Below are 57,671 nucleotides of genomic sequence, written 5' to 3' on the forward strand. Positions count from 1 at the left end.
CTGTGTGCGTTAATTGGTCCGTCGTAGAAAAAAAGAACCTGGCCAGCTGCCAGATTCTTCTTATCAACATTATTGCGCTGCGATCCAAGTCACATCTTTTTTGACCAAATACTCTTCCCATTCTTGAGGCGCAGGGACATCACTCACAATAATGTCAATCTCCTTCAAGTCAGCAATTTTATAAAATTGCACGAGGCCAAACTTCGATTGATCGGTTAGAACAATGCTTTGCTTAGCATGTTTAATGAATTGCGCCGTCAATTGACCTTTCTCTTCATCGAAGCCCGTTATCCCTTTGTCTATCATCATGCCGTCTACAGAAAGGAAAGCTTTATCTGCGTAAAAGCTTTCTACCATTTTCTCAGCCAGTGAACCCGTAACCCGAGAATGCATGGCATTCACCTTGCCACCTAGGAAATAAATGTCCCCAGAATAAAGTTCCTTGTTCTTATAATCAATCAGCAAGTACAAAGCTGGAATCGAAGTGGTCAACACCGTTAGATTCTTTTTGTTAAGCAAATAATCAATCACATGTAGGGTCGTTGTGCCGTCATCAATGAAGATGACATCATTGTCCTCTACAAATGTAGCAGCAGCTCTTCCGATCTTGCGCTTCTCATCTGCATGCAGGACTTCCCTTTTCAGATGGGATGGCTCTTCCCGAGATAAATTAATCTTGACTGCACCGCCATACACCCGCTTTAACTTGTTCTCCTCTTCCAGCTCCTCCAAATAGCGACGAATCGTCTCCGAAGAAACATTCAAATTATCTACCAAATCATTCGTTTTTACTTTGCCTTCCAGGTTCAACTGGTTAAGAATGTAATCCTTCCGCTCTTCACCGATTAACGACATGTCGTGTAAGCCCCCAGTTTATGTGCAGCATTTTAATGTAATTATATGGTCTTACTTAGGCATTTGCCAAGCAGCTGTTCTCTTTTTCACCTTATTCAAAATGAGCTCATACACGATACGAACGATAATATTCGTCGCTACAATAAGTGTAGACATCGCGGCAGCAGCAGCAACATCCCCTGCATCTTCCATATTCACCAAGGCGACAGCAGCCAAGTTCATATCCGCAGACCGGAGGAATACAACCGCAGAAACAGTAACCATCGAGTTGACGAAAAAGTACATGGCAATCTCTACGATTGCCGGCAAGGACATGGGAACCGTTACTTTCAGAAATGTTTTGTAAAAAGGGACGCGCATGGACTCCGAGACGAGCTCGAATTCTTTGTCTAGCTTTTTCATAGCCGTTGTTGCCGTAATGAATGGAACCGCATAGAAATGTGTGATATTCGCAAGCACAATGATCGCCATCGTCCCATATATCCAATTGAGCGGATTGCTTGGATCGTTAAAAAAGAAGATATATATGCCAAACCGATAACCATACCCGGAAGCGCTAGCGGAATAATAGAAAGGAAATATCCGACCTGCCGAAGTCCCTTCATCGTTCTCGACTTTTCAATTAAATAAGCGAAAACAAAGGTCATTATGGTCCCAATTATTGCTGTTATGAATGATACTTTAAGCGAATTCCAAAATGGTTCCAAACCCGACCCCGCTACACTCGAGAAATCGAAATGTTTCAAGCTAAAGCTCAAATTGTAAGGCCACACCTTGATCAGTGAAGCAAACAAAATCGTCAATAATGGGATCAAGATCGCGATGGAAATAACCCAACACAGCACTTGATAAAGCCTGTCCCTTGTGCGCCCATCCGGAACCCGATAAGGTGTTGATTTGGAAGAAAGCATCGAACGCTGCTTCCTGTCGACGAATCGGTCTACAGCGAATGCAATGACCGCAGGAATCGTCAATAAGATGCCAACCGTTGCACCCATGGATAAGTTTTGCTGGCCTATGACCTGTTTGTAAATATCCGTTGCAAGCACATTAAACTTTCCTCCGATAGCTTGAGGTGCCCCAAAATCCGTAAAGCTAGCTGTAAAACAAACGAAAATAGCACTTATTAAGCCATATTTGACTGACGGTAACGTAACCGTAAGAAAGGTTTTCACTTTATTAGCGCCAAGCGATTCCGCTGCCTCATAGAGCCGCTGGTCGGTAATCGACAATGCAGTGATAAAGATAAGAAAGGCTTGCGGAAATAAATAAATGACCTCCGATATGACGATACCGATCGGTCCATAAATAGGAATCCGCAGCCCTGGTAAGAGACCGAAGAATCCGTTCGTGATGATACCTTGATTCCCAAACAAATACGTTAGCGCAATCCCATGCATCATCGTCGGCTCAAAGAGCGGCAGCAGCGCAATATAATGAAAATAGCTTTTGCCACGAATGGCCGTCCGGCTTATTCCATAGGCATACGCGAAAGCCAGCGCGACTGCGATGGCCGTGGAAAGCACTGAAATCCAAATCGTATTCGATAACGATTGAATTAATGATGGTGTTGAGAAATATTGGATAAAGTTGGCGAATCCGATGAATTCCGCATTTTTACTCAGGAATGCCTTACTGAATAATAGGATTAGCGGGATTAGTGTGCTCGTCATCAAGGTCAGTACAAGCACAACGATCAACACATTTTGTAAAGAAAAGAAGGCTCCCCAGTTGCGACGATTGGGCAGATTCATGATGACTGTTCCCTTGTTCATTAGGCACCTACCATAGCTTCAGTTGAGAAGGTAATCATTTTCTCTTGCGGGAATTCAACCGTAACCTCAGCATGCTTCGTAAGCCCGAGTTGGTGCGAGATATGAGCAGAGACATCGACAGTTAGAAGCTCATCTCCATGTTCAATTCCGAATCTAGCAATTGGTTGAAGCAGCAGTCTGTAGAAAGCGCCTCTAAACTCGACATGCTTGACAATCGCCTGAATTCCGCTGCTCGAACCTGGAGCAGACAATCGAATATGTTCGGGTCGAACTGCCAAATTCCTTTGCGACGAGTACCCTCCTTGCAGATCACCCTTCAAGAAATTAATCGATCCTATAAAATCGGCGACAAAGGGTGAATTCGGTTCATCATACACTTGCTCTGGAGTACCAATTTGCACGACCTCCGCGTTTTTCATCACCACAATACGATCAGCCATCGTGAGGGCTTCTTCTTGATCATGCGTGACCATAACAGTCGTGATGCCGAGCTTTTCTTGCAAATCACAGATTTGCTCACGAAGCTTAATCCGAACTTTGGCATCCAAAGCGGAAAGCGGCTCATCCAGAAGTAGGAAATCTGGCGAAAGCACAATAGCACGTGCCAGCGCAATACGCTGCTGCTGTCCGCCGGAGAGCTGAGCCGGATAACGATCATGAAGATGCGTCAGATCAACTAATGAGAGGACTTCCCGAACTTTGTCGTCGATTTCTTTCTTCGAGAACTTCTTGCCTTGCAGGCCATAAGCCACATTCTGATAGGCCGTTAGATTTGGAAATAGCGCGTACGATTGGAACACCATACCGAAGTTTCTTTGGGCAGGAGGCAGTGAGGTAATGTCTCTGCCACCAACGGTAATACGGCCATGCGATGGCTTCTCTAGGCCAGCGATAATACGGAGTAATGTTGTTTTCCCGCAGCCGCTTGGACCGAGCAGACATATGAATTCGTTCTTCTGAATATCAATATTAATCTCTTTCAAAGCGCTGAAAGAGCCGAATGATTTATCTACACCTTGAATGGACAGGTAAGCTTGTGTCATGGCAAGCAGCCTCCTTAGTCTTGATAGTTTTAGTATAAGCTTGGATTGTTATCGTTTTATTAACCTATTGTCTTTTCTGTGTAATTTGTTTGTTTTGGTTGTGTTTCATTTTTTAATATCCTTTTGATGCAAAACGACTGGCTGCAAGGCTTAGTCCGCAGTCAGCCGTTTTATGGTTTTCCCTATTTTTTCGGTTCGCTTTTCGCGTTAAAACGCTTGTCCCATTCTGCCAAAACCGTATCGCGATTTTTCGCAGCATCATTCAAATCATTCTTAATCAGTTGTTTCATGGGATCTACAGAGTAACCATCAGGTACTTTAGCTGAATCTGTTTTAATGGCTAGAATCGCATAGTTCTTGTTGTATTCTTTCATAACCTCGTCGGTAATTGCCCAATCAAGGAAGTCTTTTGCAACTTGCTTAACCACTTTCTTTTTCATAAGTGCATTCGCTTCTACATCCCAGCCGGAACCTTCCTTAGGGAATACGACTTCAACCGGCGAACCACCTTTTTTCTCCTGAATACCACGGTAACCAAAGGAAATGCCGATTGGATATTCGCCTGTACCTGCTAATTTAGCTGGTTTGGAGCCGGAGTGTACGTACATCGCAATGTTCTCATGCAATTTGTTCATATAGTCCCAAGCTGCATCTTTCCCTTTCAATTGAACGAGACCGGATACAGTCAAGAAGCCAGTTCCTGAAGAAGATGGGTTCGGCATGGTGATAAGCCCTTTGTATTCCGGTTTCGCCAAATCTTCATAGGATTGTGGAATAGCCAGCTTGCGTTTCTCCATCTCCACTTTGTTGACGATGAACGCTGTTTCCCATGCATCAATACCTACCCAGTGGGTTACCGTATTTTTATCTTTAAACTCCGGAAGAATACGCTCTACACCTTTAGGAGCGTAGGGCTCCAACATGCTATTTTGATCAAGCACCAACAAGCTTGTTGCTGCTAATCCCCATACAACGTCAGCTTGGGTATTATCTTTCTCGGCAAGCAATTTTGCTGTGACAATCCCTGTGGAATCACGAACAATATTTACTTTCACATCGGGATATTTCGTTTTAAAAGTCGTCAGATACGTTTTGATAATATCATCTTCCAAAGCCGTATATACCGTTAAATCCTTGCTCTTGGTATCCACGGTTAATTCTGCGCTTGAACTTGCTGCCGGTGTTGCTGCTGGGCTTGTTTTCGCTCCGTCCGTATTTACTGCCTTACCACCACAAGCTGCTAACATACATACAACCGTCAACATAGCTGCTGCACTACCAATCGATCTTTTCATCTTTGCTTACCCCACTCCTTTGTATTGGTACCAGTTGGTTTACTTCTTCCTGATATATTCATTATAAAATTGCTTTGTAAAATTGGTATTAAATGCAAGTTAAGATATTGTTTTTATATTTATTTAATTGTTTTTAAGTTGTTTTCCAAAATAACTGCTTTTCCATACCTACCAGCAATCGTTCAATGTCAGGGAGATGAACATCACCAATATTGCCAATTCGGAACGTAGCAGCCGTTGTTATTTTGCCTGGATAGATGACGAAGCCTTCTTGTTTAATACGTGTGTAGAACTCATCAAAGGAAAACACAGGTGAATCCGGATATAAGAAAGACGTAATGATTGGAGATTGGAGCTCGGCCGACAATAAAGTCTGCAATCCCATACGCTGCATGCCTGCAACTAATGTCTGTTGATTACTCGTGAATCTTGCAAATCTACGTGCAACGCCTCCCTCTTCCTCTAAATCCTGAAGCGCTTGATCAAAAGCACGAACGGTATGTGTAGGCGATGTATATCGCCACTTGCCGTTACCTTGCTCCATTGTCTCCCATTGATCATAGAGATCTAAAGACAAGGAACGACCCAAGCCTTTACATGTGTACAAGGGTTCTTTACGAGCAATAATGAAACCAAAGCCCGGCACACCTTGAATGCATTTGTTGGCGCTGCTGATTAAATAATCAATGCCAAGCTCTGCAACATCAATGGGAATGCCACCAAAGGAGCTCATTGCATCCACAATGACTGTTTTACCGTACTGCTTAGCCACACGAGCCACATCGGCAATGGGATTCATCATCCCCGTGGTCGTTTCAACGTGAACAACAGCCACATGCGTGATGGACGTATCCACCTTCAGAACTTCCTCCATCTGTTTCACATTCACCGGCTTAGTTTCCCCTGAATCCAATACAATTGAATAAATACCGAGGACTTCCGCCATCTGAGCTATTCGTTTTCCATAAGCGCCATTAGTTAAAATGAGCAGCTTTCCGTTTCTAGGAATAACCGAACCAATCACGGATTCTACACAAAAAGTGCCGCTCCCTTGCATAAGCACGGTCGTGTAATCATCCGGTTTACTGGATGCCATCGTTACAAGGCGGCTGCGTATCGACTGAACCAGCTGATTATAGTCTTGATCCCATGTACACCAGTCGCGAAGCATGGCTGCCTTTACTTTTTTACTTGTCGACAAAGGTCCTGGGGTTAACAATAGGTACGGATTGTCTGGCAATTGATTGATATTTATCATGGTCGTTCTCCTCTTTGAAGTCGTTGATTGATAACTGGGATTAAAATATCCAACTCACCGATTGAATCTATGACATAGTGGGCGCCTTCTTGGCGAAATTTAGCTGCTACTACATCCATGCGCTCCTGCAGCTTATCGGGAGGAAAAGTCGCTACCTCATCTTCGCTCATGCCCAGCTCGCTGCTGCCCTTTACTACACCGATTGTCCAAACACCGGCATTAACGCCTTCTTGAACGTCACTCACCGTATCCCCTACTTTGATTACGTTATACATGGGGAAGACGTTCAGAGCAGCAGCGTTCTCGTACATCATCCAAGGAAAAGGACGTCCCGCAGGTACATCATTCGGTGTGACCAAATGGTCAGGTGCATAGCCTCGCTTCTTCGCCTCAACTTTTACAATTGCCATCATCTCGGCTGTATAGCCTGTTGTTGAGCCGATACGGATACCAATTTGACGCAAGCGTTCTACCAGATCTAGAGCCCCAGGGATCGGCTCGGCATATTGATGCACGATCGCTAACAGCATGGGCTCGAAATCAGCATAAAGCGCGTCAATGTCGGATTCCTGTGGAAGCTGGCCGTAACGCTCACACCAAAAGCTAGCTACCCGCTCCATCCGTAAGATCTCACGAATATGATCTCGCTTGAGCAGCCCCATCGGTGCTCTTGCCTCTTCAATTGTGATCGCAATCTCTCGTTTGCGGAAAACTTCCATAAATACATTTAACGGAGCAAAACAACCGTAATCCACCATCGTCCCCGCCCAATCAAAAACAACTGCTTGTATCATTGAAATACCTCCTGTTTGACCTCATGTGGAATTGGTTGCGTCTTATTTATATCTTACATAGTATTTGTAATCGCAAGGTTAAATCCATGTAAATTTTGTGTTTTTTATTTGTTTTGTTTTGTTTTAGTTGTATACCGGCTGTACTTTTTATTATTTTCTATAAAATTACGGTTGACTTCCTTTTATTTATGAAGCAAATTATGTATAGGACATAGGGGAGGATTGTGGACAATGAAACCTATCAAAGCGATTATTTTTGATTTAGACAATACGTTACTGTGGGATGAAAAAAGTATACATGAAGCATTTCAAGAAACATGCCGCGTGGCTTACGAGTCCGTCAACGTGAATGCATCAGCACTTGAAAGTGCGGTACGCGAGTCATCGGAGCACCTATTTCGTGCAATAGCCTGTTATGAATTTGCCAAAATGATTGAGGTTACTCACTTGGAAGCACTCTGGGGACGCTTCGATTCGAGAGAGCATCCTTCCTTTCTGGAGTTGGAACAATTCGCCCCAATCTACCAGAAGGAATCGTGGACACAAGGCTTGCTCCAACTAGGCATCGATGATCCCCTATTAGGTGAAGTGCTTGCCGAACGATTTGCTCGCGAACGAAGAGAGCGTCCCTTGGTTTATGAGACAACTTTCGAGGTATTGGATGCTTTGCATCACAAATATCAACTACTGCTGATGACGAACGGCGCTCCAGACCTGCAGCAGGAAAAAGTAGACAGCATTCCTGGTTTAGCGGCTTACTTTGATCATATTCTTATATCCGGCTCCTTCGGCAAAGGGAAACCTGATCCGACTATTTTTGAGCATGCTCTGAATCTGCTCGGTACCACCGTGGAAGAAACCATCATGGTTGGCGATAATTTAGATACAGATATTAAAGGGGCGTTAGCGGTTGGTATGCGAAACGTTTGGATCAATCATCATAACCGAACGGCGCCGATTCACAATCGCCCAAATTATGAGATTGCCACATTACCTGAATTGCTGGGTATTTTGAAACTGGAGTAGTGTTAACGAAGGAATTTAAACAAAAGTGGTTTAGGTTTAGGGGAGTTAGATGTCTAAATAGATTCTGTTGCACAAGATCCAATGGAATCTCTTAATTGAAGTGTTCATAAGCAATTCCATTGGATAAAATGCAATGTATTTTCCGAAACTGGCTCATGAGTAGGCTTGGGAGGAAATTCCATTGCATAATGTCCAATGGAATGATGGATTCACGAGTAGCATGTTGAATTTCATTGGATTTGCTCCAATGGTTTTAAGCCTATTAACCGCTCAAGCTCAAGCATTATTCTTTGGAACGCCTTTCTGTCCCTGCAATGTCCTACAGCAAAAAAGTGGTCAAATCCACTGGATTATAGGTCGGCTTGAAAGCGAAACTCTGTGGAGTGATTTCGAACATTTAGGCTGCAAATCTTAGGATCGCGGGGAACGAGGAGCCTTTATTTCGGTGATTATGTCGATGCGGGACCCGCACGCGGAACGTAGGGGCACTATTTTGGCGTTTTACCGGTTTTCTCAACTCGAAAGCGGGAAATAGAGGCTCCTCGTTCCGCGAAAACGTGAATTTCGCGGTTTTGAGAAAAATAAAGCTTCTACGTTCCTCTAAAATCTGGTGATGCCGGTGCGTGTTCAGTTTGGGAAACAGTTATAAGAGAATATGTACACAGGTGGATGAACAATTATTGTTTGGCTAATTGGTAGAAGGAGCGGATGGGAAAATCACTCTGACGGTCCTTTTAGGTTTTAGAGAATATCCGTAATTCTGTATTCACTTCCCCGTGGGATTGCCTCTCAACATGCATCCCTTCCATTTCCATTTTCGTTTTCATTTCACACCACTTATCCACAAATCGGCATCTTGCATAATTTCCTATACAACAAGAAAAAAGCCTCTCGATACATCGACAGGCTCCTTTTGCTATTTCCCTCACGAGCTAAACATAAGGCAAATTCAACTCCGCGCTGCTGCTTATCCCGTCATGTAACGCCTGCCCACGAAGGACCAAGTAAAGCTCCGCTTTGGTTGAGTAATAGTAAGGCAGTACGAATAAAACGCCAATTCCTATTGCTATCGTTCCTAGAATAAACCAACCAATAAAGGAAAGATCCAACACAAACATTTTCCACTTCTGCCCGCGTGTCATTTGATTGCTTAGATCAACAGCTCTCTTCATCCCAATCCCAGGATTATCAGCCAAAATATAAGGCGTCATGCTGTACGCGTACGACTTCACGATACCTGGAATAAAGAGCAGCAAAAACCATAAAAAATTAAGTAAGCCGCTCCAAAACATACCTTTGACAATAGCTAAGTAATTGCCTTTCGTAAACGAATAAACGAGATAGTTCATGTTTACATCATCTTGTGCAGCCTGTTTAAAATATTGCTGTACGCTCACTGTTAGCGGAGCCACTATGAAGATATTAAAAGCTAACGCCACTAGTCCAATCACGACTGCCAAGAAGACAAAGATAAGGATAATAGCGAGACCTGCTCCGTCGGAGACATCACCCGTTCCGCCACTTAACCCAGGAAGACTCATCGATGTACTTCCACCCGAATTAAATGAGCAGCTTGATACCCCGCCACTAACTACGGCCAATACCAAACTAACTAGAAAAGCTTTCCAATACGATGTCCGCAGAACGTTTTTGGCCTTGTCTTTTAACTCCCTACGCGTCCAATGCAAATTATTCCCCCCTAAACTTACTATATTTACCACCACCTATCGTACAGCATAAATCAGAAAAGTGATAAACCCTCAGGACACTCTGCTATTCATCTTTATTTCAACAGCTTTTGGGCGACTATATAACCCGATCCTCCATTGATCCCGTGCCCTGGCCAAGTTGCCGCACCCAACATATATACGTTTGGAATTTCTGTTTGATGACTCGGTTGCCCCGGTAGGGGACGAAACAGGTAGCTTTGCACCAAATCATGAGCACCGCCGTACGGGTCACCTGGACCGGAATTAGGATTGAATCTGGCAATCGTATCTGGTGTGACAACGGCATGGCCAATAATGGCACTCGGAATATTAGGGATATGTTTGCCAACTATCGTAAGTACTCGTTCAGTGAAACGCTCCGTAAGCTCCGGAGTCCAACTGCCATCACCGACATCGATAAGACCAGCTGCATCACCGCGAGGACGACATGGTACCTCAAGCACCTGAATACGCATGATAGCCCTTCCTTCTGGCGCACGAGACGGATCCAGATTCGTGGAACAATCCACAGTGAAGGTTGGCTTGGCTGGAAGTAAATCCGCCATTCCTTGTGCAATGGCCTGTGTGAATCCATCGAGTCCATCCGTTAAATGCGGCTGACCGACCTTGGCAAAGCGAGCATCCGGCCATTGCGGCGGTTCACTCAGAGCGAGATGGATCTGTACACAGCCCCTGCCATAGCGGAACCGTTTCGCTTGTTCGCGCAGCGGAGGACTAATCTCAGCATCAGCCAAAAGTGAGAGATAGAGACGATCTGGACTTGTTGACGCAACGACTGCTTGCTTCGCCCGATACTCCTCTCCCTTCGAAGTCCGCACACCAATTGCACGTCCGTTTTTCACTACAATTCGCTCTGCTTCCTGTTCCGTGAGGATGATACCACCTTGGTCCTGAATAAGCTGGGCAAGTGCTTGGGCAAGCTTTTCGCTTCCACCTTCGGGAATTGGCATTCCCCCTCCCATTAATGCCATTGCTGTAAGAGGTACCCAAATCCCGCTGCCGACTTCATCAGGCGTACGCCCAAGATGAGATACCCACGGCGCCAACATAGCTCGGAGTACAGGAGATTGAAAGGAACTTACGGTATTACGTGCGGTCGAGAAAATCGATGCCGCAAATTCGGAGTATCCTTTACTTCCCTTCGTATGTAAAAGTTTCTCGATGATAGTTGAGGCTTTGGAGCGTGATAGATCCAAATTAAATAAAGCAAAAACATCCGCTGCATAAGGATTAAATGCCTCGAACATAGCCGCTAAAGCAGCTCCATCGCCAGGAGCAAGTCGTTCGGCTTCTGCAATTAACGCCTCGAACGATCGTGAGAATACAGCCGTTTGCCCGTCCTCCATGGAGACTCCAGTTGGCAGGTCCGTGTTTATGTAGCGTAATCCGCGAGCTTCAAGCGCTTCGCCAAGGTCGGCATAAGCCGGACCTGTCAATAGAAGAGGATGTGCGGCTGCATAGACATCATGCTTGAACCCCGGTAAAGTAAGCTCCTCCGTACGCAGGAAACCGCCTGGACGATCATTTTTCTCTAGAACGAGTACGCTCCTCCCAGCGCGTGTTAAATAGGCAGCGGTAATTAAAGCATTGTGGCCACTCCCAATTAGGATGACATCAAACGTTTTCAACTCCCATTCCTCCTCACAGTGACTTCCATCATGGATTAATACTAACCTAATGGCTGTGAAAGGTTTGCCTCTTCTTGTCGACAGTTCCAATCCTATTTAAATTCGTCATTTTAATAGGTTATAATAGATTTATCTTAAAATAAGAGGGACAGATATGACGGAATCACAACGTATCAACTGCATGAAATGCCAACATTTCTACATTACATGGGATGCCAATTTCCCTAGAGGCTGCAAAGCATACGGCTTCAAAACACAGACAATGCCCAGTCTTCGTGTACTTTCATCTTCCGGCAAGCCCTGTATGAACTTTGAACCAAAAGCAGATTCCAAACAGAAGCAATGATAAAAAAGAGGCAACCCTAGGGCGCCTCCTACTTCCTTCTATTAGATGATTTTAAAATCAGGTTTGACCTTCGTGAAATTCGGATTCTTCCCGCTTACCATCAGACCCATACCCCAATCAAAATGCGTATTTTCGGTCGGAAAATCACTGGCTTCGCGGTATTGGAACAATACATTCCTTCTTGTTCTAGAGCTCTTATTCGACTCTGAACCGTGAATCGTCAAGTAATTAAAGAACAGAACATCACCCGCTTCAGCCACGCAAGGCGTCCCCTCTTTAATCGGGTATTCCTTATGATTCAAATAATGAGAACCAACATGTGGCAAGGAGCCGGTGCGATGCGAACCTGGAATGACACGCAGGCAGCCGTTCTCCTCATCGGCATGGTCCAGATGCACACTTGCAGCTAGCATGGTGTGCTTTTCGTGCGGAAAATAAGGATAATCTTGGTGCATCGGGAAAGCCGCGCCATTCTCTGGCGGTTTAACAAGCATTTTGGAATGATGCAGCTGTACGTTAGGACCAATAATCTGCGTCAGCACAGCAGCCATATTCGGATGAATCACCGCTCGCATAAACGCGGCATCGTGATAATGCACATCATGAAAACCTTTTAAGACTAGCTTTTTTAGCTCCTCTGCCGGAAGAAAGTCGCCCTGCCATGCTGAATTATGATCATTCTTTGATTGTGCAGCACGGCTTATGATCCCCTCAACGCCTTGTCTCATTTCTTCAACTTCCTGTTGATTGAAAACTCCCTTAACGAGTAAATACCCATTTTCTTTATAAAAATCCACATCTTTTTGTTCGATCATAGGCCATTCCTCCATTTATCCGGTTGATATTTATTCGCTTTCTTATCTATAATTATAGGAAAATGAATGGCATTTTGTCTTTTTCACCAAAGGACACCTTTTTGCAGAATAAGGACATTTTATAAGTAAGGGATGAAACCAATGTATCTATGTAAAGAAACCGATTCTATGCTTAATGAAGTGCTGAACGTCATTCATGGACCCGCCGCTTGCTTCAAAATTCAATATTGGGGAGTTAACCCCTGCCTGTTTGACAATCAGCCCCATAAGCATTCTTTCTTTGAGGTTTGTTATATCTTGGATGGTGAGGGAGAGTATACGGAAAAAGGTGTTGTCTATCCGCTCAGGGCAGGTACACACTTTTGTTCGAGACCGGGGATTAATCATCAAATTCGTACGAAAGAGGGCTTATTTATTGTTTATGTTGCATTCGAATTAGATGAAACACAAAGCGATGATTCTATGCGTGAAGCCTTCAGCGATCTAGCTGAGCATGCCGAGGTCTGCATTCATGAAGCTGACAATCACCCAACTTCCCACTTGTGGAAGTCACTCTTGATTCAAGAAGGGAAGGGGAGCTTGCCACCTGCTGCGATTCCCTCACTTGCCTATGCTCTTCTAGTATCCTTTCTTTCATTATTCGGAAAAGACATAACTAAACCTTACTTTCACCGTAAAAATACACATATCCTACTGCAGCGCGCAAAGCTTTATATCCGCGATAACTTATCCCAGCCGCTTCAACTTGGACATGTTGCTGGTTATCTCAACGTCTCCGAACGTCATCTATCACGCTTATTCTCAGAGGGCATACATGAGACTTTTACCGACTTCATTCGAAGTGAACGCATACGCCAAGCAGCCCACTTGCTTCTGACAAGCGAGCTTTCAATTAAAGAAATTGCCGAAATCACAGGCTTTTCTTCTGTTCATTATTTTTCTCGTACCTTCATGGAAGAGAAGAAGCTGCCACCAGGTAAATTCCGACAGCAGGAGAAGAATCGTTTGTGAGCATTTTATCTTCACAAAGGGGCTATCCCAAAATAACATGCAAAAACGCCTCCAAAACCACTACGCAAGTGGGAATGGAGACGTTTTTTTCCTTTCTTCTATTGCTATCGGCAATACTTATCTCTTAAAGCCAGCGTATACGCAACGGATTGTTCCACGCCTTTTTCTTGGTCATCGAGCATTTTTTCCAAAAGCTCCTCCGGTGGATAATAATAATCAAGCGGTTTGATGACCGTCAATGCATAAGGAGGCTGCTTAACTTCGAACGCTCCTTCACCGACTTCAAACACGCCGCCGGCTCCAGGCTCTCTCTTGAAGGATGCTGCGTAAGGGAAACACATTTCCACATTAATCCGTGTTAGAATCGATTGTTCGACCAGTATTTTAAAAATTTGTTCCGTGTCGATATTACCTGTACCGACAGGAACTCCGCATACCCGGTAATCCTCGCCGTCATGAACGATGATGTGGTCTTTAAAATGGGTAGTATTCGCGTACGGAGCAAGTTTTCTGGCAGCTTCAACCGGATCTTCCCATGCCATCATGCCATTGCCGATATCGCAGTGCGCTCCTACCCAAGGACTGTTGACTTCCTCGATAATTTGGATGACCTCGCTCGTCAGCTCTGTCTCATGGTTTTCCACGGCTAATTTAATTCTGTATTTCTGAAGCAAAGGCACAATTTGCCCAATGTTCCCAGGAGCTTTTTTCAGACTCTCCAGGTCATATTCTCCGATACAAGTGTATGTTCGAATGACATCTGCGCCGATTTGATGAGCAACCTCGATCACTTGCGACAAGTGTTCCGGATCCGTTCCGTTCGTATCAATTTCCGCAAAAAATCCGTACTTCTGAATTTCAGCCTTCACTCGCTTTAAATAATCCGGTTCGAACGAGGCGAGAGTCCCCCAACCCGGTAAACCTGGCCACTTCACAATATTGATCATAACCCCGTCCAAACCTAATTCAGCCGTTTTTCTAATAAATTGAAAAATATCCATGCGTCCGGTAATAAATTGCAGATGATAGCTCTCTGTTTCTAAACCGATTTTCACATTCTCTCCTCCAGTGTTCCGATAATTCAGACAATATAATTGTTATGACGCCACTAGTTTCAAGCCAATGGCCGCGATAACGACCATACTAATAAATAATAACCGCCGCCAATCTTTAGACTCACCATATAAAAACATACCGACTATCGTGCTTCCAACCGTTCCTATTCCGGTCCAAACCGCGTAGGCCGTCCCCATAGAAATGGTTTTCATCGTTTGTGATAACAGTAAAAAACTCAAGGAGAAACAGCCGATCAACAAGATGATGGACTTCCAACTCTTGTCTTTGTTTAGTCTATTTAAACTTAAAGCTCCCATAATTTCAAAAGCACCTGCGAAAATTAAGCAAATCCAAGCCACTACGCTTGAGCTCCTTCCTCTTCTAATTCTTTCGTAATCACTTTTAGTCCAATAACACCGGCCAGTAATAAAAGAATGAAGAATAATTTCGCCCAACTAAATGGTTCTCCAAAAACGATGATCTCCACCACGACAGTCCCAAAGGTACCAAGTCCAGTAAAGACGGCATATACGGTTCCAATCGGCAACTTGTTTGAAGAACGAATTAACATATCGAAAGTAACAAAAATAGCAATTATAGTTCCAAGCCATGACCACCAGTGATCCGCATGCTTCAATCCAGTTACCCAACAGACCTCAAATATGCTTGCAATCCATACAAATGTCCAATCTCGCATTATTTGAGTTCATTCTGCCAAATCAAACGGCCGTCCTCCGCAATAATGTCTCCCACAGAGCTTAAAATAATATCAGCCAGTTCCTTAAGCTCGTTTGTTCCGCTTACACCAGAAAGAACACCGATCGCCAAGCCCGCTGATCCATTCTTAGCAAATTGAAGATCGACAACGGTATCACCAGCAACGGCGACTTCTTCTGCGCTTATATGAACAATCTCGCAAAATGTTTGAATCATTTTGGGACTCGGTTTTTTCTCGTAGTAATCCGAAGTACCAATAAAATCAAAATAACTTCGAATACCCATCTTGTCTAAAAAGAAATTCGTGGAATCTCGATCGTCCGCCGTTGCAACGCCAATTTTCATCCCATGTTGGCGAAGTATTTCGAGTAAATGAGGTAAATCAGCAGTCGGTTTTAAATTCTCCCTATTTTCTCTTGTTAATCTATATAACTCAGTGGTCATCCAATCAGCCAAATGCTCCAGCTTATCCTGATTCACATTTATTTCCCTTAGCTCATGAACAAACGCTTCAAAGATATCCTGTGTGGTACCGCTTGCCAGGAAACCTAGGGGGTCTACATGATTTCCATGCAAACCGATAGAGTTAAGTAATCTTTCTTTTATCAGAGGATGATCGGTTATACCGATTTTTTCTAATAAACAATCTACCATTTGCGTCGCCAGTAGGACCCAACTAGAATAAAAGTCTAATAAAGTACCATCTTTATCAAACAAAATGCCCCTTATTTGTTTCACCTTCAAAATCCCCCTGCCTGCTCTGTTCGTATTTGCTAATGTTCGTCAATTTCCTCGTCCGCTGTGATCCAATCGATATTTTCCAGAAATGGTTCCCACGATTGCGGCGCATCAAGGTCACAAATGATTGCATTAATTTGATCAAGTTTTGAAAATTTGCACAAAGCTTCCGCACCGATTTTGGAGTGATCGGCTAGGATAATCGCTTCTTTAGCCACTTGAATCATCTTTGCCGATATGGATGCTTCCTCCAATGTGTATTCCATTACACCTGAAAGCGAGATGCCTCCAGGAGAAATGAAGGTTTTGTTCACACAAAACAAATCCAGCATTTTTTCACATACAGAACCGTTAGCTGAATACTGTTCCGCATTTAATTCTCCCCCTAGTAGAATCACCTTTCCGTGAAATAAACTTTGGTTTAAGGAGTCTAGAAGCGTATTGGCTGTCGGAACCGAATTGGTCAAAATCGTTACCTTATTTACACCGCGAATCGCACTCGCCATCTCAAGTATCGTGGTTCCTGCTCCCATTACGATGGTGTCTCCGTCTCTTACCAGCTGCGCGGCTTTCCGGGCCATTATCTTCTTGTTTTCCAGACTTACATTTTTTCGCTGAATGAACGGAGGTTCGCCCAATTGGAAATTGACTTTAACAGCTCCGCCATGCACACGCTTGAGCAACCCTTCCTTCTCCAGCATATCAAGGTCGCGTCGTACCGTTTCCATCGATACATCGATCAGCTTGGCTAATTCCGCCGCGTTCACTTTGCCGTAAGCCTGCAATCGATCAAGAATTAAGGTTTTTCTTTCTAACGACAATACTGACATCCCTATCACCTTCTATTCTAATAAGTTGCATTCATCCACCGGTACCCACACCTTAATAAACAATCCTTCGTCCACAGCGCTTTTATGAGGAACGTTCAGTTCATCCACCCATAAGGTTACATCCTGCGCCAGAATCGAGTACCGGCGCACATTGCCGCGAACGGTCATACTGCTGATGATCCCTGATATCCACATGCCAGACTTCTGTTGTTCAGATAACGAGTCAAGCGGATGCAGTTCCATAACCTCCGGGCGAATGGCGTAGTTCCCTGGCTTTACTGAATGTCCCGTTAAAAGATACAGGTCCCGATTCGTCAATACATTGTAGCTGCCGATAAAGCGGGCCACAAATTCGTTTTTAGGTGAAGCGTATATCTCTTCCGGTTTGCCCTGATGAACAATTTCTCCGCCGTTCATAATAAAAATGCGATCGGAAATCGTCATCGCTTCTTCCTGGTCATGCGTAACAAAAATCATCGTCATCTTCAGTTCTCGCTGAATGTTTCGCAGCTCGATTTGCAGGTTCTTCCGGATTTTTGCATCCAATGCGCTTAAGGGTTCATCCAGAAGCAGAATATCCGGTTCCGTGACAAGCGCTCTGGCAAGAGCGACACGCTGTTGCTGCCCGCCGGACAATTGATGCGGATAAGAGGATGCTTTATCGGACATATGGATTAACTCGATCACTTGTTTTACCTTTTCGGTCATTTCTTTTCGAGGCCATTTTCGCATTTTTAGGCCAAAAGCAATATTATCGAAGACCGTCATGTTAGGAAACAAGGCATAGGATTGAAAAACCATGCCCACATTTCTGCGCTGTGGCGGCAGGTGGGAGATATCGTGATCGTTTACACAAATCGTCCCGCCGTCCAGCTTTTCAAGTCCGGCGATGGCACGCAGCAGTGTGCTTTTCCCGCAACCACTAGGTCCTAGTAAGGTAACCAACTCTCCTTTTTCTATCTGGAGTGAAACCTGCTGCAGGACAGTATTTTCCACATATTGCTTAAACGCTTGTTCGATTTGGACGTAGCTCATGTTACCTTCTCCTTGATTTGTTCTATCTTCTGGAAACGTCTTCCTAATCTTAGCATCAGCCAGGAAATCGCTGCCACTGTCAGGAAGTACGTAATCACAATACTGCTAGCCAAGTGACCATTTTCATTCAATCGTCTCATTAAGTAAATTTGGATCGTTTCGTAGTAACCGCCGATTAGAAAATTGGCTAGAACGAACTCGCCGATCAAGATCGAGAACGATAATAGGGCGGACACCAGAATGCCAGTCACCATGTTAGGCATTACGACGAACACGAAACCCTTGATTTTGGTCGCACCCAATATTTCAGCGGCTTCCATCAGTCTTTTAGCGTCAATCGTACGCAAATTGTTTCTGATACCTTGATACATATAGGGAAGAACCAGTACGTAATACGCTCCAATCAAGATCCAGATCGTCCCCGATAATACGATAGGACCGCTTGAGTACACTTTGATTAGCCCTACGGCCGCGACCACGCCAGGAATGGCAAATGGGATCATAACAAGAGCCTGCAGGACACGCTCCATTTTGGGCAAATACATGAACACAACAAATATCGCGATCGATATCGTAACAACACTTAGAACAAGGGTTATCCCAGAAACGAGAAGGGTTCGTCCGACTGCTTGCAAAAATCGGGAATCCGTATACAGGTTCTCATACGCGTTCAAGGTATAAGAAGCCGGCAGAATCGTGTGATGCCATTCTTTGGTGATCGAATACAGAAACGTCGCCGCGAGCGGCAAGAAGAGATATAGAAACGTCGCTGAAATGATAAGGATATGCACCCATTTTGTCTTCATAGCAAATCTCTCCTAAACCGTCGCATCATACGTTCATTGCACCACATGGCTATAACCATCATCAATCCTAGAATTACAGCTAAAGCGCTGCCCAATTGCGGCCTTGTGGCGACATCTCCGGCTACAAGCGCACCGATGCGGATAGGCAGCAAATTATAGCTGCCCCCCACTAAAGCATAAGCTGTTGCATATGCGCCCATTGCATTTGCGAGCAGAATGCTGAAAGTGCCGACGACGCTTGGAATAATAACAGGAAATCCGATTCGCAGCCAAAATTGGAATGACGACGCTCCAAGCAGCGCGGCGGATTCACGCCAATGTTTATGAATACCGGAATAGGCAGGGTATAGAAGCAGAATCGCTAAAGGCACCTGGAAATACACGTATACTGCCACTAAACCGCTCCAACTGTACAGATTGAACGAGCTTGCCAGACTCCATCCCCATTCTTTAAAAAGCAGCGTAAACACTCCGCTGTTTCCGAGCATAATAATGAAAGCAAATGCCAGCGGCACGCCGGAAAAATTAGACGTTAAATTCGAGAAGGTCACCATGATGGTTTGGATCTTCTTCGGCATTCGCGACATCGAATACGACGCGACAATGGCAATCGCGATTCCGATTAAGCTGGCATAAACAGAAATGAGCAGGCTGTTTAGCATTCCTTTGGTGAAATAAGGATTAGTAAAAGCTGTTCTATACTGCTTGAACGTATATGTGATCCCGTCATCAGCAAGAAAGCTGTCTCGAATCATTGCCGCAAGCGGCAGCAGCTCGAACCCGACAATCAGCAGGGCAAACGGAAGAAGGGCAATGACGGCAAACAGTGTGACTTTGTGATTCATTCGGGCAAACCTCGCTTATCCATTTAATCCGTTACTTGATATGAACTAATACTTGTTCTTGCCACATTTGAGGAATTTTTTTGGATGTTGCATCCCATAGTTTAAAATCCGTGATCGGCTTCGCATTTTTGTACTGCGCGCCAGGGATCAGCTTCTTGGCAACTTCTTCCGGCAATTTAACGTTATCACGAATTGGACGGGCATAGCCTTTGGCCAGGTTGATCTGCCCTTCGTCGCTCAAAATAAATTCGCGGGCAAGCTTTGCGGCATTCGGATGAGGCGCATACTTGTTGATGATGGTTGTATAACCTCCGATGATGCTGCCTTCCTGAGGGATGTAAACTTCAAAACGATTAGGATCGATTTGGTCTTTAAAGCCCAAAGACACAAAATCCCAAAGAATAGCAACTTGCACTTCTCCTTTTTCCACTTCAGCTTTCGTAACATCCTTGGAAACCAATCGATTCTGCTTGGCCAATTTCGCAAAAAAGTTCAAGCCTGGATCAATGTTGCCCTCATTTCCTCCATGCGCGATCGCTGATGCCAATACGCCCATCTGCGCTTGCGACGACTTGGTTACATCCGAGATTCGAACTTTATAATCTCCTTTTTCAATGTCTTCCCACGATTTCGGCGGATTTTTCACCTGTGTTTTATCGACAAGTATGGAGATCGTACCCTGATAACCAACCATCCAGTGGCCTTCCTTATCCTTGGCCCAATCCGGAATATCTTTCCAATATGAGGTTTTATACGGCATAGTCACACCTTTTTCCATCGCGATCGGTGCGAACGCCATGCCAACGTCCCCGATATCTGCCGTAGGATTATTCTTTTCTGCATCAAATTTGGCGATTTCTTCCGAACTTGTTAAATCCGTATCCGAATGAGTTAAGCCGTATTGGGAGGTCATATCGCCCCAGGTTTCTATCCAGTTAGCCCAGTCATCAGGCATCCCGACACTGACAACCTTGCCTTCCTGTTTGGCCTGAGTTTGAATCTCTGCGACTGTCAGTTCTTTCGCCGGAGTCGGAGTGCTAGTCGCAGGAGCGGATTGTTGGGTGGTGCCACACGCTGAAATTCCCAAAGCCATTACGCTGATGATAAGTGCTGATTTCAATGAGAGATTTGTTTTCAAGATTGTTTCCTCCATTTTTTTTGGGAATTTATGTGTTTTTGTTGTTTTTAACTACATGTTTATCATATAATCGCAATGTTAACCACATGTCATCCTAGTATTAATGTTTTGTAAATAAAAAGAGAACGCATTCCCTCATTTCAACATAAGGGAAAAGACACCCACCTTATCAACTATTTCCACAACCGCTTCCGATATACAATGGTGGAAGATGGCCTAGATAGCCTCTCGGAATTAGACCGCTCTTTTCATAAAAAAGCTCGCTCCCCTTCTCAAAATATGAGGGGGAGCGAGCTTTTTTTAATTTGCTGAGCGGCTGTAAACCAATGGATTTAAAGTTGTTGCCGCCAAATCGCCTGGTTGAAGACCGGGAAACCACGATTTCAAATCACTCTCACGCGCTTTACTATCCGGCTCGGCTACTCTTATTCCGTCGGCATAATAAATCACCGTCATCACCTTACGCATAGTGTCCGTAGGGTTTCCAGGTGCGCTGTGCAGTGTCCACCCGGAATGGAACGTTGCATCGCCTGCCTCCATAGCGCCGTGAGACATCGTTTCGAACCCTTTGCCTTCAATGTAACCTGCAAGCGTTCGGTGGGACTCATCGGAAATGACCATTTTATTAATGTAGCCCATAAGATGGGACTCCGATGCAAAGGTCATAGATCCCACCTCTTGGGAAATGGGAACTAACGGCATCCACATGGTAATCGTCTTGTCTGTATCGAGCGGCCAATAGATTTGATCTTGATGCCACGGCGTATGACCTCCGTGAGGTTCTTTAAACAGGGCTTGATCATGATAAATTCGCACCCCATCCACCCCCATTAAATCAGCCGCGATTTTGGCAAACCGTTTAGCTAATACGAATCGCCGGATCGCTTCACTTTTCTCCCACAGATTTGAGATTTGTATAAAGGCTTTCCCATACGTATCTCGCTGCTCGAGCGGCTTGTCATGATTATTCAATTCTTTCACCAAATGACTAATAACGGGCTCGTAGGAAGCGATTTCTGACTTGTTTGCTACCTGTCTAAGAGCAATATGTCCTTTTTTCTGATAACTTTCTTTCTGCTGCGCAGACAATTCATAGTTCTCTTCCATAGAGGGTAACTCATTACTATTGTTTGTTTCCGGAATGCTCATCCTCTGCTCACCTCTTTGTATAATTATAGCTTTATTATAGGAGGCGTATGGTACAAAATCTTTGTCAAACAAGGTTTTATTATTGTCAAAAACAACTGGATTATATGTACAAGGAAGGACTACAATAAGACTTAAGAAAGATTATTGGTACTAGAAAGGATTCAGCATGCTCAACGAATTATTGAAACAACATCCGATTGTTCCGTTTGTTAGGCAAAGTGAGTTTGCTGTTCGTAAGCCGTGGTCATATCCGGAGCGTAGGTTGCTTGATTACCTATTCGTTTATATTCAAGAAGGCACTTGCTGTTTTTGGGTAGATCATAAGAAGTATATGTTTCAAGCGGGTCAATTCTGTCTCGTACAGCCGGGAAGCTTACTAATACTCGAAGGGCTGACTAACACCGTTACGCCTTATATTCATTTTGATTTATGTTATAATTCCGAACGTGAACAGAGCTTCCCCACCCGACCCGGTCAGATTGATTTATCAGCATATATGAACCTGATGCAGCCAACAATCAACGATCTATATGGAATTCAAATGCCGGTGCATGTTCATCCCTCTAACCCATCTAAATTGAAAGAAACGCTTTTTCAGGTTGTTGAGTATTCCCAGCAACAGGACCCACTCATACAGCTGAAAACCCAACATCTCGTTACGGAAATTATCATTTCACTACTAGAGACTTATTATCAGGCGGCACAGACACCTGTACATTCGTTCAACTGGATTACTTCTTACTTTTCCAATCATCTAAGCGAACCCATTTCATTAGAAGATATGGCGAATCGTGCTAGCCTATCCATTTCCAGATTCAGTTTCATGTTCAAGCAGCGATATGGTATCTCGCCTCACCAGTATTTAATCAACATGCGGGTTAATCATGCCAAGGAACTGCTTGCAAACACAGAACTTAGTCTCGAATCTATAGCACTCTATTGCGGTTTTGCTGATTTACATCATTTCTCTAAAATGTTCAAGAAAAGAACGGGCTCTACACCTGGTGAGCATCGGAAAACTAACAAGAGCACTATATGAGAAAACCTCTATCGAAGCCATTCAAAGATGAGCGACCGCGTTTAGATGTAGTTTTTATCGCCAATAGGAAAGCCGTTTTCTGGAACAGAAAACTAAAACTTTCCTATGTGGAAGCACAAAAAATCCCCTTCCTCCGATAACCATATCGAAGAAGGGGATTTCTCATTTCCCAGGAAATAGTCGAAACTAGTCGAAGTAAACAGCTTTCCCTGTTTTTGCTGATTCATAAATAGCTTCTAAGATTTCGGATACGACACATGCTTGCTCAGGGGTTACAACCGGATCTGTATCATTCTCGATCGCTTGAATCCATAGGCGCATTTCTAAATCCGGTGCACTTTCTGTTTCACCATCGTAGAAGGCTACTCCGCCAGCATTCAATTCAACTTCGGTCGTGTATAAACGGCTGTGCTTCTCACCATTAATGCGAAGACCGCCTTTCATATCAGCGCCGCCTTCTGTTCCGCTAAGTGTACATTTCGCTTCATCCACTTCAAGTGTATTCAGCGCCCAGCTCGATTCAAGAATAATCGTAGCACCATTTTTCATTGTAATCATACCAAATGCGGAATCCTCAACGGTGAACTTGGAAGGATCCCAAGGTCCCCAAGCATTAGCTGCATTTTCTCGTTGGGATAATTTATGATAAGAAGTACCCAGTACAACCTTCGGCTCATAGTTGTTCATCATCCACATCGTTAAATCAAGGGCATGCGTACCGATATCGATCAGCGGGCCTCCGCCTTGCTTCTCTTCATCAAGGAAAACGCCCCAAGTAGGTACCGCGCGGCGGCGAATCGCATGAGCCTTAGCGAAATAAATCTCACCTAGCTCGCCTTCCGAGCACAACTGGTGCAAATGTTGGCTATCGCCACGGAAGCGATTGTTGTAACCAACTGTCAGCTTCTTACCTGTACGCTTAGCTGCTTCCACCATACGGCGTGCATCTGCAGCTGTTTTGGCCATCGGCTTCTCTGACATGACGTGCTTGCCTGCTTCTAATGCAGCAATCGTGATTTCCGCATGTGAATCATTTGGCGTACAGACATGAACGATGTCAATGGAACTGTCTTTCAGGACCTCGCGGTAATCTTCATATACACGAGCGTCTTCTTTGCCATACTTAGCAGCAGCTTCCTGCGCTTTTTCAGAAATAATGTCACAGAAAGCAACCATTTCTACATTCTTTAATTTGTTCAAACTTGGCATGTGCTTGCCATTGGCAATACCACCACAACCAATAATTGCTATACGATACGTTTTTGACATGATAATCCTCCTTAGAGTTTTACTTTAGTAAAACTTCTTTCGTCATATAAGCCTTAGATATGTATAACCGTTAGGCTTCTCACAATTGCTCATAGCTAGTACTATATAAGAGTATAACAAAAACCTACAAAAATAAAATTTCTGATCTGGCGAAAATTGTATGCAATTGTGCCATGATGGAGGACCATACATGCTTATTAACGAAATTTCCCGCAAACTTGGCATCACAGCTAGAGCCATTCGCTTCTATGAGCAGAAAGGACTGTTAAAGCCTGCGAAGCAGAAAGAGAATGGCTATCGAACCTACACGGAACAAGATGCGTGGAGATTACAAACCATTATTTCTTTACGGGAAGTCGGAATGACACTTGAAGATATTCGTCAAACCTTAGCCCAAACCGATTTAAATCAACAAGAGGAAGTGCTTAGCGCCCTGCAGATGCAGCGTTCAATGCTGTTTCAACAGTGGACAGAAATGAAACAAATCATTGGTACAATGGATCAGATGATCCAAGCCGCTCAAGGAAGCAGCATACTGCCGACTGAACTGCTTTATGAGTTAGCCCTGCAAAGCAAGGAGCTGCGTGACCTAAGGGAAAGCTGGCGCGACCATTGGGATTTCGATCGAAAGGCCCAACAATTTGATGAGCTGCTGCAGCCTGCTTCTTCATTTGAAGATATCACAGAGGGCCCGCTGAACGACATCGATATAAGCAGCCCTCCCGTATATACAAGCTACGAAGCAGCTTTAGACAAAATCGCCCAGCTTATCTCTCCTGCTCATGGCCTTAAGGGGCTTGATGTAGGTACAGGCACCGGCAACTTAGCCGGCAAGCTGCAGCAAATCGGCCTAACCATGTCCGCGATCGACCAGTCCAAGCAAATGCTCAAGCTTTGCGCAGCTAAATTTGCTGACATCGAACTCAAACTCGGCAATGTACTGGCGATACCTTTCATGGATGGAACGTTTGATTATGTTGTCAGTTCGTTTGCCCTTCATCATCTGACAGAAGCGCAAAGGGAGCTCGCCTGGGGTGAAATGCTGCGGGTATTGAAGCCGGGCGGAGTCGTATGCTTAGCCGATTATATGATGCAAGACCGAAGTGAGGCAGATGCATTTCTAGCCAACCTCATCTCGTCAAAGGCAACCAAGCTGCCTATGATGCATGAGCAGGTCGAACTCTACATGACGCACACCCATATAACAGAGTGGTTACTCTCTCATACAAGCCAAGTTAAATCGGAGCCACTCAGGAACAGCATTTACGTTGTTTACGCACAAAAATGAGCCTGGGCCGCTGTTAACCAGCACCCAAGGCTCATTATTTTTTGACCATACTTGCTACTAACTTGTAGCCAACGCCACGGATTGAATCGATTTGAACAGACTGTTGATTCATTTCCAGCTTCTTACGAAGCGAGCTCACATGAACATCTACGGTTCTTTGGCCGCCAATATAGTCGAATCCCCAAACGATATTCATAAGATCGTCCCTTGTTACGACGACGCCCGGGCGCTGCACAAGATAAAGCAGGACCTCAAACTCCTTCGGTCTTAACGGAATGGAATCCCCATTCAGAACGACTTCATATTTCTCTGGATAAATGAACAATTCACCCGCCTGAATCACTTTCTCATTGCTCTTAAGTTTGTCCGCTGCCGCGTCCTCCGATTGTGTTCTTCGCAGAACGGCTGAGACGCGGGCAAGCAATTCCGCCACTCCAAAGGGCTTCGTTATATAATCATCAGCACCGTGCTTAAGACCTTGCACCACTTCATCCTCGGCATTGCGTGCCGTTAAAATAATAACAGGTGTGCTGTTACCTTTCTGCCTTAGCTTCGCTAATACCTCGAATCCATTCAGTCCAGGCAGCATAATATCCAGAATAATTAAGTCGTAAGTCTGCTGCAACGCCTCTTGAAGCCCATCGCCACCATGATCGACAACCTTCGTATCATACCCGTCCTGAGATAGGTTGTACGATAGCAATCGAGCTAGAGTTGGCTCGTCTTCAATAACTAGTATTTTTTGTGCCATGGGATCCCCCGCGTTTACAGTATATTTACATTGCACAACCTCATTTTACCACATGATTGTAAAAACAATGTAAATGTTTCATCATCGCTGTGTAAATTAGTGTATGACAGGCAATTCAATCGTGAACCTCGTACCAACGCCAACCTCACTATCGACCCGAATCGTTCCTTTATGCAGCTCAACTAAATGCTTCACAATTGATAATCCTAATCCTGTTCCACCTGAGCTTCTAGAGCGCGCTTTATCAACACGGTAGAATCTCTCGAAAATTCGAGGTAAGTCCTTCTTAGGAATGCCCATACCCGTATCCGAAACAATTAACCGCAGCCGTTCATAATCCCCATCTGCATTCATATCAAGTGGTTCTACACGTACTTTTACCTTGCCTCCATCATGTGTATAAGCAATACCATTGGAAAGGAGGTTGATGATAATTTGCCGTAACCGATCTTCATCCGCCTCGATATAAATATCGTCATCGACGAGCATACTCAGTTCAATATGCTTCTTCTCCGCTTCTTTTCGTAACACACTTAGCGATCTCTCAAGAAATTCAGGCAAGTAGATCGGCGAAAAATTCATCGGAATCCGCTTCGATTCGATTTTGGACAACTCCAGAATATCCCCAATCAATCGATTCAACCGCTCACTCTCATCAAAAATGATTTGTAAGAACGACACTGCCGTTTCCTTATCATTAAGCGCACCTGCCAGCAGCGTTTCGGCAAAGCCTTTAACTGCGGCAATTGGAGTCTTTAATTCATGCGATACATTCGCGACGAATTCACTGCGCATCCGCTCAAGTCTGCGAACAGCTGTAATATCGTGAATAACGATAAGAACACCCGACCATTCCTCATCTTCATGGGCAATTGGACTCAAATGAATATCGAGAATTCGCTCAGCTGGATAATAGAAAACCATCTCATCGCGAATTGGATCTTGTGTCTCAATACATTCTTGTATCAACTTTGTAAACTCATATTGCTGTTTGGCTTCATTATATTTCTTCCCCAGAAGCTCCTGTGAGGAGAAACCAAGAATGTATTCCGCAGCAGGATTTAAAAGCATAATCCGCTCTTCACGGTCAATCATCATAATTCCGCTCATCATATTTTCCATAACGCCTTGAAGCCTGCGTTCATTTTCCTGAATCCGAGCCATTTGCTGCTGCAAACTTTCGGACATGCGATTAATCGCTTGACCCAGCTGTCCAACCTCATCATTACTGTAAGCCGGAACGCGAGATTGGTAGTTCATATTCGTAATTTGCTGGGCTACTTTCGTCATCTTCTCAATGGGGTAAGTAATCCCTTTCGCAATCCGATAACTAACGATTCCTGCGATCAGAAACAAAATGATCAATCCAGAAATCAGGAAGTACCATAAGCTGCGGATCGACTTCCCTACCTGTTCCAAGCTCATAGAAATACGTAAAAACCCTGTTGTCTCCTTCGCTTCATTCTTCACTGGAATAGCAGCATACAGCATATTTTCCTTCAATGTATCGCTGTAACGCGTAACGTAGCCGACTCCATTCGCTGCTGCGGAAGCAATCTCCGGTCGATTCAAGTGATTGTCCATTTGTTCGGGTCTTTGATCAGAGTCACCTAGTACTTTGCCATCCGCTCGAACATACGTCACTCTCTCATGCGTTGCTTCTTTAAGGTGTTTGGCTTGTTCCGTATAGTAAGAAATCAACTCTGCATCGGTACCCTTTCGGTTCCAATCAACAGTAGCCGTAATGACCTGCAGCTCGCGTTCCATATTGTCTTGTAAAGACTTTATGTGAGAATTCTCAAGTACCTTAGCCATGAAAATGCCCGCAATCAGCATCGAACAACCAATCAATAAAATCAAAATAAAAGTTAGTTTGGCACGGAATTTGGTCATCTGATATTAAGCCTCCGATGGTCAGTCTCTCCATTTTCATGAATAAAAACAAGAAAAGGGCTACTCTACATAGTAACCCTTTCTTCCGTGCCTAATCCAGTATTTTTTTTGTAAAGGTGAAGGTTAAGTGCTTGCTTAAAAAATTATTTGAAAACAGGTTCTTTCAGAGCTGCCAGCTTCTCAAGTGAATTCTTCTCTACGTCAGCATGCAGGCTATTACCGTGTGAATCCATCGTTACGATAGCAGCGAATCCTTCTGTTTCTAAGTGCCACATCGCTTCTGGAATTCCGAATTCCATGTAGTCAACGCCTTCAACCTTTTTAAAGCACTGTGCGTAGTATTGCGCAGCACCACCGATAGCGTTCAAATAGACGCCGCCGTGTTCTTTCAAAGCTGCTAACGTTTTCGGTCCCATTCCGCCTTTACCGATGACTGCGCGAATACCGAATTTCTTGATAATATCACCTTGGTAAGGCTCCTCGCGAATGCTTGTCGTCGGTCCAGCCGCTTTAACGTGCCATTCGCCAGCTTCATCCTTACTCATCACTGGTCCGCAATGATAAATCGCGGCCCCATTCAGATCTACCGGTGCATCATGATCCATCAAATATTTATGCAGCGCATCGCGTCCTGTGTGCATCGTACCATTGATGACTACGACATCACCGACTTTGAGGCTGCGGATCTGCTCTTCCGATATTGGCGTTGTCAATACAACCTCACGGCGCTCTTCTTTTGGCGTATTCTTAGCTTCTTCTGCACTCGCCTCGAAAGCCTCTTGGAAAGAAACCTCTGTCCCTCTTGGATAAGACCAGCCATTGATTTCGCCAGTTTCCGCATTCAAGACAACGCCTTGACGACGGAACGCCCAACAGTTGTACGCTACAGAAACGAAGAAGCTTGCTGGCAAACGGTTCATTACGCCAACTTTACAGCCAAGTAATGTCACTTGACCACCGAAGCCCATTGTTCCAATACCAAGCGTATTGGCATGCTCCATGACGTACTCTTCAACCTTGCGCAGCTCCGGATGTGGATTCACATCGTCAACATGACGAAATAATTGGTGCTTAGCCAACTCGTACCCGCTTGTACGGTCGCCTCCAATACCTACGCCGATGAAACCCGCGCTGCATCCTTGACCTTGCGCTTGGTAAACCGCATGCATCACACATTTGCGAATGCCGTCAAGATCTCGTCCTGCTTTGCCTACACCTTCAAGATCAGCAGGCAAGCTGTATTGAATATTTTTGTTCTCACAGCCGCCGCCTTTTAGAATCAACTTCACTTCAATATCGTCACGTTCCCATTGCTCGAAATGAACAACCGGCGTACCAGGCCCAAGATTATCTCCGCTGTTTGCACCTGTAAGGGAGTCTACGGAGTTCGTGCGCAGCTTACTAGCTTTGGTTGCATTAGCAACCGCTTCTAAGATTTGCTTCTTCATGATAATTTGGTTTGCCCCAACAGGACAGTGTATAATAAACGTTGGCATACCCGTATCCTGACAAATTGGGGATACATTGCATTCCGCCATATGGATGTTATCCGCAATGCGAGATAGAGATAACGCAGAACGCGTGCCTTTGTCCTCATTTTCCTGAGCGGCTTGTACCGCACGGCGTACATCACCGGGAAGGTTTGTGGAAGTTTCGACAATCAAATCGTAGACGCTTTGATAAAAATACTGCATGACTAGGTCTGGCTCCTCTCTCAAATACACACATAATAATAATTACAAACTATTATAACATACCTCCCATGAAGAGTTCGACGGTTCTTGTGAGGAAAACAAGGAGATTCACTGACATGTACAAAAGAATCGCTATTTCGATTCTAGTTAGCCTGATTGGGCTCACCCTTCTGCTTACGCCGCTGCAGGCCAAGCGCTCCGGGGATATTTACTACCAGGACCAAGTTGCCGTTCTTATGTACCATCATGTGCATGAAAAGGACACCAGCTCAAGCACAATTACAAGCTCTCTTTTTCAAAATCAGCTTCAATCGCTACTTAGCAAAGGCTATCATTTTATTTCCTTAGAAGAGTTCAAACAGTACATGGAGGGCGCTACCGTTCCATCCAATGCTGTGCTGGTAACATTCGATGATGGCTATCAAAGCTTCTATACAGCGGCCTATCCGATTTTGAAAAGCTTGCGAATTCCCGCTGTGAACTTCGTTATTACCAATGACTTAACGAATCCGCTGGGGTCCTACATCCCTTCCATGTCGAAGGAACAAATCAGTGAGATGACGCATGCCACGAACTTCATCGATATTGGCTGCCATACCAACAATCTTCATCACAAGCTTCCAAATGGTGAAGCAGCGCTGGTAGGAAGATTGGATGCAGAGAACGATGATGATTATAAGCAGCGTGTTTACAAAGATACGCAAGCTTGCATCGGCAAGCTCGCAGGCTTAACGGATAAGCCGCTCGACGCGTTGGCGTACCCATTCGGCATCACGTCGCCGGCGGCGACAGAGCAGGTTGCGAAGGCGGGTATCCGCTATGCCTTCACGATTTCACCAGAGATGGCGACGCGAAGCGCCGATCACCTGTTGATCCCGCGGATCAACGCGGGCAGCCCCGGCATCACGCCGGAGCTGCTGCATCGCTCGATCCAGCGCCGGGTCTTGGCGCAGCCGGGCAGTGCACCGCTGCGCGTGGACGCGGCCGCTGCCGCAGCGCAGCTCGGCGGCAGCGCAAATGCGGAAGGCGGAGAGCTTCGCCTCCGCCTCGGGCAAGAGGCATTCACCCTGCAGGTGAATGCGAAGGCAGCGACGCGCGGGAACGCGCGCGTCACGCTGCGGCAGCCCGTGCTGCGCGAGCACGGGCTGGTCACGATCGCGCTTGATGATCTTGGCGCGCTGATCGGGCAACCGCTCGTCTACACCCCGGCCACCGGGAAGGTGGCAGTGAGGGTGCCGCCGAGCGTCAAATAAGCCGTTTTATTCACTTTAAAAGATTGGAACAAAGAGGAGTTAACCCGATGAATCATCACTTTTTCGCTTACTTATATCGACTTAAATATATTGATCGCTGGAGTCTCATGTGGAACATGCGCAGAGAAAACGTAGCTGAACATTCTTTCTATGTCTCGACGATTGCGCATATGTTATGCACCATTGCCAACGAAGTATATGGACGCAACGTACCAACGGATCGCGTGGTATCAATCGCATTGTTCCACGATGCTTCGGAAGTACTAACAGGGGATATCCCCCAGCCTGTGAAGCATAACAATGAGCAAATATTGCGGAACTTCCGTGAGATCGAAGATGTCGCTGTTGAACGACTTATTCAAACTATTCCACCTGAAATCAGCGGCATCTACCGCAAATTAATTCAAGATCCTGATCCTGAGCTCTACCGCTGGGTGAAAGCCGCCGACTTGCTCGAAGCTTATATCAAATGCTTAACTGAGCTCTCTACTGGCAACCGCGAATTCGTAGTCGCGAAGCAGCAAGTCCTGGAAAGCTTGCAGAAAATGAACATGCCTGAAGTTGATTATTTCCTCGAGCATATGAGTGCATCGTTTGAGAAAACATTAGATGAAATCACATTGGATTAATGGACGCACCTGTTCGAATATGAACCAAGTTCCGAAAATGCAGAAAGAGCATGTCATCAGAAGATGAACATGCTCTTTCTTTTCTGTTTCCTTAAACTTACGACAGCAGCTGTGGATTCGTCATAATCAGTACTGCCACGATTACAGCGATTGCTGCGATCCAGCTGAATGTTTTAATTTTGGCGGCATCAGAAGCTGTGCTTTTACCTGCTTTGCTATTCGCTATCAGCTTTTTGATTCTACCACCGATCATCCCAGTGATTGCTCCTACAATCAGAAGAAGAACTATGGAAGAGATCATCCATAGGACGGACGGCTTCGGATCCACTTGACTGATCATTGCGCCACCTGTAAGGAAGGTTACAATTAGTGAAAATTGACCGATGCGATTGATCTTAGCTATCACGCCGACAAAACCCTCTTGGGCAGCTCCAGACAAAGTTGCAGCTCGTCCCACTAGGAATGGGAACATGACATACGCACCAAGCAATAAAGCACTAACGACATGTAAAAAAATCATAACTGGATACATTTGGACAACCTCCGCAAATTTATGTAATAGTTTTCCTTAGTATAACCGAATTGGAACAGTCCCGACAAGAAAGCGATCCCATGAATACAGTTAATTCACTATATCTACACATAACTGTGACTAAATTTACGCAAAACAACCCCACGAACTCATCAAGATCATGAGCCCGCAGGGTTATTTTCGCTTCCTATTGAATCAAGCCGGTGGTCTTTCAACTTAACGTTTTAAGGGAGTGGCTCAGCTGGAACGTTAGCGATCGTAACGGCCTCTGTAAATTTGGCTGTCGTGTTCTGTCTCAATCGCATATTAGCAGAACCGGAGATGCTCGGATTAATTTGAATACTCACAATCTTCTCCGCATGACCACTTGCGTCAGCAGTTAATGAGAAGCTCGTGCTGTAACCGTAGGTAGAAGGCCATGTGCCATTACTATTTTGAACCTTCGCGACCTGGGTACCTGAACCATTATAAATACCAAGATTATAGCCGGTTGTTGTTGAATTTGCTGTTAGGCCATTTAGAATAATCTTCACTTGAAAAACGGCCTGATTTGGCAATTGCGTTTGATGGACAAAAGCAAACGGATCTGTCGTATTCGTGGCGGTACTATATCCGTAAGATCCTACTTTAAATGTTGAAGGATCCCACCACTTATAACCAGCTGCAGGTGCTGCCCAAGGCTCGGCCTGCGGCTCTGTTGTATTAGCCGGCTGCTCCCATGAGTAGAGAGTAGTTGCTGAATCCAATGTAAGGCCTGGCACTTGCGTTAAACTTGTATAACTTTCTTTGGTTGCCAACCAGTTCACCATATTTACTAAAAGAGAAGCGTCATTCTGCTCTTGGAATCCCGCATACGTAGTTTTCGTACCGCCTGTCTCTTCCCTCTTATACTTTGGCGTCGCATCTTCAACTGGTGAGGAATCGCCAATGAATCCGGCTTTGCCTGCACTCACTTTGGAAACAGCAACATAAGGACCTTCTGCTACACCTCCACCGTTGTATACCCCTTGATCCACAGCACTAGCCCATTTGGTCGTCATCGCTGGTAGGTAAACAATACCTTTGGCTTTGTTCGGATCTGTAACCGCTAATGTCGAGCCTGCATGCATAGCGACCGTGGAGACACCACTCGTAATGTTAAAAGCCTGCGATGGGCTCACGATATTATTCGCTGTAATATCACCTAATGCGTTATAACGGAACTTCACACCGAAATTGGCCGACAACCAATCAGAGCTTGCAACACCCTGCATCGCTGCCGAAGCTGCCTCTGCTGTACTCATTCCCGCAGCTGGATTGGTCCATGCGCCGCGGCGAAAGCCATTGAATACTTCCGAAGCATCCCAACGATTTTTATTACGATCTGCATTGTAATGATCGCCAATGAAGAAGATGCTGCCACCGCCTTGCACATACTGCAGCATGGCGCTTTGCTCAGATGTCTTGTATGGAATATTAGCCTCACCAATTACGAACACATCATACGCTGATAAATCGGAGAGTGTAATCGCAGTACTCTTACGCAGTTCTTTTACAAAATAGCCTGCATTTCCTAATGCGTTAGCAAAATCAGAGAAACCGCCGTCAATAACCCAATCAGCTGCACCTGCAGTTTGACCGTGCGTATTATCAAACAGCACCTTTTTGCCATTCGCCGTTGTCGGCGTTATCGATGGCGCGGGGTCATTCGGACCTTCCGCATAAGCTTGTGGAACAATGCCTAACAATGATACGGATAATGCTGCGGTTAAACAGAGTCTCCTCCAGTTTCTTGTTCCTAGCAAGCTTTTCTTCAACATCAAATCCCACCATCCTATGGATTTTTTAGCCAATTATGCTGGCCTAAGCCTATCGTAGCATAGACCATTAACTGGGAATAGTAGTTGGAAATCAATTTACAAAATTAACAAAAGATTGTGCATCGCCACAATAAAATGAACAAAAAAAAGAACCAACCACCTATTCGCATAGGTAGTTGATCCTTCATCTAAAAACGTATTAACCTGTTACAACTTTGATTACGTTGCGCACAGAGTTTGCTGTTTTGTCCAAAGCTGTTTTCTCTTCGTCAGTAAGCTCGATGTCAAGAATTTTCTCGATACCGTTAGCACCAAGTACAGTTAGAACGCCCATGAACAGGTTGTCGTAGCCATATTCGCCTTCAAGAAGAGCGATCGTTGGGATGATACGTTTTTTATCTTTAAGGATTGCTTCTGTCATTTGCACAAGGGAAGCTGCTGGTGCGTAGTATGCACTACCGTTACCAAGTAGGTTAACAATTTCGCCGCCGCCAGTACGTGTACGTTGAACGATAGCTTCAATACGGTCAGCTGGGATCAGCTTCTCGATTGGCACGCCGCCAGCGTATGTGTAACGAACGAGTGGAACCATGTCATCGCCGTGTCCACCGATAACAACACCTTTAACATCCTCAACGGATACATTCAACTCTTGGGAGATGAACGTCAGGTAACGAGCTGTATCGAGTACGCCGGATTGACCGATTACGCGGTTTTTCGGGAAGCCAAGTGCTTGGAATGCTACGTAAGTCATCGCATCAACAGGGTTACTCAAGATGATAACGATGGAATCAGGAGCTACTTCTCTCACGTTCTCACAAACGGATTTCACGATTCCTGCATTCGTGTTTACCAAATCATCGCGGCTCATACCCGGTTTACGAGCGATACCGGCTGTGATGATAACGATATCGGAACCAGCAGCATCCGCATAGTTGGAAGTACCTGTGATTTGGCTATCGTATCCTTGAACTGGACCTGCTTCGAGCATGTCGAGCGCTTTCCCTTTTGTAGGGTTTTCCAATTGTGGGATGTCGAGAAGAACAACGTCACCAAGTTCTTTTTGAGCTAACATAAGAGCAGTTGTTGCACCCGTGAAGCCAGCACCGACGACAGTAATTTTATTACGACGAATTGCCATTTGAGATGTACCTCCTAATAGTTTTTAGTAGATCAACTTTTCTCAAAAGAATTAAGCCATGTTTTTGATGATTTCGTTCGCGAACTCGGAACATTTGATTTCTTTCGCGCCTTCCATCAAACGAGCAAAGTCATAAGTGACGGTTTTGTTATTGATGGATGTTTCCAAACCTTTGTAGATCAAGTCAGCCGCTTCCAACCAGCCAAGGTGCTCAAGCAACATTACGCCAGATAGGATTACGGAACCTGGGTTAACTACGTCAAGACCAGCGTATTTAGGAGCTGTACCATGTGTAGCTTCGAAGATTGCGTGACCAGTCAAGTAGTTGATGTTTGCTCCAGGAGCGATACCGATACCGCCAACTTGTGCAGCAAGTGCATCAGATAGGTAGTCACCGTTCAAATTTAATGTTGCGATAACGTCGAAGTCAGTAGGACGAGTCAATACTTGTTGCAAAGCGATGTCAGCAATAGCATCTTTTACGATGATTTTGCCAGCTGCTTCAGCGTCTTTTTGAGCTTTATTAGCTGCTTCAGCGCCTTCTGCTTCTTTGATACGATCGTATTGTGCCCATGTAAATGTTTTGTCCGCATATTCACGCTCAGCAAGCTCATAACCCCAGTTTTTGAACGCGCCTTCTGTGAACTTCATGATGTTACCTTTGTGTACCAAAGTTAGCGTTTTACGGCCGTGTTTGATCGCGTACTCGATTGCAGCGCGGACCAAACGCTCAGTACCTTCGGAGGATACTGGCTTAACGCCGATTCCTGAAGTTTCTGGGAAGCGAATTTTGTTAACGCCCATTTCGTCTTGAAGGAATTTAATAACTTTCTTAACTGCGTCGGAACCAGCTTCCCACTCAATACCAGCGTAGATATCTTCTGTATTTTCACGGAAAATAACCATGTCAACTAGCTCAGGACGTTTAACTGGGGATGGAACACCATTGAAGTAACGAACTGGACGGGAACATACGTAAAGATCTAATTCTTGACGAAGTGCAACGTTCAGGGAACGAATACCGCCGCCGATTGGCGTTGTAAGAGGTCCTTTGATGGACACGATGTATTCGCGCATAGCTGTTAATGTATCGTTAGGCAGCCAGTTGTTGTATTTGTTAAAAGCTTTCTCGCCGGCAAAAACTTCGTACCAAGCGATTTTTTTCTCGCCTTTGTATGCTTTCTCAACTGCAGCATCCAGAACGCGTACGGAAGCAGCCCAGATATCAGGACCTGTACCGTCACCTTCGATGTAAGGGATGATTGGGTTGTTAGGTACTTGCAGAACACCATTCTCGATGGTGATTTTTTGACCTTCTTTTGGTAGTTCGTAGGATTCGAATTGTGGCATGATTAGTTCCTCCTAAAATTTATGTAGATTAGTTTATCGAAAAAGTTACTGTTGCGCGTTACGTTGCGTGCTTTTGCCAATGCCTTCCGACCGCTGTTATCATCCTGTCCAATTGAATTGATTTTATGGTATGGACAGGATTCTAAAGGCGGCCACTACGTTTCTCCAGGCACTGCCAAGCACTCCACTTAGCTATATAACTGCTGCGAGAAACTTCCTAAGAAATTTAACTCGTCACCGTAGTAGTGAGGGTAAACACACAAAAGTGACGGGAGTTGCGGTACTCCCCCGGGTTAACCGAGGACGGGTACCGAACTTCCCGCACATGGAGTTAAAATGACAATTAGCGAGCGCTAATTGGAATGTATTTTTGGTTAACCGGACCCGTGTACTCAGCGCGAGGGCGGATCAAACGGTTGTTTTCGTACTGCTCCAAGATGTGGGCAGCCCAACCCGATGTACGGCTGATCGCGAAGATCGGCGTGAACAGGTCGCGTGGGATTTCCAACGTTGTGTAAACGGAAGCAGAGTAGAAATCAACGTTTGGTTTCAAGCCTTTGAGGCTAGTGACCAACTCGTCTGCTTTAATGGACATTTCGTACCATTTAAGGTTGCCAGTTAGTTTACCAAGCTCATAGGACATTTTTTGCAAGTGCTTCGCACGCGGATCTCCGTTTTTGTAAACACGGTGTCCAAAGCCCATGATTTTGTCTTTGCGCTCTAATTTATCGTTGATGTAAGGAACTACGTTCTCTACAGTACCAATTTCTTCCAGCATCGCCATAACAGCTTCGTTCGCACCGCCGTGAAGAGGTCCTTTGAGCGTGCCGATTGCTGAAGTAATACCCGAGTAGATGTCTGTTAAAGTTGCAACAGTAACGCGCGCTGCGAATGTGGATGCATTCAGCTCATGGTCAGCGTGTAAAACTAATGCTTTGTCCAAAGCTTCGATAGCGATTTTATCCGGTTCGTTACCTGTGAGTTGGTACAAGAAGTTAGCAGCAACAGAAGCATATCCTGGGGACGCTAACGGTTCTTTACCTTCACGGATACGAGCGAAAGCTGCGATAATGCCAGGAATTTGTGCTTGCAGCTTGATCGCTTTACGCACATTGGATTCAGGGCTCAAATCGTTCGCTTCTTCATCATAAAGTGCAAGAGCCGATACTGCTGTACGAAGAGCAGCCATGGAATTAACATCTTTAGGGAATGCTTTGATCTGGTCGATAACCGCATCAGGCACCTTGCTGTAAGCGTTCAGGTCGCTTTGCAGTTTCTCAAGCTCAGTTTGGTTAGGCAATTTGCCGAACCAAAGCAAATAAATAACTTCTTCAAATGTCGCATTTTCTGCGAGGTCATCAATATCAATCCCGCGATACGTTAGCACACCATCTACAATGGAGCTGATCGACGAGGTCGTGGCTACAATTCCTTCTAAACCTTTGGTTGCAGACATGGGAATCTCTCCTTAGCTACTCTATTAGCAAAAAATTGCTTTTTTCCTAACTTAATAATAAAGTATTTTGTTTAATAAGTGAACAAAAGCAGACATAAAACTTCATTATCACTATCATAAAGAATCTTTTTGGCGGAAATCGTCACTGTTTTTTTGAACAATCTCTTCAAAACACACGATACAAGTTTTTGTTAATTTCCCCGATTTATGCAACCCAAGAGGAAAAGTTTGTCGAGTCGTGTTGAGATTGATACAATGTAGGCAAAGTAATAGTGATTTTTCTCTGAAAAAGGAGCAAATACATGAGCAGCAGCGCAAGTATCGGCATCATTGATATCGGATCTAACTCGATTCGACTTGTTATCTACGAAATTAATGCCAATGGGGCATACCGTGTAGTCAGTGAGCATAAGGATTCCGCTAGACTCAGTGAACGAATCGCTTCCGATGGCTTTTTACATAGCAAAGACATTATTTCCATAGTTCCAATTCTATCCCACTATGCCCTTTTATGCAAAGTTCATGAGGTTCAGACAATCAAGGCCGTAGCAACAGCGGCTATACGTAACGCGGCCAATTCAGCTGAAATTGTGCGAATTCTCCAGGAACAGACCGGACTTCATATTGAAGTACTGAGTGGGACAGAAGAAGCTCGATATGGCTATTTAGGCGTAATCAATACCATCGATATTCGTGACGGCTTGATCATTGATATTGGCGGAGGGAGCACGGAAGTCACATTGCTTCGTAACCGGAAATTGCTGCACAGCGTTTCCTTTCCATTCGGTGCGGTGAACACCACACGCCAATTTATGAAAAATGGGAATCTGACCGAGCAGGAAATGGGTGATATTCGTCGGATGGTTGAAGATGCGATTTTGGCTCATCCTTGGATTGCCGGATCTCCTAATCTGCCTATGATTGGTCTAGGCGGAACGATTAGAACCCTAGGGAAAATAAGCCAAAAACGCAGTAAATACTCGCTTCAGCTTGCCCACAATTACACGCTGAAACCTGGGGAGCTTCGTGATTTCCTTCTATTGTTATCCTCCATGCCACTGGAAAAACGAAAAAAAATAGATGGTCTCTCCAAAGATCGCGCAGATATTATCATTCCGGGACTGATCATTATGGACACCATATTCGAAGTAGCGGGTTCATCAGCTTGCATTATCAGCGGATCAGGACTGCGTGATGGCCTATTCTATGAAACGTTAGATCCTAAGCATCCAATCAAGGAGGATGTTCTTGAAGCAAGCATCAATAATTTACTTTTGCTCCATCCGAACGCCGCTGTGAAACATGTCTCTCATGTAGATAAATTCGCCATGCAGCTTTATCTTACGCTCACTGTTCCACCCGAATCGGAAGATCGAAGCCAAAGATACCTGCATACCGCTGCCCTCTTGCATCGAATTGGAGCCAGCGTCCATTATTACCATTACCTCAAACATACACAATATATGATGACAGGGGCGCATATCGACGGGCTCAGTCATCGAGAAATTGTTATTTGCTCTTTCATTGCTACTTACAAAACAAAAAACCGGACCCAGCAACAAGTCCTAGCTTACAAGGACCTATTGATCGAATCCGACGCGGCATTAATTGTAAAGTTAGGTACCCTGCTTAAATTAGCAATGGCTTTGGATCATAGTGAGACGCAGCCTGTGCAAGAGCTGCTAACAACGAAAACCGAATCGACCTTAACTCTCAAGCTGTTATGTATCCACAACCCAATTATGGAGCTTAAGGAACTCGCGGCTATCAGCAAAGATTTCGAAAAAATCTGGGGGCTGAAGCTTAAGACCCAAGCCGGAGTTTTTTCCAAGAAGTAATTTTCATTGCCTCGAACTGGCTCCGATAAGGGGTCAGTTCATTTTTTATGCGACTATACATCCCGTTGGGCATCAGTTCTCTTGCTTTGACATTATCATGCAGGGTAACATTCAGAATTTGAATCATCACTTTCTTCATTTCAGGGTCAAGAACCGGACACATCAGCTCAATACGACGTGTCAAATTACGTGTCATCCAGTCAGCCGAAGATAAATAGACATCAACTAGTCCGCCATTTTCGAAATAATAAATGCGGGAATGCTCCAAGAAACGATCCACAATACTCCGAACCGTAATATTCTCGCTAATCCCAGGCACCCCTGGACGCAAGCAGCATACGCCGCGAATAATTAATTCAATCTTCACACCTGCTTGCGAAGCCGCATACAAGGCATCTACCATCTCTTGATTGGATAATGAGTTCATTTTTGCAATAATTCGGGCTGGTCTGCCCGCTCTAGCGTGCTCAGCTTCACGTTCGATAAGCTCGAATAGCTTATCCTTCAAATCCGTAGGAGCCACAGCGAAAGACTGCCAATCATGAGGCGCAGAGTAGCCAGTAATTTCATTGAAAAGCGCGGAAGCATCCTCTCCAATCACACTATTTGCAGTGAATAGCCCTACATCTGTATAAAGACGAGCTGTGCTGTCGTTATAATTACCTGTTCCCACATGAACATATCTGCGGAGAGTCTGCTCTTCTTGTCTCACGACGAGTGTGATCTTGGCATGCGTTTTGAGCCCTACAAGTCCATAAACCACATGACAGCCTGACTTTTCAAGCATTCTTGCCCATGCAATATTTCGCTCTTCGTCGAATCTGGCTTTCAGTTCTACGACTACCGTGACCTGCTTCCCGGACTCCGCGGCTCTCGCTAACGCTTGAATAATCGGCGAGTTTCCACTCGCTCTATACAGTGTCATTTTGATCGCGAGCACTTTCGGATCATAGGCAGCATGGATGATGAAGTCTGTTACTGCGTCGAATGTTTCATAGGGATGATGCACCAGTACATCTTTTTGCTTTAGAACCTCGAAAAAGTCAGTCGTATCCTCAAATTCTATGGGATATTTGGCAGCAATACGCGGATAGCGAAGATTTTCATAGCCATTGAGCGTACCGGCCAGCTTCATGAAATAAGTGATGTCCAGCGGACCGTCAATTTCAAAAATTTGTTCTTCAATCTCAAACTCTTCCTGAAGCTGGGCAAGCGCATAAGGGTGAATGCCCTCTTGTACTTCAAGTCGAACAGGAGAGCCCCAGCGTCTGCGTCTAAGCTCCTTCTCGATCTCCTCAAGGAGATCTTCCGCCCCTTCTTCATTGAGCGTTAAATCGGCGTTTCTAGTCACTCTGAACCCGTGAACGGAAATCGGAATGTATCCACTGAAAAGCGATTCTATATGATGTTCGATCAATTCTTCAATAAGAATAAATTCTGTTTTTTTACTATTTGGCCGTGTTGGCACGGGAATATAACGGGATAAATTGCTCGGTACTTGAACGATGGCAAAATAAGGCTCATCATCCGGATCATCCCCTTCTCGCACAAGTAAGACGGCTAAATAGACGGATTGATTATGTACAAGTGGAAATGGACGACTTTGATCCACGGCCATCGGCGTTAATACAGGAAAAATAATATCATGATAATAAGCATCCATGGCTTTTTTTTGTGTCGTATTCAAATCTTCAAATTCCGTAAACACAATGCCTTCTTTGGTTAACAGTCTCGTTACTTCTCGATACGTTTTGTACTGTTCTGTTACCATTTTGGCAGTACGCTTCATAATTCGTTTAATAAGGCCGGCAGGCGTGTAGCCTGTGAAGTCTTTCTTTGTATATCCAGCCTTGATTTGATCCTTCAGTCCTGCGACACGAACACTCATGAACTCATCGAGATTGCTGGATACGATTGACAGGAATTTTACACGCTCAAGCAGCGGTGTGCTCGCATCTTGAGCTTCCTCCAGAACACGCCAATTGAACTCGATCCAGCTTAAATCCCGGTTTAAGTACTTGGTCGAAATCTCTTTGACTTCCTTGACTTCTTTGACTTCTTTGAGCTCTTTAACTTCTTTCAAATCAGGTTCGCGCGCAATACTCATAAAGCCTCCACTTATATTTTCTTATGTTTTCTATCTGTGCCATTTATCTTCATTGTACTATGCGTGCTCTACACCGACAATGCAGAATCCCCTGTTTTAATATATGAAGATTTTGTAAAGGTGATGTTATTTCCGTATTTATCCAAGATCATGTTACAATGAAAAGACTTGAAATAAGGAGAGAAAAAGACCATGGGTATCCTGAATCCACGTTTAGTTCACCAGATTTTCAGGGGCATTTGGGTGGCACTAATTATTGTTCTAGTCGGGCTCGCTTTCTACTATGTTATCCCACTGATTTACCCATTTATTTTCGGCTGGATTCTAGCTCTTATGCTTAATCCCCTTGTGAACTTCTTCCAATTCAAGGTAAAGTTGCCGCGCTGGCTTGCTGTGACCTTATCCATGTTGTTATTCATAAGTGCCATGGTTACGGCCATAACCTTACTAGTTGCGAATATAGTCGTAGAATTAGGTTCACTTGCGGATACCTTGCAGATTCAGATTAACCTCTGGGTGGAGCAATTCAATGTTTTCATTAATTCTACAGCTTTCCAGAATTGGATTGAACGTATCAATCAGTTTTTTGAAAATAACCCAAAATATCAAGAAACCGTCAACAACAATTTATCCTCGACAGCAGGCTCCATTGCAGACGTGAGTAAGTTCATTATTGGCTATGTATTTGACACGCTGAAAAGATTTCTAACTTCTTTGCCAAATATCGCAACCATCACCATTATTGTTATGCTGGCCACCTTTTTCATTAGTAAAGATTGGTATCAGCTTATCAAACGATATAAAGGGATCTTCTCCGATATGATTGTGAAAACCACTCAATTGATTCGGACCGATTTGCAAAAAGCTCTGTTCGGCTACATGCGCGCCCAACTGATTCTTGTTTCGCTAACCGCTCTTGTGGTTATCATTGGCCTGCTGGTCTTGCGCGTTGACTATGCCATAACCATCGGTTTGTTAACAGGCTTAGCGGACCTCATGCCTTATTTGGGGACAGGTGCGGTCATGGTGCCTTGGATTTTGTATGTTTTCTTTGCGCAAGGTGACTATTTCCTCGGAATCGGTCTTAGTGTTCTGTATGGTGTCATCGTGATTGCCAGACAGATTATGGAACCTAAGGTGCTCGCCTCCTCGGTCGGATTAGACCCTCTTGCTACGTTAATCGCTATGTTCGTTGGATTAAAACTATTCGGACTCCTCGGACTTCTTGTTGGTCCTGTGACTCTTATTCTGATTGCAGCGTTCTATCGCGCAAGAATTTTTCATGATATGGCGGCTTATATACAAAAAGGCTCGGCACCTCCCAAATAAACGGGGTGGCCGAGCCTTTGTTTTTATCTACGTTTTATGATATTGATACGGCCTCTGCCGATTTGTTTTTGAATCAGTGCAAGCAGCATAACCTTGAAGATCGGTCTCGTGTAAGGAAAAACAAGTAGAAATCCGAAAATATCCGTGATGAACCCCGGTGTAATTAATAGAATGCCTCCGATGAAAATACAGATTCCATCTAACAAATGCTGTGCAGGCAGTTGGCCCTGAGACCACTCAAACTTGGCATACTCCAGCACTTTGCGCCCTTCCCGCTTGGCGAAATAGGCACCTAAGAAGCCGCTTATTATAATAAGCGCGAATGTTGTCCAGCCGCCTATAAAATGCCCAAGTGTAATAAGAAGCGTAATTTCTATGGCAGGCACTAGAATTAAAATGGCAAGAATGATACGAAACATAAGCTCAGCCCCTTTTATGAATACTTAGCTAACAGCTGCCATAATTCTGGCGCTTCCTTCTCTATACGTATTGGCTTCCAAGAAGGATTCACCCAAACGTGACGAGTTGCTCCAGTAACAAGTAATTCTCCATTAGGTTGTGCAGCAGAATCTTCGTTTAGAGCCAACATTTCTTCCGAAACTTTACGGATTTCATAGGCAAAATGGAGCCGAACACTGCTCATGTCAATCACTCGTGTGTTCACGCATACCAAGTCATCATAACGAGCAGGCTTCTTGAACTTAATCTCCGCTTCAACAAGCGGCAGCAAAAGTCCCTTCTCCTCAATTCGCCGATATGGGTATCCAAGCTCCCTGATAAGTTCGGTCCGCCCAATCTCGAACCACGTCAAATAGTTGGCATGGTACACAACCCCCATTTGATCCGTTTCTTCATATCTCACACGAAACTGATGCTGATGCCAGCGCTCCTGAGTCATGATGATGTATTCCTCCAATAACAAGTCTTAAAACAATTATAGCACAGCTGGGACTAGGGATGGGTAGTGCTGGGGAGTGCTAGGGAATGATGCGGAGTGCTGAAGAGTGCTTTGGAGTGATGCAAGTGATACGGAGTGCTGGGAAGCGAGGCGGAGATGATAAATGTTGCGGAGTGAGGCGGAGTGCTTTGGAGTAATGTGTGTACTCAGATTGGAAGAAATACCTAAATCTTACTTGATGGGGTCTATGCACTTGATTAGAGCGGATGCTAGGTCCCGCATTCTCTCTTTATGATCTCTTAGCGAGGATTTGTTCGGTACGCAAGCAACATTTTGACGCTTAGGGGAACCCAGAAGCCTTATTTCGCTGAATTCAGCCTTTTGGAAGGATGAAGCGGAACTACGTGACGCTATTTCAGTAAAATTTAGTCTTTTCCCCTTCATTTCGAATAAATAGCGACCTCTCGTTCCGTTAATCATCTGAAAACGTGGTTTTACATTAAATAAGGTGCTCTCGTTCCGTTTGCTGTGGGGATTGAGCTCGTATACTACCTTCGGGACGGGTATGAATGCATAAGCTGCCGTAGTTTATAAAATAAAAAGAGTGAAGGCGAGACTACTCTCGCTTCACTCTTTGCTATACTACAGAACGCTCGCTTGACCAGAGTAGATAACGCCAACTTCTGGATAGATCGAAACTTCTGTGCCATCTTTGATTAATTCCACTGCGTTCTCAACGCCTACAATTACCGGAATTCCTAGGCTTAAAGCAACTACTGCCGCATGGGAAGTGATTCCGCCCACTTCAGTAATCAGCGCTGAAGCTCTTTGTACAGCTGGCATATATTCTTTGTCCGTCGATACCGTTACAAGTACAGCACCGTCTACCATTTTCGCATTCGCTTCTTCTGGTGTACGAGCCGTTACCACGATACCCGTCGCTGTTTGCATGCCGATACCCGTTCCTTTGGCAATCATCTCACCTACGTGATGAACCTTGATCAAGTTCGTTGTTCCGGAGCGTCCAACAGGTACACCTGCCGTAATGACAACGATATCACCTAGAGACACGATACCTGTTTTGATGCTGCTTTCAACCGCAAGGTTGAACAGCTCGTCCGTCGTTTTCGCTTGCACTCCCATCACCGGAATAACACCCCATACGAGGGATAAGCGGCGAATGACTTGTTCGCTAGGCGTAACTGCGATGATTGGTGATTTCGGACGGTATTTGGATACCATTCTAGCTGTATATCCACTTTCCGTAGCCGTTAAAATCGCTTTCGCACCCAACTCCAAAGCTGAGTTAGCTACCGCTTGAGAAATCGCTTCGGTCACAGTAACTTGTTGCGCTTGCGCTTGACGAAGGAAAATTTCTTTATATTCCAAAGCTGCTTCCGCACGCTCAGCGATACGAGCCATCGTTTGCACGGACTCAACTGGATATTTACCAGCAGCTGTTTCACCGGACAACATCACAGCATCCGTTCCGTCGAACACCGCATTAGCCACGTCACTTGCTTCTGCACGCGTTGGACGCGGGTTACGCTGCATGGAGTCGAGCATCATCGTTGCCGTAATAACCGGCTTACCTACGATGTTACATTTTTTGATCATTTGTTTTTGGACAACAGGAACATCTTCAGCTGGAATTTCAACCCCAAGATCCCCACGAGCAACCATCAGACCATCGGATACTTCAAGGATTTCGTCTAAGTTGTCAACGCCCTCTTGGTTTTCGATTTTACTAATGATTTGGATATGTGAAGCATTGTGTCTTTCCAATAATTCACGAATTTCCATAACATCACTTGCTTTACGAACGAACGAAGCCGCAATGAAATCTACGCCTTGCTCGATACCGAAGACGATATCGTTGGCATCCTTCTCCGTGATACCCGGAAGACTGATTTTCACACCTGGTACGTTAACGCCTTTTTTGCTTTTAATCGTTCCGCCATTGACAATACGGCACTCGATTTCAGTTCCACGAATATCAACAACCGAAAGGCCAATTAAACCATCATCGATTAGAATGGTAGATCCAACAGCAACGTCACGCGGCAGATTCGAATACGTAACTGAGATACGATCTGCATCGCCTAAGATTTCTTCTGTTGTTAAAATGATGTGCTTGTCCTGAACAAGCTCAATCGGCTCTTCTTTCAATTTCCCCGTACGAATTTCCGGTCCTTTGGTATCAAGCAAAATAGCTGCTACTTTGCCTGTCTCAGCGGATGCAGCGCGAAGGTTGCGGATACGTGCGCCGTGCTCCTCAAAATCTCCGTGGGAGAAGTTAAGACGGGCAACATTCATTCCCGCTTCTAGAAGTTTTTTCAAATTCTCTTGTGATTCGCTTGCAGGTCCAATGGTACAGACAATTTTCGTTTTACGCATGGTTTCCCTCCTGAGTGAATGTGAACCGGCCGATCTCTCTAAATTTGCGGTAACGGTCCTCGAGCAGCTCCTGTTCGTTCATACTTAGCAAATGCTGAAGCTGTTCCCAGATAGCTGTTTTGATCAATTCTGCTTGTGCTGCTAAATCCCGGTGTGCGCCACCTTTAGGCTCTGGAATAATACCGTCGATCACCTTAAGCTCCAAGATATGATCCGCAGTAATTTTCATTGCTTCTGCCGCGTGTAAAGCTTTGGAAGCATCTTTATATAAGATGGAAGCCGCGCCTTCGGGACTAATAACCGAATAGATAGCATTCTCCAACATTAATACCTTGTTACCTACACCTAAGCCGAGTGCGCCGCCACTGCCACCTTCCCCAATAACAATACAGATGATCGGCACACGAAAAGAGGCCATTTCCAGTAAATTTCTGGCAATCGCTTCTCCTTGGCCGCGCTCTTCTGCAGCATTCCCAGGGAATGCCCCCTTGGTATCAATAAACGTTACAATAGGTCGTCTAAATTTGTCCGCTTGACGCATCAAACGCAGCGCTTTACGGAATCCTTCCGGATGTGGACAACCGAAGTTACGAGCAATATTGTCCTTCGTATCTTTCCCTTTTTGATGACCGACCACCGTAACCGTAATGCCGTTCAACTTGGCTAATCCACCTACAATCGCAAGATCATCTCCATATAGGCGATCACCATGAAACTCTATGAAATCCGTAAAGATAGTTCCAATATAATCAATCGTTGTCGGCCTTTGCGGATGGCGAGCCAACTGCATTTTCTCAGCAGAAGACATACTCGCATAAAGCTCATCTTCGAGTTCAGCATATCTTTCTTCCAAACGGCGAATTTCCTCTGAAAAATCAATTTGCTTCTCAGCGCCAAAAGCACGCAGTTCCGCAATCTTCTTCTTTAGTTCCGCCAGCGGCTGTTCAAACGGCATTTCACCCGCCATAAGTCGCCTCCCCCTGCACTCCGTGCATGTCTAACAGCTTGATTAACGTAGGACGCATATCCTTACGGCTCACGACCTTGTCGAGCTGACCATGCTCGAGATTGAATTCAGATGTCTGGAAATTGTCGGGCAGCTTCTGTTTAATTGTTTGTTCAATAACACGACGACCTGTAAATCCAAATGGTGCAGCCGGTTCAGCAATAATAATATCGCCTAACATAGCAAAACTCGCAGATACACCGCCGAAAGTCGGATCTGTAATAATAGAAATAAACAATCCGCCTTCCGCACCGAGCTTGGACAAAGCAGCGCTTGTCTTCGCCATTTGCATCAAGCTTAGAATGCTTTCTTGCATACGAGCTCCACCTGATGTGGAGTAAATGATAATTGGAACTTTCTTTTGAATGGCAGCTTCGATCGCTCTGGTTATTTTCTCCCCAACAACGGAGCCTAGTGATCCACCCATGAAGTCAAAACTCATAGCCGCAACAATAACCGGATAGCCACCAATCGTACCTTCCCCGGTCATAATTGCATCTTGTAATTTCGTTGTGCTCTTCGCTTTATCCAATTTCTCTACGTAATCAGGGAACTCCAGAGGATCCTCGGAGATCATGTCTGCGTCGTATTCCAAAAACTCACCTTCATCGAGCGTTAGTTGGATACGTTCCAATGCGCTTAATCGATAATGATAGCCACAAGCTGTACAGACTTTTAGATTTTTCTCAAGCTCTTTGCTCGTTTGGATCGTACCGCATTTCGGGCATTTATTCATTAAACCTTCAGGAATTTCCCGTTTTGTTTTCTCGGAAGGAATCGTTGCATATTTACGCTTTTGAAATAAATCCTTTAGCACATTTCCACCTCTACTTGGCTATTATCTTGAACTTCTGACAAGCCACGTTACTTACTTCTACTTTTCATTATCTATGTAAAATAGAATTGAGCACTTCCTGTACTTCCTCTAATTCGCCTTCTGGTACGACGATTTCGAACTGGTTTTTGGATAAGGAGATACCCCGAACTTGTACGAGAAATCCTTCTTCCGTCAGCCTCTGTTTAATCCGCTCTGCAATCTTCGCGGTAGGAGCTATGTATATCACCGTCCACATGAAAAAAAAACCTCCTATGACGTGCAACTACATGGATTAGGGCAAGTTAGCAACGATGATAATTAACATCCTACATAAGCATAGGCGCACACAATGGAATAATGATATCATAATTTCTCTTTTTCCCGCAACAGAGCACGTTCATGAAAAAAAGTGAAGTCTGAACTTTTTTGAGCTAGTCCAGACGTAATTTACTGCTATAATCAGGCGCATGCTCATTCTGATGAGCGATTCTGGCAGAAGCGGCAGCCGCTAAACCACAGATCAAATCATCCAGAAAAACATGCACAGAACTTTTATCATCATTCAATGTTCGGATAATACCCATTTTTTCCTTATCTAAATAGCCGAAGCTAGTTAAGCCGATCATTCCATATACATGAACAATGCCTAGGGCAAGAGTTTCATCGACGCCGAACAGAGGTTCATCCGCTTCTAGAATCGATTGCAAAGGCTCGGGCAGCAGCTTTTTCTCTGCCAATTCATCAAGAGCAATGCCCGTATAAAGCGTATACTGCACTTCCCGCTTGGCGAGAACAGCCAGCACACTCTCGATACACACTTCTTGCGATAGTTGATCATTATAGGGCTTTTGCAGCTTGAACACAATTTCAGAGATTTGCTCTACCGTTACACCACGTCTTTGCAGCAACTGGATCATATGTTGTTCGGTCATAAGTCTCCTCCTACGCATGTATTAAGCCCCTGAAATGCCGGGTTCCTATTCATATGCGGAGGATGCAATCTTTATTTCACTCTGACCGAATCTTTACCCATGATGGTCTCAATCATACGGAACAAATCCTTCGAAGGATCGACCAAATATTGGTCGCTCAGGGCCAAGAGCTTGTTGCTGCTTTCGTAGAAAAGCGCAACAGCGAGCGCACCCTTATGCAGCTTCAGCAGCGCCTTCAGCTGCAGCAGCTTATCCGGCTGCTCGCAGTCAGCCGAGATCTTGACGAACACCCGCTGCGCCTTCGGCTCCGCAGCGTTCGTGCGCGCAGGCTGCGCCGCAGCGCGGGACTCCTGGCGGCCCCCTGCAGGGGCCGCCTGTGTGACAGCGGCGGCGCTGCGTGCGCCGCCTGAGATGGCAGCCGTGCGCGCAGGCCGACCGCTGACTACGTCAGCGGATCGCCTATGCGCCCCTGGCTGCCGACGGAGCCGCTGGACACCCGCAGGGTCGTCCAGCGCGACAAGCTGCTCCGCGAGCAGCTTGGGCGGGTCCTCGTCCTGAAGCTGCAGCTTCGCCCGGACGAGGACGAGTCTGCCCTTCTGCACGAGCGGAGCCGCATTCTTCCAGGTCTCAGGGAACAACACCACCTCGACCTTATCGATGCGATCCTCCAGCTCCATGAAAGCCATGGGTTGCCCTTTCTTCGTGACGATCGTCTTATTCGAGAGGATCATCCCCGCGACAAGAACCTCACTGTTATCTGGCATCTCAGCTAGCTGATGAAGCATAGCTGCTTCCATCTCACCCAGCTGCTCCGCATAGGCATCAAGCGGATGTCCAGATATATACATGCCGAGAAGTTCCTTCTCGAGCTCCAATTGTTTGCTCTGCGGCATCGGAGGTATGTTCGGAACTTCCACCTCCCAGTTTGGTTCTTCAACGAAGCCGAAGAGGTGAAGCTGCAGATCATCCCGTTCCTTGCGCCATTTGGTTGCTGAGGCGATGGTTTCATCGAGAATAGCCATCAGCTGAGCGCGATGCCCGCCTAGAGTGTCAAAGGCTCCACCTTGAATGAGCGATTCAATTACTCGCTTATTACATACGCGTAAATCAACACGTCTGCAGAAATCAAGCAAGCTCTCGAACTGTGACTTTTTCCGTTCATTAAGAATAGCATCGATCGCTTGAGTGCCTACATTTTTGATCGCAGCAAGTCCGAAACGGATCGCCCCGGCCGCAGGATCCGGTGTAAATACTGTTCCACTGCCATTGACATCAGGCGGCAGCACAGCCAATTTCACCCGTCGGCATTCATCCACATATTCGGCTACCTTCCGATGATTCCCCATAACAGCCGTTAACATAGAAGCCATAAAATAAATTGGATAGTGCGCTTTTAAATAAGCCGTTTGGAAGGCCAGCACCCCATAAGCCGTTGCATGCGCCCGCGGGAAACCATAATCAGCAAAACGCACGATCATATCATACACATGATTAGCCTCATCGGCGTTAAAACCTTGACGCAAGCTGCCCGAAACGAAATGTGCCCGTTCTTCATCCAGCACTTCCCGCTTCTTCTTGGACACCGCTCGTCTTAACAAATCTGCTTCGCCTAAGCTGAAACCTGCCATTGATGAGGCGATTTGCATAATTTGCTCTTGATACACGATAATGCCGTACGTATCCTTTAGGATAGGTTCTAGCGTTGGGTGCGGATAGACGACCTCCATCTGTCCGTGCTTTCCATAAATGTACTTCGGTATAAACTCCATTGGACCTGGACGGTATAAGGCCACAACAGAAATAATATCTTCAAATTCAGAAGGCTTCAAATCCTTCAGCACTTTGCGACAACCAGTGGACTCCAACTGGAAGACGCCTGTCGTTTCTCCCTTGCTAAGCATACCGTAGGTCACAGCATCCTCATCCATGTCCAGCATATCAAAGTTGAGGCGCACATCTTCCATCTGTGCAATCCAATCAACCGTTCGTTCTATAATAGACAGCGTCCGCAAGCCGAGAAAATCCATTTTCAACAGTCCGATGGCCTCCAAATGCTCCATCGTATACTGGGTAAGAGCTGTCTGAGCCGTGCCTTCTTGGAGAGGCACATACTGTGTTAACGGTTCTCTGGAAATGACAACCCCAGCAGCATGCGTTGAAGCATGACGCGGCATTCCTTCAACACGCATCGCCATTTCAAGCAATTCTGCTGTCTTGGGCTGTCTTGCGACCAGCCCCTTTAAATCAGAGCTAACCTGCAGTGCTTCCGTTAAGGTCATACCTAGTTGATTCGGAATCGCCTTGGCAGCGCGGTCAACATCCCCATAGGGTACATTTAATACGCGTCCGACGTCCCTAACCGCTGCTTTGGCCGCCATCGTTCCGAAGGTAATAATTTGCGCGACATGCTCGTGCCCATATTTGGCAACCACGTAATCAATGACTTCATCCCGGCGTTCATCGCTAAAATCGATATCAATATCTGGCATCGTAATCCGCTCAGGATTAAGAAAACGTTCAAACAGCAGCTTATATTTCAATGGATCCACATTCGTAATGCGCAGTACGTAAGCAACTAGACTTCCGGCAGAAGATCCCCTACCCGGCCCTGTCATAATCCTTTTCTCATGCGCAAAACGGATGAAATCCCATACGATTAAGAAATAATCCGAAAAGCCCATTTTCTCAATAACGCCTAACTCATAAGTAAGACGTTCTTCCGCTTGTTTCCGCAGCGGTGAATCCGCGGTATGCCACTCAGATTTAGCAGAATAACGCTGCTCTAGCCCCTGCACACAGAGCTCTCGCAAATATTCTCCAGCTGTGAGGTGCTCTGGAATCGGACGAAAGCTAGGCAAAATAGATTTACCGAACTCCAGTTCGAGTTCACAGCGTGAAGCTACAACGCCCGTATTCGTAAGCGCTTCGGGTACATGGACGAATAAACGTCTCATCTCCTCCTCGCTTTTCAAATACATCTGACTCGTCCCCATCTTAAGCCGATCTGTATCCTCCACCGTTTTGCCAGTTCCAATACAAATGAGAATGTCCTGCATCACGTGATCTGGTTCAGTCACATAGTGCACATCATTCGTGGCAATAAGCGGTATTCCGGTTTCTTTGCTCAACTCGATCATCGAGATCATCACTTTTTTCTGCTCAATCATTCCATGATCTTGAATTTCCAGAAAGAAGTCGTCGCCGAAAATATCACGATAGCGCTCCGCCGCTTTTTTGGCTTCATCGTGACGATTGTGAAGCAAATGCTGAGAAACCTCACTGCCTAAGCAGGAGCTCAGACAAATAAGTCCCTCTGAATGCTTGGATAAATGTTCCAAATCGATACGCGGTTTATAGTGAAAGCCCTGTAAATGCCCGATTGAACAGAGCTTCATTAAATTCTGATAGCCTTGAAAATTTTTGGCGAGCAGGATGAGGTGATAGATCGGCTGTTCCTGTCTAGTCCCTTTATCACGAATAGATCCCGCTGTGAAATAGACTTCACAACCAATAATTGGTTTAATGCCTCGCTGTTTGCAGGCTTTGTAGAAGGCAATGGCCCCGTACATGACACCGTGATCTGTCAATGCCAGAGAGGTCATGCCAAGATCAGCCGCTCGGGAAACAAGCTCCTCCATACGTGCCGCACCGTCTAATAAACTGTATTCACTATGAACATGCAAGTGTACAAACGAACTCATCAGCATGTCCTCCCTTCTTTCATTTTATTCCTTATATTTTATCATATTGGTGCTAGGCATTCCCATACATTAAGTATAGAGAGTTTGTCCTCTTTAACTTAGCTGGAAAGGAAGCGATAAGGACATGTATGTCTTTTGGGCAAATATTATCGTGTATTTCTGTATTGCATTCGGGGTCGTATTTGGAGGCAGCATGTTAAGTGGAATAGCAGCCGTGCTCACGCTTCAATCACCGACGGAAAAAATGCTGACCATTGCAGAGAACATTAAAATCTGGGCCATGGTAGCTGCCGTTGGCGGCACGATTGATCCGATACGCTATATTGAAAGCCATGTAGCTATAGGGCATTTGAATCCCGCTATTAAGCAAATCGTTCTGATTATAGTTGCCTTTATTGGCGCGCAGATGGGCACTTCACTCATTCAAATGATCTGCAAAGGGGGCAATCAGCCTTGAGGATCCCTCCTTTTGCCCGATATCAACGTCTGCTTTCGAGCTTAGGACTGATGCTTTCGGGAGCTATCATTGGGAGCGCGGTCTATATGAGCATTCATCAGTATAACTACACGCAACTATATGTGGAGATGCATAAATATTTGCAAGAAAATCGTGATTTGCATGCCGATATCGACAACTTAAACAAGACAAAAAATAAGCAATCCTTAATTAATGTCGTCAACGTACATTTAGTTCCGAAAAATCAGGAAGAACTCATTAGTGAAGATATTCAGAAAGAAATTGAGAGCGATATTAAAAGCGAGCTCAAGCTCGTTATTGGCCAAAAGGCCGCGTTCGTACGGGACTCACAGCCCCTTTATGAAAAAATTATTACCCAGCGGACCTATATTTTGCATGATAAAAAATATGTCGTTGAGGTCAAATCCATCGTATTGATTCAAACCGAACTGACTGTCTGGATTACGGCTCAAGAGAAACGAACATAACCGTCCTGAGGACTTTTTAGGTGATAGAATATTGCAATCTTCCATTAAAATCGCTAAAGTAAACATTAAACTCGCCTAAAGGACGGATCATACATGTTCGCCATTCAAATCACTTTATTCTCCCTTATTTGCATACTGCTAGCGCTATCCTTGTATTTCAGCTTCCGGTCTCGACGCGAAAGTGACCCAGCCAGACGCGGTTTATTCTCGGCCCGTATGAATATTTGCATGGGTTTGATGCTCGTTCTGATTGCCATCACCCAAATCTTCTTCTTTAGTGAATCCAGCTTTCGCCGTATCTTCGGCACCGTGCTGGTCTTGCTAGGTCTGTTCAACTTATTCGCCGGCATTCGCAATCACGGGCACTTCGATCGCATGCTGCGTTAAATGACTTGAGCGGTTAGCATCGCTTTGGAAACCAAAGTCCCAGCATGATAAATTTCTACATCAATTTTGCCAAACTTACGGCTCACCTCAATGATGGTGGGTCGTATTTCTATTTTGGAGTCAATTTGCAGCGGTTTTAAGAAATAGGTCGACATATTGTCCATGACGAGATCCCCCTTCTTATGTTCCTGCACGATACGATAGGCTGCTTGGGTCATCAGTGTTGTAAGAACACCTTCCGATACCGTCCCCAAATGATTCGTCATCTGTGGGGTGATAACGCCATGAAACTGCAGCGACCCCTTCTCATCCCTAACTTCTTCCAGTCCGGACCAGATTAAATCCTCGAACGTTTCACCATTCTGCGGCTGCTTCTGAATATACTGCATGGCTTTCAGCACATCGCTGCGATTAAGCACGCCAAGTATTTTGCGGTTTGTATCCACAACTGGCAGCAGTTCAATGCCTTCCCACACCATCATGTGGGCCGCAGATGCTACCGAAGTTTGGGGCGTTACAGTAAGCGGACTGCGCGTCATAAGCTTATCTACCGTTTGTAGAGAATTAGCACCCACCATATCCTTCGAGGTCACAACTCCAATAATTCGGTTCCACTCGTCTACGACAGGAAAACGACTGTACCCTGTATCCTCTGACATGCGCTGCCAGTCTTTCAGTGTACTATTTGCCTTAAGGGCATATAAGGAAGCTCCTGATGCCAGGATGTCCTCGACAAGCATAATCTTCTTCTTGATCAATCGATCGTATATGGCTCTATTAATCATGGAGGCAACTGTAAATGTATCGTAGCTGCTCGAAATAATGGGTAGTTCCAGTTCATCTGCAAGGACTTTCACCTCTGTACTGGTGTTAAATCCCCCCGTAATGAGCACACCTGCGCCTTGTTCCAAAGCACAGATATGGGCACGGTTGCGATTACCAACGATAAGAAGGCTACCTGCCTCAATGTAGCGCATCATAGCATCCTGTTCCATCGCGCCGATAACGAACTTGTGCAGCGTCTTATGGAGTCCTCGTGAGCCGCCAAGCACTTGCCCATCGACCATATTCACGACTTCAGCAAATGTGAGCTTATCAATGTTCTGCCGCAGTTTTTTCTCGACTCTTACGGTTCCGATTCGCTCTTTGGTTGAGACCAGACCTTGATTCTCTGCCTCTTTAATAGCTCGGTAAGCCGTTCCTTCACTGACTTCCATGTTCTTGGCAATTTTGCGAACAGAGATCCGGCTGCCAAGCTTCAAGCTTTCAATATAGCGCAAAATCTGTTCATGTTTCGTTAACGTATCCACGGATTGTGTATCCAACTGTTACACCTCATTCGCTTGTTCCTGTATTACTCTGTACTACTAGTATAATCGTTCCAAAGCGCAAGAACAATGAAATCAGCTTTTTCTAAATAAAAAATCCAACCCTATTGGATTGGATGCTTTATTTGTATTATAACAAACATATGTTCGTTGTCAAAATGGAAATCTTTTCTTTGCTACTTGCGAAATTGCAGAAGTTTCCGACGACCTTGAACAAGCTGCTCCAACTGCCATTTTTTCATCCGATTGATGCGGCTCATCTCTTTGCGTTTCTCTTCATCCACACCAAGTATTTGATGCAAATGAGAGGCTGTCACAAGCAGAGCCATTACGATCCAAATGCTACTAAACACCATAGGCAGCGATCCTACATCTCGAAACTCCAATTGGGGAATGGAGTAAAATAGCATGCCTAACGTTAAGCTCATGTAGACGACATTTTTAAAGCCTTTCAAAATGATCACTCCTTTCGCTTTAGATAAAAAAAGAACCTATCTCATCCTATTTTCATTGTATGAGACAAGTTCTTTTTATATGTTCAAAGCGAAAGATAAAGACTTACTCAACCTCGAAACCCTGGGAGCTTAGGAAGGGTTTCATGTGCTCTCTCGGCCGCTGCGCTTTGGCGGCCATATCCTTGGACCAGGTCGTATCGACTTTGCCGCCCGATCGAACCTTCATATAGTCGCGGATGCTCTCGTCGTACACGTCGACCGCTCCTTCGTTATCCGTATACCGATTTTCATGGTATACGGCTTCTCGCGGGAGCCGCGGCCGCTGCAGCGGCTCTTGATCCGGCGTGCCGATGCACATGCCGAAGACCGGGTACACCAGCTGCGGCAAGCCCAGCAGCTGAGACACCTCAGCGGGCTTATTGCGCAGCCCGCCAATATACACCACGCCGAGTCCGAGTGACTCGGCGGCAATCGCAGCATTTTGCGCAGCTAATGCCGCATCTACCGTAGCAACGATGAAATTCTCAGCGTTGCCAGTAACCGGGGTGTCCCCGTGACGGTGGACAGCCTGTGCATAGCGGTGCAAATCCGCGCACCACACGAGGAACAGCGGACACTCGCTGACGTAAGCTTGATTGCCGGCTAGCTCAGCAATCTGGTTCTTCAGCCCGTTATCCGTAACGCGGATAACACTATACGCTTGCATATTACTGGATGTAGATGCCGCTTGAGCAGCCGTCAGAATAGCATCCAGCTGTTCCGAGCTTACTGTCTCATTCGTAAACTTACGAATTGAGCGATGATTTTGCAATAAAGAAATGATTTCGTTCATCCTTCAACAACCTTTCTTCTATATGTAGAATATATTTAGAAAGTCTCCACCGATATGGTCGACAAACTGTTACTAGCGGAACAACCTCGACTTCACTGAACCATTCTGTCCAACAATCCGTTACTGCAATTATCCAATACGCGAGAAAAATTTTCAAATAAATAACCGCTAGTGCTTGCCGAAAGTGCGGTTTCCAAGCCTATTCGCCTACCCTGCACTTCCCTCCTCAGCTGACAACAAGTTATCTGAACTATTTTTTTAATCGTAGGAATCGTGCGACTGTGAAGTAAACAAAAAAAAGACCCAACCAACTGGGTCCTCATCTTTATCATATCGATAACACTTTTCTTACTTTTCTATATAACAGCGTGAGTACCCACGGTATCGCAACAATCAGCACAAATACGATCCCGTTATACACGTTAAAAAGCAAAATCGAGCCAGGCATATTTACTTTATATTTCCATAGTGATAACAACGCTGGATGCATCAAGTAGACACCAAATGACACCGAGCCTAGCGAGACGAAGAAGCGTGCAACTCTGGTTGATTTCTGGAGAAGCCATTTCGCAATCCAGATAAAGCTTACACCAATGCCAATGCTATAGAGAAGCCATAAAATTTCGTACCACGTATTTTCAAACTTATATCCTTTTAGTCCCAATAGGTAAAGCATCACATAGGCCAAACCACTGAGGAATGCAGCTGGCATCAC

General features: G+C 45.2%; 52 protein-coding genes and 1 pseudogene (1 of these 53 running past the window's edge). 12 read left to right on the forward strand and 41 right to left on the reverse strand.

Annotated features, from left to right (window positions below; genetic code table 11):
* Nucleotides 1–69: 69 nt before the first annotated feature.
* From GC102_RS19810 to phnX, 6 genes and pseudogenes are all read right to left on the reverse strand, one after another.
* Nucleotides 70–855: a DeoR/GlpR family DNA-binding transcription regulator gene (locus GC102_RS19810; protein WP_171691082.1), complete on the reverse strand. Its 786-nt coding sequence runs from the start codon at nucleotides 853–855 to the stop codon at nucleotides 70–72.
* Nucleotides 856–906: 51 nt separating this feature from the next.
* A pseudogene (locus GC102_RS19815) lies at nucleotides 907–2,609 on the reverse strand (putative 2-aminoethylphosphonate ABC transporter permease subunit).
* A 20-nt stretch (nucleotides 2,610–2,629) separates the two neighbouring features.
* Nucleotides 2,630–3,673, reverse strand: coding sequence for a putative 2-aminoethylphosphonate ABC transporter ATP-binding protein (locus GC102_RS19820; protein WP_171691083.1), 1,044 nt, complete (start codon nucleotides 3,671–3,673; stop codon nucleotides 2,630–2,632).
* Nucleotides 3,674–3,855: 182 nt separating this feature from the next.
* Entirely contained in the window at nucleotides 3,856–4,968 is a 1,113-nt protein-coding gene (locus tag GC102_RS19825; RefSeq protein ID WP_171691084.1) for a putative 2-aminoethylphosphonate ABC transporter substrate-binding protein, read from the reverse strand.
* Nucleotides 4,969–5,101: 133 nt separating this feature from the next.
* The gene (gene phnW / locus GC102_RS19830) at nucleotides 5,102–6,223 is read right to left on the reverse strand and encodes a 2-aminoethylphosphonate--pyruvate transaminase (RefSeq protein ID WP_376769393.1); all 1,122 of its coding nucleotides are present in this window, start codon (nucleotides 6,221–6,223) and stop codon (nucleotides 5,102–5,104) included.
* Entirely contained in the window at nucleotides 6,223–7,020 is a 798-nt protein-coding gene (phnX, locus tag GC102_RS19835) for a phosphonoacetaldehyde hydrolase (protein WP_171691086.1), read from the reverse strand. The genes phnW and phnX overlap by 1 nt, the downstream gene beginning before the upstream one ends.
* A 231-nt stretch (nucleotides 7,021–7,251) precedes the next feature.
* Here phnX and GC102_RS19840 point away from each other — a divergent pair, with 231 nt between their 5' ends.
* Complete coding sequence (locus GC102_RS19840; RefSeq protein WP_171691087.1) at nucleotides 7,252–8,046, forward strand: HAD family hydrolase; 795 nt, start codon at nucleotides 7,252–7,254, stop codon at nucleotides 8,044–8,046.
* 932 nt (nucleotides 8,047–8,978) lie between these two features.
* Here GC102_RS19840 and GC102_RS19845 read toward each other — a convergent pair.
* Together GC102_RS19845 and GC102_RS19850 are read right to left on the reverse strand one after the other, a co-directional pair.
* Complete coding sequence (locus GC102_RS19845; protein WP_171691088.1) at nucleotides 8,979–9,734, reverse strand: DUF975 family protein; 756 nt, start codon at nucleotides 9,732–9,734, stop codon at nucleotides 8,979–8,981.
* 95 nt (nucleotides 9,735–9,829) lie between these two features.
* Entirely contained in the window at nucleotides 9,830–11,404 is a 1,575-nt protein-coding gene (locus tag GC102_RS19850; protein ID WP_171691089.1) for a phytoene desaturase family protein, read from the reverse strand.
* Between the two features lie 154 nt (nucleotides 11,405–11,558).
* Here GC102_RS19850 and GC102_RS19855 point away from each other — a divergent pair, with 154 nt between their 5' ends.
* A complete protein-coding gene (locus GC102_RS19855; protein WP_171691090.1) occupies nucleotides 11,559–11,750 on the forward strand; it encodes a uracil-DNA glycosylase in 192 nt (63 codons plus the stop codon).
* Nucleotides 11,751–11,791: 41 nt separating this feature from the next.
* On the opposite strand, the gene GC102_RS19860 is transcribed toward GC102_RS19855, so the two are convergent.
* Entirely contained in the window at nucleotides 11,792–12,565 is a 774-nt protein-coding gene (locus tag GC102_RS19860) for a phytanoyl-CoA dioxygenase family protein (RefSeq protein ID WP_171691091.1), read from the reverse strand.
* Between the two features lie 141 nt (nucleotides 12,566–12,706).
* On the opposite strand from GC102_RS19860, the gene GC102_RS19865 reads away from it, so the two are divergent.
* Nucleotides 12,707–13,576, forward strand: coding sequence for an AraC family transcriptional regulator (locus tag GC102_RS19865; RefSeq protein WP_171691092.1), 870 nt, complete (start codon nucleotides 12,707–12,709; stop codon nucleotides 13,574–13,576).
* A 104-nt stretch (nucleotides 13,577–13,680) separates the two neighbouring features.
* Here the strand turns inward: GC102_RS19865 and GC102_RS19870 are convergent, their stop codons facing one another.
* From GC102_RS19870 to GC102_RS19915, 10 genes are all read right to left on the reverse strand, one after another.
* Nucleotides 13,681–14,631: a sugar phosphate isomerase/epimerase family protein gene (locus tag GC102_RS19870; RefSeq protein WP_171691093.1), complete on the reverse strand. Its 951-nt coding sequence runs from the start codon at nucleotides 14,629–14,631 to the stop codon at nucleotides 13,681–13,683.
* Between the two features lie 42 nt (nucleotides 14,632–14,673).
* Nucleotides 14,674–14,991: a DMT family transporter gene (locus GC102_RS19875; RefSeq protein WP_171691094.1), complete on the reverse strand. Its 318-nt coding sequence runs from the start codon at nucleotides 14,989–14,991 to the stop codon at nucleotides 14,674–14,676.
* Nucleotides 14,991–15,332, reverse strand: coding sequence for a DMT family transporter (locus GC102_RS19880; protein WP_312883337.1), 342 nt, complete (start codon nucleotides 15,330–15,332; stop codon nucleotides 14,991–14,993). Before GC102_RS19880 ends, GC102_RS19875 begins: the two co-directional genes overlap by 1 nt.
* Nucleotides 15,329–16,087 (reverse strand): HAD family hydrolase, encoded by a 759-nt coding sequence (locus GC102_RS19885; RefSeq protein ID WP_171691096.1) that lies wholly within the window; start codon nucleotides 16,085–16,087, stop codon nucleotides 15,329–15,331. Before GC102_RS19885 ends, GC102_RS19880 begins: the two co-directional genes overlap by 4 nt.
* A gap of 35 nt (nucleotides 16,088–16,122) precedes the next feature.
* Nucleotides 16,123–16,917: a DeoR/GlpR family DNA-binding transcription regulator gene (locus GC102_RS19890; protein WP_171691097.1), complete on the reverse strand. Its 795-nt coding sequence runs from the start codon at nucleotides 16,915–16,917 to the stop codon at nucleotides 16,123–16,125.
* A gap of 12 nt (nucleotides 16,918–16,929) precedes the next feature.
* A complete protein-coding gene (locus tag GC102_RS19895) occupies nucleotides 16,930–17,952 on the reverse strand; it encodes an ABC transporter ATP-binding protein (RefSeq protein ID WP_171691098.1) in 1,023 nt (340 codons plus the stop codon).
* A complete protein-coding gene (locus GC102_RS19900; RefSeq protein WP_171691099.1) occupies nucleotides 17,949–18,758 on the reverse strand; it encodes an ABC transporter permease in 810 nt (269 codons plus the stop codon). The genes GC102_RS19895 and GC102_RS19900 overlap by 4 nt, the downstream gene beginning before the upstream one ends.
* Nucleotides 18,755–19,603, reverse strand: a complete 849-nt coding sequence (locus tag GC102_RS19905) for an ABC transporter permease (RefSeq protein WP_171691100.1) — start codon at nucleotides 19,601–19,603, stop codon at nucleotides 18,755–18,757. Before GC102_RS19905 ends, GC102_RS19900 begins: the two co-directional genes overlap by 4 nt.
* A gap of 31 nt (nucleotides 19,604–19,634) precedes the next feature.
* Entirely contained in the window at nucleotides 19,635–20,741 is a 1,107-nt protein-coding gene (locus GC102_RS19910) for an ABC transporter substrate-binding protein (protein WP_246321014.1), read from the reverse strand.
* Between the two features lie 300 nt (nucleotides 20,742–21,041).
* Nucleotides 21,042–21,890: a phytanoyl-CoA dioxygenase family protein gene (locus GC102_RS19915; RefSeq protein WP_171691102.1), complete on the reverse strand. Its 849-nt coding sequence runs from the start codon at nucleotides 21,888–21,890 to the stop codon at nucleotides 21,042–21,044.
* A 166-nt stretch (nucleotides 21,891–22,056) separates the two neighbouring features.
* On the opposite strand from GC102_RS19915, the gene GC102_RS19920 reads away from it, so the two are divergent.
* The gene (locus GC102_RS19920) at nucleotides 22,057–22,929 is read left to right on the forward strand and encodes a helix-turn-helix domain-containing protein (protein ID WP_171691103.1); all 873 of its coding nucleotides are present in this window, start codon (nucleotides 22,057–22,059) and stop codon (nucleotides 22,927–22,929) included.
* A gap of 186 nt (nucleotides 22,930–23,115) precedes the next feature.
* Here GC102_RS19920 and GC102_RS19925 read toward each other — a convergent pair whose 3' ends face one another.
* Entirely contained in the window at nucleotides 23,116–24,198 is a 1,083-nt protein-coding gene (locus GC102_RS19925) for a Gfo/Idh/MocA family protein (protein ID WP_171642895.1), read from the reverse strand.
* Nucleotides 24,199–24,388: 190 nt separating this feature from the next.
* On the opposite strand from GC102_RS19925, the gene GC102_RS19930 reads away from it, so the two are divergent.
* Entirely contained in the window at nucleotides 24,389–25,486 is a 1,098-nt protein-coding gene (locus GC102_RS19930; protein ID WP_171691104.1) for a MerR family transcriptional regulator, read from the forward strand.
* A gap of 34 nt (nucleotides 25,487–25,520) precedes the next feature.
* Here the strand turns inward: GC102_RS19930 and GC102_RS19935 are convergent, their stop codons facing one another.
* From GC102_RS19935 to GC102_RS19945, 3 genes are all read right to left on the reverse strand, one after another.
* The gene (locus GC102_RS19935; protein WP_171691105.1) at nucleotides 25,521–26,237 is read right to left on the reverse strand and encodes a response regulator transcription factor; all 717 of its coding nucleotides are present in this window, start codon (nucleotides 26,235–26,237) and stop codon (nucleotides 25,521–25,523) included.
* 96 nt (nucleotides 26,238–26,333) lie between these two features.
* Nucleotides 26,334–28,130, reverse strand: coding sequence for a two-component system histidine kinase PnpS (pnpS, locus tag GC102_RS19940; protein ID WP_171691106.1), 1,797 nt, complete (start codon nucleotides 28,128–28,130; stop codon nucleotides 26,334–26,336).
* A gap of 143 nt (nucleotides 28,131–28,273) precedes the next feature.
* Nucleotides 28,274–29,824 carry a fumarate hydratase gene (locus tag GC102_RS19945; protein ID WP_171691107.1) on the reverse strand — a complete coding sequence of 517 codons (1,551 nt, stop codon included), beginning with the start codon at nucleotides 29,822–29,824 and terminating at the stop codon, nucleotides 28,274–28,276.
* Nucleotides 29,825–29,940: 116 nt separating this feature from the next.
* Here GC102_RS19945 and GC102_RS19950 point away from each other — a divergent pair, with 116 nt between their 5' ends.
* Together GC102_RS19950 and yfbR are read left to right on the forward strand one after the other, a co-directional pair.
* The gene (locus GC102_RS19950) at nucleotides 29,941–31,077 is read left to right on the forward strand and encodes a polysaccharide deacetylase family protein (RefSeq protein ID WP_171691108.1); all 1,137 of its coding nucleotides are present in this window, start codon (nucleotides 29,941–29,943) and stop codon (nucleotides 31,075–31,077) included.
* Nucleotides 31,078–31,124: 47 nt separating this feature from the next.
* Nucleotides 31,125–31,706 (forward strand): 5'-deoxynucleotidase, encoded by a 582-nt coding sequence (gene yfbR / locus GC102_RS19955; protein ID WP_171691109.1) that lies wholly within the window; start codon nucleotides 31,125–31,127, stop codon nucleotides 31,704–31,706.
* Between the two features lie 97 nt (nucleotides 31,707–31,803).
* Here yfbR and GC102_RS19960 read toward each other — a convergent pair whose 3' ends face one another.
* From GC102_RS19960 to citZ, 5 genes are all read right to left on the reverse strand, one after another.
* On the reverse strand, nucleotides 31,804–32,238 hold the full coding sequence (locus GC102_RS19960) for a hypothetical protein (RefSeq protein WP_171691110.1): 435 nt from the start codon (nucleotides 32,236–32,238) through the stop codon (nucleotides 31,804–31,806).
* A gap of 224 nt (nucleotides 32,239–32,462) precedes the next feature.
* Nucleotides 32,463–34,037 (reverse strand): DNA-binding protein, encoded by a 1,575-nt coding sequence (locus GC102_RS19965; RefSeq protein ID WP_171691177.1) that lies wholly within the window; start codon nucleotides 34,035–34,037, stop codon nucleotides 32,463–32,465.
* 199 nt (nucleotides 34,038–34,236) lie between these two features.
* A complete protein-coding gene (gene mdh / locus GC102_RS19970) occupies nucleotides 34,237–35,178 on the reverse strand; it encodes a malate dehydrogenase (RefSeq protein WP_171642903.1) in 942 nt (313 codons plus the stop codon).
* A 51-nt stretch (nucleotides 35,179–35,229) separates the two neighbouring features.
* Entirely contained in the window at nucleotides 35,230–36,528 is a 1,299-nt protein-coding gene (icd, locus tag GC102_RS19975; protein WP_171642904.1) for an NADP-dependent isocitrate dehydrogenase, read from the reverse strand.
* A gap of 343 nt (nucleotides 36,529–36,871) precedes the next feature.
* Nucleotides 36,872–37,984, reverse strand: coding sequence for a citrate synthase (gene citZ / locus GC102_RS19980; protein ID WP_171691111.1), 1,113 nt, complete (start codon nucleotides 37,982–37,984; stop codon nucleotides 36,872–36,874).
* Nucleotides 37,985–38,286: 302 nt separating this feature from the next.
* Here citZ and GC102_RS19985 point away from each other — a divergent pair, with 302 nt between their 5' ends.
* Nucleotides 38,287–39,822, forward strand: coding sequence for a Ppx/GppA phosphatase family protein (locus GC102_RS19985; protein ID WP_171691112.1), 1,536 nt, complete (start codon nucleotides 38,287–38,289; stop codon nucleotides 39,820–39,822).
* On the opposite strand, the gene GC102_RS19990 is transcribed toward GC102_RS19985, so the two are convergent.
* Nucleotides 39,788–41,929 (reverse strand): RNA degradosome polyphosphate kinase, encoded by a 2,142-nt coding sequence (locus GC102_RS19990; RefSeq protein WP_171691113.1) that lies wholly within the window; start codon nucleotides 41,927–41,929, stop codon nucleotides 39,788–39,790. The genes GC102_RS19985 and GC102_RS19990 overlap by 35 nt on opposite strands.
* Nucleotides 41,930–42,121: 192 nt before the next feature.
* Here GC102_RS19990 and ytvI point away from each other — a divergent pair, with 192 nt between their 5' ends.
* Nucleotides 42,122–43,258, forward strand: a complete 1,137-nt coding sequence (ytvI, locus tag GC102_RS19995) for a sporulation integral membrane protein YtvI (protein WP_171691114.1) — start codon at nucleotides 42,122–42,124, stop codon at nucleotides 43,256–43,258.
* 23 nt (nucleotides 43,259–43,281) lie between these two features.
* Here ytvI and GC102_RS20000 read toward each other — a convergent pair whose 3' ends face one another.
* From GC102_RS20000 to GC102_RS20035, 8 genes are all read right to left on the reverse strand, one after another.
* Entirely contained in the window at nucleotides 43,282–43,677 is a 396-nt protein-coding gene (locus GC102_RS20000; protein ID WP_171642909.1) for an FxsA family protein, read from the reverse strand.
* Nucleotides 43,678–43,691: 14 nt separating this feature from the next.
* Nucleotides 43,692–44,156, reverse strand: a complete 465-nt coding sequence (locus GC102_RS20005; RefSeq protein ID WP_171691115.1) for an acyl-CoA thioesterase — start codon at nucleotides 44,154–44,156, stop codon at nucleotides 43,692–43,694.
* A 642-nt stretch (nucleotides 44,157–44,798) separates the two neighbouring features.
* The gene (pyk, locus tag GC102_RS20010) at nucleotides 44,799–46,553 is read right to left on the reverse strand and encodes a pyruvate kinase (RefSeq protein ID WP_171691116.1); all 1,755 of its coding nucleotides are present in this window, start codon (nucleotides 46,551–46,553) and stop codon (nucleotides 44,799–44,801) included.
* Nucleotides 46,546–47,520: an acetyl-CoA carboxylase carboxyltransferase subunit alpha gene (locus tag GC102_RS20015; protein ID WP_171642925.1), complete on the reverse strand. Its 975-nt coding sequence runs from the start codon at nucleotides 47,518–47,520 to the stop codon at nucleotides 46,546–46,548. Before GC102_RS20015 ends, pyk begins: the two co-directional genes overlap by 8 nt.
* Nucleotides 47,510–48,376 carry an acetyl-CoA carboxylase, carboxyltransferase subunit beta gene (accD, locus tag GC102_RS20020; RefSeq protein ID WP_171642926.1) on the reverse strand — a complete coding sequence of 289 codons (867 nt, stop codon included), beginning with the start codon at nucleotides 48,374–48,376 and terminating at the stop codon, nucleotides 47,510–47,512. Before accD ends, GC102_RS20015 begins: the two co-directional genes overlap by 11 nt.
* A gap of 67 nt (nucleotides 48,377–48,443) precedes the next feature.
* Entirely contained in the window at nucleotides 48,444–48,632 is a 189-nt protein-coding gene (locus tag GC102_RS20025; RefSeq protein ID WP_028554922.1) for a hypothetical protein, read from the reverse strand.
* 175 nt (nucleotides 48,633–48,807) lie between these two features.
* A complete protein-coding gene (locus tag GC102_RS20030) occupies nucleotides 48,808–49,308 on the reverse strand; it encodes a phosphatidylglycerophosphatase A family protein (protein WP_171642927.1) in 501 nt (166 codons plus the stop codon).
* 71 nt (nucleotides 49,309–49,379) lie between these two features.
* On the reverse strand, nucleotides 49,380–53,009 hold the full coding sequence (locus GC102_RS20035; RefSeq protein WP_171691117.1) for a DNA polymerase III subunit alpha: 3,630 nt from the start codon (nucleotides 53,007–53,009) through the stop codon (nucleotides 49,380–49,382).
* A gap of 124 nt (nucleotides 53,010–53,133) precedes the next feature.
* On the opposite strand from GC102_RS20035, the gene GC102_RS20040 reads away from it, so the two are divergent.
* The 3 genes from GC102_RS20040 to GC102_RS20050 all read left to right on the forward strand — a co-directional run bounded on the left by GC102_RS20040 (nucleotide 53,134) and on the right by GC102_RS20050 (nucleotide 54,341).
* On the forward strand, nucleotides 53,134–53,466 hold the full coding sequence (locus tag GC102_RS20040) for a YtrH family sporulation protein (protein WP_171642929.1): 333 nt from the start codon (nucleotides 53,134–53,136) through the stop codon (nucleotides 53,464–53,466).
* The gene (locus GC102_RS20045; protein WP_171642930.1) at nucleotides 53,463–53,954 is read left to right on the forward strand and encodes a sporulation membrane protein YtrI; all 492 of its coding nucleotides are present in this window, start codon (nucleotides 53,463–53,465) and stop codon (nucleotides 53,952–53,954) included. Before GC102_RS20040 ends, GC102_RS20045 begins: the two co-directional genes overlap by 4 nt.
* 93 nt (nucleotides 53,955–54,047) lie before the next feature.
* Nucleotides 54,048–54,341: a YtpI family protein gene (locus GC102_RS20050; protein WP_171691118.1), complete on the forward strand. Its 294-nt coding sequence runs from the start codon at nucleotides 54,048–54,050 to the stop codon at nucleotides 54,339–54,341.
* Here GC102_RS20050 and GC102_RS20055 read toward each other — a convergent pair.
* The 4 genes from GC102_RS20055 to GC102_RS20070 all read right to left on the reverse strand — a co-directional run.
* Entirely contained in the window at nucleotides 54,338–55,666 is a 1,329-nt protein-coding gene (locus tag GC102_RS20055; protein ID WP_057307274.1) for a DRTGG domain-containing protein, read from the reverse strand. The genes GC102_RS20050 and GC102_RS20055 overlap by 4 nt on opposite strands.
* A 179-nt stretch (nucleotides 55,667–55,845) precedes the next feature.
* Nucleotides 55,846–56,124, reverse strand: a complete 279-nt coding sequence (locus GC102_RS20060; RefSeq protein WP_216625217.1) for a hypothetical protein — start codon at nucleotides 56,122–56,124, stop codon at nucleotides 55,846–55,848.
* Nucleotides 56,125–56,227: 103 nt separating this feature from the next.
* Nucleotides 56,228–56,956: an oxygen-insensitive NADPH nitroreductase gene (gene nfsA, locus GC102_RS20065; RefSeq protein ID WP_171691119.1), complete on the reverse strand. Its 729-nt coding sequence runs from the start codon at nucleotides 56,954–56,956 to the stop codon at nucleotides 56,228–56,230.
* A 328-nt stretch (nucleotides 56,957–57,284) separates the two neighbouring features.
* Nucleotides 57,285–57,671 carry the 3' end of an acyltransferase gene (locus tag GC102_RS20070; protein WP_171691120.1) on the reverse strand. The gene runs 669 nt beyond the window's last position, so 387 of the gene's 1,056 nt are visible here — the last part of the coding sequence; its start codon lies beyond the right edge, outside the window — the gene reads right to left on this strand; the stop codon is at nucleotides 57,285–57,287.

This window comes from Paenibacillus germinis (assembly GCF_013141785.1).
Classification (GTDB): domain Bacteria; phylum Bacillota; class Bacilli; order Paenibacillales; family NBRC-103111; genus Paenibacillus_E; species Paenibacillus_E phytorum.

What these genes read in the sequence shown, in the direction of transcription:
- GC102_RS19810 (WP_171691082.1), bottom strand. Translation starts at nt 855, where the DNA reads ATGTCGTTAATCGGTGAAGAGCGGAAGGATTACATTCTTAACCAGTTG.
- GC102_RS19820 (WP_171691083.1), bottom strand. Translation starts at nt 3,673, where the DNA reads ATGACACAAGCTTACCTGTCCATTCAAGGTGTAGATAAATCATTCGGC.
- GC102_RS19825 (WP_171691084.1), bottom strand. Translation starts at nt 4,968, where the DNA reads ATGAAAAGATCGATTGGTAGTGCAGCAGCTATGTTGACGGTTGTATGT.
- phnX (WP_171691086.1), bottom strand. Translation starts at nt 7,020, where the DNA reads ATGATACAAGCAGTTGTTTTTGATTGGGCGGGGACGATGGTGGATTAC.
- GC102_RS19840 (WP_171691087.1), top strand. Translation starts at nt 7,252, where the DNA reads ATGAAACCTATCAAAGCGATTATTTTTGATTTAGACAATACGTTACTG.
- GC102_RS19855 (WP_171691090.1), top strand. Translation starts at nt 11,559, where the DNA reads ATGACGGAATCACAACGTATCAACTGCATGAAATGCCAACATTTCTAC.
- GC102_RS19860 (WP_171691091.1), bottom strand. Translation starts at nt 12,565, where the DNA reads ATGATCGAACAAAAAGATGTGGATTTTTATAAAGAAAATGGGTATTTA.
- GC102_RS19865 (WP_171691092.1), top strand. Translation starts at nt 12,707, where the DNA reads ATGTATCTATGTAAAGAAACCGATTCTATGCTTAATGAAGTGCTGAAC.
- GC102_RS19890 (WP_171691097.1), bottom strand. Translation starts at nt 16,917, where the DNA reads ATGTCAGTATTGTCGTTAGAAAGAAAAACCTTAATTCTTGATCGATTG.
- GC102_RS19895 (WP_171691098.1), bottom strand. Translation starts at nt 17,952, where the DNA reads ATGAGCTACGTCCAAATCGAACAAGCGTTTAAGCAATATGTGGAAAAT.
- GC102_RS19900 (WP_171691099.1), bottom strand. Translation starts at nt 18,758, where the DNA reads ATGAAGACAAAATGGGTGCATATCCTTATCATTTCAGCGACGTTTCTA.
- GC102_RS19905 (WP_171691100.1), bottom strand. Translation starts at nt 19,603, where the DNA reads ATGAATCACAAAGTCACACTGTTTGCCGTCATTGCCCTTCTTCCGTTT.
- GC102_RS19915 (WP_171691102.1), bottom strand. Translation starts at nt 21,890, where the DNA reads ATGAGCATTCCGGAAACAAACAATAGTAATGAGTTACCCTCTATGGAA.
- GC102_RS19920 (WP_171691103.1), top strand. Translation starts at nt 22,057, where the DNA reads ATGCTCAACGAATTATTGAAACAACATCCGATTGTTCCGTTTGTTAGG.
- GC102_RS19925 (WP_171642895.1), bottom strand. Translation starts at nt 24,198, where the DNA reads ATGTCAAAAACGTATCGTATAGCAATTATTGGTTGTGGTGGTATTGCC.
- GC102_RS19930 (WP_171691104.1), top strand. Translation starts at nt 24,389, where the DNA reads ATGCTTATTAACGAAATTTCCCGCAAACTTGGCATCACAGCTAGAGCC.
- GC102_RS19935 (WP_171691105.1), bottom strand. Translation starts at nt 26,237, where the DNA reads ATGGCACAAAAAATACTAGTTATTGAAGACGAGCCAACTCTAGCTCGA.
- pnpS (WP_171691106.1), bottom strand. Translation starts at nt 28,130, where the DNA reads ATGACCAAATTCCGTGCCAAACTAACTTTTATTTTGATTTTATTGATT.
- GC102_RS19945 (WP_171691107.1), bottom strand. Translation starts at nt 29,824, where the DNA reads ATGCAGTATTTTTATCAAAGCGTCTACGATTTGATTGTCGAAACTTCC.
- GC102_RS19950 (WP_171691108.1), top strand. Translation starts at nt 29,941, where the DNA reads ATGTACAAAAGAATCGCTATTTCGATTCTAGTTAGCCTGATTGGGCTC.
- yfbR (WP_171691109.1), top strand. Translation starts at nt 31,125, where the DNA reads ATGAATCATCACTTTTTCGCTTACTTATATCGACTTAAATATATTGAT.
- GC102_RS19960 (WP_171691110.1), bottom strand. Translation starts at nt 32,238, where the DNA reads ATGTATCCAGTTATGATTTTTTTACATGTCGTTAGTGCTTTATTGCTT.
- GC102_RS19965 (WP_171691177.1), bottom strand. Translation starts at nt 34,037, where the DNA reads ATGTTGAAGAAAAGCTTGCTAGGAACAAGAAACTGGAGGAGACTCTGT.
- mdh (WP_171642903.1), bottom strand. Translation starts at nt 35,178, where the DNA reads ATGGCAATTCGTCGTAATAAAATTACTGTCGTCGGTGCTGGCTTCACG.
- icd (WP_171642904.1), bottom strand. Translation starts at nt 36,528, where the DNA reads ATGCCACAATTCGAATCCTACGAACTACCAAAAGAAGGTCAAAAAATC.
- citZ (WP_171691111.1), bottom strand. Translation starts at nt 37,984, where the DNA reads ATGTCTGCAACCAAAGGTTTAGAAGGAATTGTAGCCACGACCTCGTCG.
- GC102_RS19985 (WP_171691112.1), top strand. Translation starts at nt 38,287, where the DNA reads ATGAGCAGCAGCGCAAGTATCGGCATCATTGATATCGGATCTAACTCG.
- GC102_RS19990 (WP_171691113.1), bottom strand. Translation starts at nt 41,929, where the DNA reads ATGAGTATTGCGCGCGAACCTGATTTGAAAGAAGTTAAAGAGCTCAAA.
- ytvI (WP_171691114.1), top strand. Translation starts at nt 42,122, where the DNA reads ATGGGTATCCTGAATCCACGTTTAGTTCACCAGATTTTCAGGGGCATT.
- GC102_RS20000 (WP_171642909.1), bottom strand. Translation starts at nt 43,677, where the DNA reads ATGTTTCGTATCATTCTTGCCATTTTAATTCTAGTGCCTGCCATAGAA.
- GC102_RS20005 (WP_171691115.1), bottom strand. Translation starts at nt 44,156, where the DNA reads ATGACTCAGGAGCGCTGGCATCAGCATCAGTTTCGTGTGAGATATGAA.
- pyk (WP_171691116.1), bottom strand. Translation starts at nt 46,553, where the DNA reads ATGCGTAAAACGAAAATTGTCTGTACCATTGGACCTGCAAGCGAATCA.
- GC102_RS20015 (WP_171642925.1), bottom strand. Translation starts at nt 47,520, where the DNA reads ATGGCGGGTGAAATGCCGTTTGAACAGCCGCTGGCGGAACTAAAGAAG.
- GC102_RS20025 (WP_028554922.1), bottom strand. Translation starts at nt 48,632, where the DNA reads ATGTGGACGGTGATATACATAGCTCCTACCGCGAAGATTGCAGAGCGG.
- GC102_RS20030 (WP_171642927.1), bottom strand. Translation starts at nt 49,308, where the DNA reads ATGACCGAACAACATATGATCCAGTTGCTGCAAAGACGTGGTGTAACG.
- GC102_RS20035 (WP_171691117.1), bottom strand. Translation starts at nt 53,009, where the DNA reads ATGAGTTCGTTTGTACACTTGCATGTTCATAGTGAATACAGTTTATTA.
- GC102_RS20040 (WP_171642929.1), top strand. Translation starts at nt 53,134, where the DNA reads ATGTATGTCTTTTGGGCAAATATTATCGTGTATTTCTGTATTGCATTC.
- GC102_RS20050 (WP_171691118.1), top strand. Translation starts at nt 54,048, where the DNA reads ATGTTCGCCATTCAAATCACTTTATTCTCCCTTATTTGCATACTGCTA.
- nfsA (WP_171691119.1), bottom strand. Translation starts at nt 56,956, where the DNA reads ATGAACGAAATCATTTCTTTATTGCAAAATCATCGCTCAATTCGTAAG.